Origin of the sequence: Paenibacillus beijingensis (assembly GCF_000961095.1) — a bacterium.
In the GTDB taxonomy this organism is placed as follows: Bacteria; Bacillota; Bacilli; order Paenibacillales; family Paenibacillaceae; genus Paenibacillus_O; species Paenibacillus_O beijingensis.
Genome location: NZ_CP011058.1, coordinates 995,858 through 1,053,528 on the forward strand (window position 1 = coordinate 995,858; position 57,671 = coordinate 1,053,528).

The window sequence follows — 57,671 nt, forward strand, 5'->3', positions numbered from 1 at the left end:
GCACGGCGGCAAGCAGGCGCAATAGAAGACTCGAGTCGAAGCATAAGACGTCCGGCGAATCAGGCGAAAGCCCGGTTTGCCGGACGTCTTTGCATGATGCGATTTTGCAATTTTACGTTTTCCCCGGATTGTTTGCATCTTTGCGCTCAGCAGGCGGCAGGCGAACCTTGCCTCGCCCGCATTGGCCGCATCACCGTGCCGGCTCTTACCAATAACGGCCCCGTTGCTCTATACTGATCAAGAAGCCCCCATTAACATGCGAACGCTTCTTAACCAAACGATAGAAAGGACGGCCAGTACTAGAATGCCTGTCATCGAAACATCCATGATCATCCAGGCGCCGCCCCGTCTTTGCTTCGATCTGGCGCGCAGCATCGACGTTCATATGCAATCGGCATCGCAAACAAGGGAGAAGGCAATCGCCGGCCGCACCGCCGGATTGATCGAGCTAGGCGAAACCGTCACCTGGGAAGCGGTCCATTTCGGGGTGAAGCAGCGGTTAACGGTTAAAATTACGGCTATGGAGCCCCCGTGGCGTTTTACGGACGAGATGATCCGGGGCGCATTCCGGAGGTTTACGCACACGCATGAATTTATCCCGCAGGCGGATGGAACGCTGATGATCGACCGCTTCGACTACGACTCGCCTCTCGGGCTGCTCGGAAGGCTGGCCGACATCCTGTTTCTTACGCGGTACATGGAGCAATTTCTTGTCAAACGCAACACCGTCATAAAAGAAATCGCCGAAAAATCAGCCTCCAAGTACCTTTCGACGTAAATTTTTGTTACACTATTGGTATTCTATTAGGAGGTAATATAAGATGGACCGCTCTTCTACATACACCGATGTAAAAAATAATTTGACGACACTCAACCAGAAACTGCGGGAGCAGCTGACCAAAGACCATTACTTCCGCGCCGCAGCGGCGCTCGGCATGATCGATGCGAACGGCTCCATCGTGTTTGACCGCGAAGACGCCGCGGCTGCGCTTACCGAGCTGGCCGTGCACGAGCCGGTATCGGCAGACGAAGCATTCCGCAGCGAAGCTTCTTCCACATTGAAGCTGACCCCGTCCGAGAAAAAGGCGCTGGACGCCTACAAGGATTCCTATACGTCGCTGTTCCGCATATCATCGCTGTCGGTCGGCCAAGGAACGGCCGTGCTGCAGGATCTTCTTCATCGGGATCAGCCGGAGATCACCGTTATGGATCTGCGGCTCAGCCGTTTTCTGACCGAGGGCCTGCTGTTGTTCACCCGGATCATCACGGTGGACGGGCTGACCGTAACCGCCGGACCGGACTTTATGTTCCCGTCCAATATTGACCAATTTTTGCTGCATCGCGGCAAAAAAATCGCCAAAAAAAGCAGCCACGCCGACTCCGGCGTCCGCAACTTCGCCGCTTTCAACGAGCTGCACAAAACCGACGGCATTCGTATCGTATATAAGTCCTAGTCATTTTGAGCGCGACGAAAAAGAAGAGCTAGTCCTAAATAGGTCAAAAGGGGACCTCCTGTTTCGCCGCCAAAGCGGAGTCGGAGGTCCTTTCCTCGCTAAACCTGCGATTGTGCAGGTATTATCGATCGAAATCGCATGTCTGGACGGAAAACCTGCGATGGTACAGGAATTCCCCGCTTTTATTGCCTGAACGGGAGATGGGGTCGACAAAAAAAGCACATTTGCAGGAATTTTAACCCAGCCGAAAAATAAAAAGAAAATAGATGTACGAACGCATCTTTTTCAACAAACACCCCTTCGTGCAGAGCGATAAAAAACGAACGAACCGGCCAAGGATAGACCCTTGATCGGTTCGTTTTTCGCTTTTTGAAGCTGAAGAACTTGAGATACGACTGAATGCCTGCTTATGGGACAGCCCCTTCTATGTGTTAGCCGGCCTTCTGCGCTGCGGCTTCGGCAGCAAGCGCAGGATACAGCCGCTGCGCCAATAACGTCTGCAAAATGACGAAGATTCCGCCGACCGCCCAATAGAGCGGAAGCGCGGCCGGGGCCGTGAAGGAGAACACCGCCATCATGACCGGCGACAAGTACGACAGCCTGGCGAGCTGCCGCTGCATGCCTTCCATTTCCGTACTTGTGCCGGACTGGGAAACTTTAACCTGCACGAAATAGACGGCGGCGGCAATGAACGGCATGATGATATCCGTATGTCCGAGCTGGAACCACAGAAACGAATGCGACGACAGCTCGGGCGTCAACCGGATGGCGTAATACAGGCCCGATAAGATCGGGAGCTGAAGGAGCATCGGCAGGCAGCCGACCGCCAGCGGATCGTAGCCGTGCTTCTTGTGCAGCTTCAGAGTCTCCTCCTGCAGCTTCAGCCGGTCTTCGGCTTTGTCCGGCTTATACTTCAGCTTTAGCTGGTCCAGCTCCGGCTGCATCAGCGCCTGTTTGCGCTTCATTTCCTGCTGTCCCTTGTATTGGCGCAGCATGAACGGCAGCAGCAGCAGCTTCACGGCAACCGTCAGCACGATCAGGGCGAGACCGTAGCTGCCGCCGCACAGAACGGCAAGCTGAAGAATTAAATATGAAAAAGGGTAAATGACATAATGGTTGAAAAATCCCGGCGTCGACGCGTCGATCGCGCCGCTTGTTCCGCATCCTCCGAGCAGCAGCAGCACAAGTGCGGCAGCGATTATTTTGAGCGCGGGGTTAATGTTGTCAAACTGCGGCAGAAGCCGGCGTGTTCCGGTGTGAATTCCATCGTTTCGTTTCATGATCATTCTCCTCGTTTCGCATAATGGTTGCGGTTAACGAGGAATGACAGCCCTCCGAATCGCCGTCGGGAGCTTCCTTCCGTTTCATATGGCGTACCAGCATCTCCCCGATGGTACGCACCACGGCAAGGCGCTGCGCTCCCGGAAGACGGCACACGCTGTCTTCGCGGTCATACCGGCCCGGCCCCTGCGGAGCGGAGGGAAGACGGAAATAATAAAGATACGCAAATGAGCATAAGATCCCGATGCTAAACAGATACGACATGACCTCATGAAGCTCAAACAATGATATTCACCCCCTCACATCAACACCTGCTTATTACGCGGCAAAACGGGGAAAAGTTTCACGGGCGCCGTCACCGCGAGACGTCACCGCGAGACGTTACCGCGGAGCCGTTACCGCGGAGCCGTTACCGCGGCTTCTTCTTCGCCAAGGAGTACGCCGCCAAGATCGCTTCGGCGGACGCTTCCCCTCTCTGTTCTTCCTTCCACGGGCGCGTCCGCAGCGAGAAATCGAACGTGGAGCCTTCTCCTTCCCGGCTCTCCACCCCGATCGAGCCTCCCATCAGCTCGACGAACTTTTTGCAAATGGACAGCCCGAGTCCCGTTCCCCCGTATTTGCGGCTGATCGCCGGATGCAGCTGGGAAAAGGACTGGAACAGCAGATCCTGCTTGTCCAGCGGGATGCCGATGCCGGTATCCTTCACCTTAAATCTGAGCAGGATGTCTTCGCTGCCGGCGGCGGATTCGTTCCGGACCGTTAACGTCACGCTTCCGTGGTCGGTGAACTTGACCCCGTTGCCGACCAGATTGATCAGCACTTGGCGCAGCCGTGCTTCATCGCCGATCAGAAGATCGGGAACGTCGTCCGCAATCGAGCACGTAAGCGCGATGTTCTTCTCCGCCGCCCTGGCCGCAAACAGCTCGAGCATGCCGTCCATGACTTCACGCAGCTTGTACGGCTCGGAGGCCAGCTCCATTTTGCCCGCTTCAATCTTGCTCAGATCGAGAATTTCATTCAGGATGTTCAGAAGCTTGTCGCTGCTGCGGAGAATGATGTCGGTATATGTCCGCTGCTCCTGGCTCAGCTCCGTTTCCGTCAGCATTTCCGTCATGCCGATAATGCCGTTCATCGGGGTGCGAATCTCATGGCTCATAATCGCCAGAAACTCGGACTTGGCGCGGTCCGCATGCTCGGCCGCTTCCTTGGCGCGGATGATTTCCTTCTCATTCGTAATGTCGAAAAAGACGACGACGGCGCCTTTGCGCTGCCACCCGTCAAAAAGCGGCGTGACATGATACGAGGCGAGAAAGCTGGAGCCGTCTTTACGCCAGAATACCGCTTCCTTGTTTTGCAAAGACAAGCCTTCCTGGAGCGCATGCCGGATCGGCGAATCTCCCGGCGCAAAGTGGGTGCCGCCCGCCATCGTCTGCTGCAGGAAGCCCCGTTTCCCGCTCGAGAGCAGTTCATCTTGTGTAAAGCCCAGCATGGATGCCCCGGACGGATTAATAAAGGTCGTCCGGCCCTCCAGGTCGAGCCCGAGGATGCCTTCGGATACGGAGTTCAAAATGAGCGAATGCTCGTAGCTGAGCTTCTCGATTTGTTCGATGTACCGTTTCCGCTCCGTAATATCGGTCGTAATGCCGTAAACGCCGACAATCCGGTTATCGAGCACAATCGGCACGTTGATGACGCTGACCTCAATGCGGCGTCCGTCCTTGTGCCGAAGACCGATCTCATAGTTTTGCGGTTCTCCCCGCGCGGCTTTCTCAAAGTGATCGGCCGCCTTCGCCAGATCGGGCGGATCGATGAGCGGGCCGAAATGGCTTTGCACCAGTTCCTGCTGCGTATATCCGGTCAGCAGCGACTGCCCGGCGTTAGCGGTCAGCAGATTGCCCTTCAAGTCGAGCGAGGCGACGCCGGCCGGATTGTTGTCAAACAGCGACTTGTATTCCTGCAGCTGCAGATCGAACCGTCTGCGCTCGGTAATGTCGCGCGAGACGACAATCATTTCCTCCGCGCGGCCCGCCTCGTCGCGTGTAAAGCTCCGCGTCGATTCGAGCCAGACATAGGAGCCGTCTTTCCGGCGGAAGCGGAAGGTTGCCGTTTCCGAGCCGTCTCCGTCCAAATGAGCGTTCAAATAACCGGTGAAAGCGGCGGCATCCTCTTCATGGATGAAGCTGAGCCATCCGCTCCCAACCATCTCGTCCGGTTCATAGCCGAGCATCGAACGGCATACCGGAGATGCATACAGAAACGTCGCCCGGTTGTCGGCGGTGTGGCGGGAAATAAAATCGATCGAGTTTTCCGAGATCAGCCGGAAATTGCGCTCGCTGGCACGCAGCCGCTCTTCCATCTGGTAGCGGGCGGTTATATCCTGGACCATGCCGACGACCCGAACGGGCCGTCCCTCATGGTCCTTCATGACTTTCCACTGCGCCAATATATTTTTCATGCTGGAATCCGGCAGGACGATCCGGTAGATCATTTCGCCGGAAGCTCCGTCCGCAACCGCATCCCGGATGTTTTTTTCCACACGCCACTTGTCGCTTTTATGAACGAGGGCCATAAAGGCGGTTTGATCCGCATAAATCGCTTCCAGCGCATTGCCGAAGATTTGACGGAATTCATTGGAGAAATGCACCCGCTTCTGCAGCAAGTCCCAGTGCCAGGAGCCGGTATTGGAAATGCGCTGCGCTTCGGTTAACAGCCTCTCGTGCTGCTTCCGCTCCGTCACGTTGCGCCCCAGCGTAAGACGCTTCGTCACTTTACCGTCGGGGCCGCGCAGCAAACAGATCGTCATGTCCGACCAAATGTAATGGCCGTCGCGGTGACGGATCCGGCACGTCATGCTGCCTTCCGCTTTCACAAGGCTGTCCGTCGCCATCATGTCCGCAACATCTTCGGGATGGAAAAACTCAAACCGGCTTTTGCCGATCATTTCCTCCGGTTTATAGCCGATCACATATTGGGCGGATGGAGACACGTATTCGAGAATGCCGTCAGGCGTGCTGCACGTAATCAAGTCGCGTGTCGAATGCTTGAACAGCAGCTTCAGCTCCGGGCTCAATCCGGGCGGCAGCGTTAGCGGCTTCCGCTCCGTCATATCGGTCGCCTGCAGAAAAATCCGCAGCGGCGCCGAGCCGCTTTCTCCCTCCCGGCGGCCCGGCAAAAAATACCGCACCTGAACCCGCAGCACGCTTCCATCCTTATGTATATAACGCTTCTCCCGCTCGAAAAACGGTTCCCGCATCAGTTCCTGCAGGATAGCGCCCAAGTCCGTTGAATCCCGGTCATCGGGATGCGTAAGCTCCCGCTCCGGGATATTCCTCAGTTCCGCTTCGGTTCGCCCCAGCAGGGCAGCATAAGCCGGATTCACGCGCAGCCATGTCCCGTCTTCCACTGATATGGAAGCAAGCCCATACGGGGCATAGGTAAACATCAATTCATCGTCAGTCCGCTCTTCCTCCGGATGCTTGATCACAAGTGCGCCTCCTTAAACTGCCAAATGCCGTCAGCCAGGTTGTAATTTCAGTATACGGTTTTTCCCTGAAAAAAAAGAGTGCAGGACTTGTCATCCTGCAAAACGTTAACCGGAAAACCGCATGCCGGCGGCATTTATATGCGCTTGAAACGTCGTACTGGCTAGCATATCGGAAGTGCCTGCGCCCCATTCACACCTCGCGCTTACCTGACATCAGCGCCGTAACGTAATGGAAGAGCATCAATACGACGGAGCTGAACAGCGAGCTGACGGCAAGCAGCTCGACGATTTCCTCCGAGCTCTGCTCGAGCCGCTCCGCCCCCTTGCTCATATTCGAGACAGCGAACGAATCCATGCCGACTGCAAGCGCGAAGAGCGCCGCGGCGGCGATAAACCAGACAAGCGCCGCCTTGCGGGCGCGGAATACTCTTACGATATGGACGAGGAACAGCAGGGCGACGAACGCGTAGACGAGCGGAATGAAATCGCCCGCTTCCTCCCATGGAAGCAGCTTGATGCCCGTCTGTTTCAGCCAATTGTCGCGCACCCGCTCGTGGAACGCGAACCGTTCATCGATCATAAGAAACGCGTATGCCGCCGAAAGCAGCAGCCAAACGACACCTTCTCTTCTAAAGCCGCCCTGGGCATAAACAAGCGTGCAGCAGATCAGGGCAAGCAGTGCGCAGCCGAACCAGAGGACGCTTTGCAGCCAAGTCATGGGCGTTTGCTCCGCAGCGACGTATATCCAGTAATTCGGCCATTTAACCGCAATCAGCAGCAGCGTGAACAAAACGGCGATGCAGAAGACGGAGCCGATCAGCAGCCTTTCCGTCAAGCGCAGCCGCGCTTTGATGCCCGGCATGTCGCGCTCATTCGGCAAAACGTCCACTCCTCTCTTCTGCCGCGGTCACAAGATGCTGCGGGCGGTCCGTCAGCAAACCGATCACATTGTCCGCCCACGTTTCGTATCCTCTTTCGATCACTTCTTCCGAATACCAGGCGGTATGCCCGGTTTGCAAAATGCGGCCTTCGGCGACGAGACGATCGGCCGCGGCTGTACCGGCCAGCGAGAAGCGGTCATCGACGGCGTAGCCCTTCAAATATCCCGCTTCGATCGAGGCGACAACGGCGGCATCGTCGACAAGCGCCGAGCGCGAGACGTTGATCAAATACGAGCCCGGCTTCATTTGGCGCAGCTGGGATTGGCCGAAATGATGGGCACCTTTCCATTTGGACGGATAGTGCAGCGACACGACGTCGGAGGAAGCAAGCAGCTCCTCAAGCGACACCTTCGTCACCCCGGCGCCGCGATCCGCGATCGGATCATAACCGACGACGCGCATCCCGAACGCCTGGGCAAGTTCGGAGACATAGCGGCCGATACGGCCGAGACCGATGAGCCCGATCGTCCTGCCGCGAAGCTCCCAGCCTTTCACCGATGTGCCGAACGGCACGCGGCCCCTTACGCGGTCCTGGCTCAGATGTATGCGGCGCGACATCGTCAGCAGCATGCCGATCGTATGCTCGGCGACCGAGACGGTCGAATACTCCGGGAGGTTGGAGAGCTTAATGCCCCTCTCCTCCAGCAATTCGACATCGATATAATCGACGCCGGTCGCAAAGACGGCAATTCCCCGCAGCTTCGGCAGCTGCTCGATCCATGAAGCGTCAATGGAAGGAACGGAGCGCGGCGTCAGCCCCGCAACATCGGCATCCATCAGCAGTGCGGCGAGCTCGGCCGGAGGAATCGGCTCCAGCGATTTGATATAGGTGATTTGCCCAGCCCGTTCCAGCCGTGCAGCCTGCTCGGGCGTAAAGTTTCCGCGTCCCATTGCGGTGATCAGCACTGCTTTTTTACTCATATACGACAGCTCCCTTGGTTAACGGAATATGAACCCTTCCAACGCCAGACCAAGTCGTCATCCTCTCCGCATGCCGATCGCCTCATCAGCAGAGCGGGCGGTTGATTTTACCTGTCAACTGGTGAACATTACCGCTACTTCGTATAAATGTCTCATTATATCGGAATATCGGATATCGGCCTCTTTCACCGGATCCTCTCTTCCAGTTTGCCCGGTGTTGGGTAACCGATGGCCTCTGAAAGATTGACTCTAAAACTTTTATTTTGCTCTTATTTTTTATGTCCAAATGTATAATTTTATCCATTATATCACAGTAAGCGTTATCATTTTGCTCCAATTCACAATTTAGACACTTAATTGTTGACGGCTGAATGATTCCGGGTGTAAGATTGCAATGGTTGATTCATCGGTAACTAATAGTAACCATAGATTTATTCGTAGACCGGAATGACGGCGGCATGGATAACGTTTCCTGCGCGCCGGCTGCATTCTCCTTTTGGTGTGCCGATAGATATATTCTTTTACCGTCAGGATAGGACGGGAGATGTTAGGAGGAACCATCGAAATGGATTCAATGACTTTTGTGTTGTTTGGGGCTACGGGCGATTTGGCCAAACGTAAAATTTACCCCGCTTTGTACAACCTTTTTCTGGACCGGAAACTCCCTCAATCGTTCTCCGTCATCGGCCTTGGCAGAAGAGCCCTCGGCGATGAAGTATTCCAAGGCAACGTGGAACAGTCCCTTCGCGAATTTTCCAGACGTTCGGTATTCGACCCGTCTGATCTGTCCGCCTTTATCAGCGCATTCCGCTACGTACCGCTCGATGTAACGAACCCCGACGATTACCGCAAACTGCTTCAAGTTGTTGAGAAACGCGAACAGGAACTGAACATTCCGCAGAACCGGATGTTCTATTTGTCGGTTGCGCCGGAATTTTTCGATACGATCTCGCTTAACATCAATGAAAGCGGACTTGGCACCGGCAGCGGCTGGAAACGTCTCATTATCGAGAAGCCGTTCGGCCACGATCTGCAGTCCGCACAGGAGCTGAACGAGAAATTAAGCAAAGCGTTCCAGGAAGAAGAAATTTACCGCATTGACCACTACCTCGGCAAGCCGATGGTTCAGAACCTCGAAGCGCTCGTTTTTGCCAACCCTGTCATCGGGGCGCTGTGGAACAACCGCCATATCGCCAACGTTCAGATTACGGCCAGCGAAACGGTCGGCGTTGAAGAGCGTGCCGGCTATTACGACCAATCCGGAGCAATCCGTGATATGTTCCAAAACCATATGCTTCAAGTTCTGATGATGGCCGCAATGAACCGTCCGAGCCGCCTGAACGCTACCGAAATCCGGGAGCAAAAACGCAGCGTGCTCGCTTCCTTGCGCGACTTGCCGAAATCCGAAGTTGCCGGAAGCATCGTCCGCGGCCAATACGGCGCCGGTGTTGTAGGCGGCAAAGAGGTTCCCGCTTACCGGGACGAGCCCGGAATCGGCGCTTCTTCGTTGAACGATACCTTTGTCGCGGCGCGCCTCTGGATTGACGAGCCGCAATGGGAAGGCGTTCCGTTCTACATCCGCACCGGAAAAAGAATCGGCGCCAAGTCGACGCGGGTTGTGGTCGAATTCAAAAACACCGCGAGAGACTTGTACATGACGCGCAATGAATCCACGACGCCAAACCTGCTCGTGATCGAAATCGGGCCGAATGAGCGCGTTTCGTTCTTCTTGAATGGAAAAGACGCCCTTAACGACGGCCAGATCGGAACGCTCAATGTTGATTATTCCGCTAATCTGAGCAACGTTCCGGAAGCGTACGAGCGGTTGATTCACGATGCTCTGCGCGGCGACTCCACCTTCTTTGCCCACTGGAACGAGGTTGAGCTTGCATGGAAATGGGTGCAGCCGGTACTGGAAGCATTCCAGGAAAACCAGGTTCCGCTCCAGTTCTACCCTGCCGGTTCGAACGGTCCTGAAGCGGCGGACAAGCTGCTTGCCGAGAACGGCTTCAAATGGTGGCTGGATGAGAACAAAACGGCTTTGCCTGAGCCTCTCTCCGTTTAATCGGATTCATAGGTATACAATTGCCAAAAAAGGAGAAAACACAAATGACGACGACTACTGCTGCGGTTGAACAATTGGCGGTAACTACAATCCGCACTCTGGCAATCGATGCCGTTAACAGCGCAAACTCCGGACACCCGGGTCTGCCGATGGGCGCCGCCCCTATGGCGTACGCTCTTTGGGCGAATCATCTGAAACATAATCCGGGACATTCCAAATGGTTTGACCGCGACCGCTTCGTGCTGTCGGCCGGCCACGGTTCGAGCTTGCTGTACAGCCTGCTTCACGTGACGGGCTACCAAGTTTCCATCGACGATCTGAAAAACTTCCGGAAGCTGAACAGCAAGACTCCGGGACATCCGGAATTCGGCCACACCGACGGCGTCGAAGCGACGACCGGACCGCTCGGCCAAGGCGTTGCGAACGCGGTCGGCATGGCAATGGCGGAAGCGCACCTTGCGGCGAAGTTTAACCGTGAAGGCCATTCGGTCATCGATCACTACACCTACGCGCTTGTCGGTGACGGCTGTCTGATGGAAGGCGTCGCTTATGAAGCGATGTCGATGGCCGGACATATGAAACTGGGCAAGTTGGTTGTCCTGTACGATTCGAACAGCATCTCGCTGGACGGCGAACTGGACCTTTCGTTCTCCGAAAATATCCAGCAGCGCGCCGCATCGGCGAACTGGCAGTACCTGCGCGTCGAAGACGGCAACGATATCGGAGCGATCACCGCTGCGATCAGCGAAGCGAAACAAAACGAAGATCAGCCGACGCTGATCGAAATCCGCACCATTATCGGCTATGGAAGCCCGAAAGTCGCCGGCACGAACAAAGCGCACGGCAATCCGCTCGGCGAAGAAGAAGCGAAAGCGACTAAGGAAGCTTACGGCTGGCATTACGAGAACTTCACGGTGCCGGAGGAAGTGAAGGCTCACTTTGCGAAGCTGGCGCAAGACGGCGCGGCGAAAGAACAAGCATGGAACGAAGCGTTCGAAGCTTACAAAGCGGCTTATCCTGAGCTCGCTGCGGAGCTGGAAGCGGCTATCAGCGGCAAAGTGCTGCTCGAAGCGAAGGACCTGCTGACGTTTGATTCGTCCAAGTCGATCTCGACTCGCGTCGCCAGCGGCGAAGCGATTAACCATTTTGTGAAAAAAGTACCGGGGATCTTCGGCGGAAGCGCGGATTTGTCGCACTCCACGATGACCGATATCAAGGGCGAGAAAGTATTCGCTACCGAGTCGTTCGCAGGACGCAACGTCTACTTCGGCGTGCGCGAGCATGCGATGGGCGCGGCCGGCAACGGCATGGCGCTGCACGGCGGCGTGAAGCCGTTCGTCAGCACGTTCTTCGTGTTCAACGACTACCTCCGTCCGTCGATCCGCCTTGCGGCGCTGTCGAAGCTCCCGGTTACGTACGTGTTCACGCATGACTCGATTGCGGTCGGCGAAGACGGTCCTACGCATGAGCCGGTTGAGCATCTGGCAGCTCTGCGCGCCATTCCGGGCCTGACGGTTATCCGTCCGAGCGACGCGAACGAGACGGCAAGCGCTTGGGCATACGCGCTGCAGCAGCAGGACGGTCCGGTCGCGCTCGTGCTCAGCCGCCAAAACCTGCCTGTACTGCAAGAAACGGCCGGAGGCGTGGATCAATTGCTTAAAGGCGCTTATGTGCTCGCCGATTCGGAAAGCACACCTGAAGTGATCTTGATCGGAACGGGCTCGGAAGTATCGCTGGCCCTCTCCGCCAAAGCGCAGCTGGACAAAGAAAACGTTGCGGTTCGCGTCGTTGCGATGCCGAGCTGGGAACTGTTTGCCAAACAGACGCAAGCGTATAAAGATTCCGTTCTGCCGCCGTCCGTTACGAAACGGGTTGCGATTGAAACAGGCATCTCCCAAGGCTGGGAACGTTTCACCGGGTTTGAAGGCCGCATTGTAGCCATCGATTCGTTCGGCGCATCCGGTCCCGGCAATGAAGTGCTGGCATACTTCGGATTTACGGCGGACAACGTCGTGGCCGTCGCCAAAGAACTCATTTAACAACCCGCTATTTCACAGACGGCTAAGCCAGCCCCCCGCTGGTTTAGCCGTCTGCGAGTGAAACCAATAATTGCTGCAATCAACGGCAAAAAAATCCCCGGAGGTTCTTTCTAATGAAAATCGGTCTTATCGGTCTTGGAAAAATGGGCTTTAACCTTGCACAAAATCTGCTTGACAACAAGCATGAAGTAGCTGCATTCGACTTGAATGCCGATGCGGTTGAATCGATCAAAAATCTCGGCGCCGAAGGCTTCACCAGCCTGAACGAACTCGTTCAATCGCTGCCGACTCCGCGCGTGCTTTGGATTATGGTTCCTCATGGCGTCGTCGACGTGGTGCTTGACCAACTGAAAACGACTCTGTCCAAAGGCGACATCGTCATTGAAGCCGGCAACTCGCACTATAAAGAATCGATCCGCCGCTACGAAGAAATGAAAGAGTTCGGCATCAGCTACCTCGACGCAGGCACTTCCGGCGGCATGGAAGGCGCTCGTCACGGCGCATGCTATATGGTCGGCGGCGACCCTGAAGCATGGAGCGTCGTTGAACCGGTATTCCGCGATACTGCTGTCGAAAACGGCTACCTGTACGCAGGTAAAGCAGGCAGCGGCCACTACCTGAAAATGGTTCACAACGGCATCGAGTACGGCTTTATGGCTGCAATCGGCGAAGGCTTCGAAGTTCTTGAAAAAAGCTCCTTCGATTTCGACTACGAGCAAGTGGCACGCGTTTGGAACAACGGTTCCGTTATCCGCTCCTGGCTGATGGGTCTGACCGAGCGCGCTTTCTCCAAAGACGCGAAGCTTGACGAAATCAAAGGCATTATGCATTCCTCCGGCGAAGGCAAATGGACCGTCGAAGAAGCGCTCGACCTGCAAACCGCTACGCCGGTTATCGCACTGTCCCTGCTGATGCGCTACCGCTCGCTGGACCAAGACACATTCAACGGCAAAGTCGTCGCTGCACTGCGCAACGAGTTCGGCGGACACGCTGTCGAGAAAAACTAAGCGATCGTCTACGATCTTGACGCATCAAAGCGAACGCACACCGAAGGTGATCAAACCGCTTCTTATCCCCGTCGGCAATCGATACGAAGCGATCGTCTACGATCTTGACGGATCTGAAGCAGACGCAAAGCTGTTACGGAATCTTCCGTAATAGAATTTGTGAAAAACATGCGTTCGTACATCTTTTTTCTTAGCATTTAGCCATCGCGGAAAAATTGCTGCAAAAATGCATTTTTTTGCAGGCCTGAGCTAATATTAGTCAATAATAGCTTGGAATACCTGTATAATTGCAGGTTTTCCCTTCCGACAAGCGATTTCGGCCGATAAAAACTGCACATTTGCAGGTTTGGATAGGATTCAGTCCGCGCGGACTGAATCCCGGAGTAAAAAAAGGCGGCCAGGATAGTCTGAAACATGACTTTCCTGGCCGCCTTTTTTCAGTTGCCGGTCCTTTGCGGGCTCGCGCCATCTATCGGTCCTTCCATATCACGTTCTCGCCGTAATTTTTGCCCCAGTCGTACATCATCCTCAGTACCGGCATCAAGCTGTGCCCGTATTCGCTTAAGGAGTATTCCACTTTCAGCGGGACTTCGGCGTACACCTCGCGGACGATCAATTGGTCTTCTTCCAGCTCGCGCAGCTGGTTCGTGAGCATTTTCTGCGAAATATGGGGGATCAACCTTTTCAGCTCGCCAAATCGCTTCGTGCCCTCAAGACCAAGGTGCCACAAAATAATCAGCTTCCATTTGCCGCCGATGACGGCAAGCGTAAGTTCTTTTTCGCAATTAATTTCCTTCAGATTAACGCGGTCCTTAATTTCCGTTGGCAACACGTCAGCCTCCTCCCTTCCTCCAGAATACTATAAGACGCAGCGAAAAAAAACCTTCAATACCGCTTTGGGACGCGGTATTGAAGGTTTTGATGACCGACTGGACGCGGTCTTGAAGGTTTTCATGCTTCGTCGGCCGACGGTTCTACTACAGAGCTGCTGAACCGGTTCTATTCCAGATTGGCGTGTCTGCCGAACATCAGGCCCGAGTCCAATCCCCGTTTATCCATAATCGCAAGAATAACGGCATCGTAAAATACCAGCAAAGTCTGTTCGAATAAAGAGGCCATCGGCTGAATCGTCGTATAGGTGCCGGCAGCTTTGTCTTTCGGCGACCCCGGCAATTTCACCGTCATATCGGCCAAGCTGCCGATCGTCGACTCGGGGGCGATGGTGACGGCAGCTACCGATGCGTCTACGCTTTTCGCTTTCCGAGCCATCGAAACGAGACTTGCCGTCTCCCCGGAACCCGAGCCGATAATGAGCGTGTCGCTGCTGCCGATGCCGGGAGTGACCGTTTCCCCGACCACATAGGCGTCAATCCCCATGTGCATCAGACGCATCGCAAACGCGCGCCCGATCAGACCGGATCTGCCCGCGCCGGCCAGAAACACCTTGTCCGACTGCAGAATCAAAGCCGTAAGCTTCTCCGCTTCTTCCGCCGCAATCCGCTCTACCGAACGGTAAAGCTCATCTACGATAGCGGCCGCGTATTTCATCGTTGCCATTAGACGGCGGCAGCCTGCTTGACCATTTTCATCATTTCGGAAGCGGCCGCTTTCTTGTCCTGATGCCCGGTGATGCCGCCGCCAACGATAACGAGGTCCGGATTGGCCTTGATCACTTCCGGCAGTGTGCTCAGCTTGATGCCGCCGGCAATGGCGGTTTTTGCCCGCTGCACGACGCGTTTGATCGCCATCAGCTCTTCAAACGAGTTTTTGCCTTCCGCCTGATGGTCGTATCCGGAATGGACACAGATGTAATCCACGCCCAAAGCGTCGATTTCTTTGGCTCTTCCTTCGATATCCTTTACATTGATCATATCGACCATAATTTTTTTGTTTTGTTTGCGGGCTTCCTCTACGGCGCCCTTGATCGTCGAATCGTCGGATACGCCAAGCACGGTAATAATATCCGCTCCGGCTTCGGATGCTTTCATCACTTCGTATCCGCCTGCGTCCATAATTTTCAGATCCGCCAATACGCGCAGAGACGGAAACGCCTCTTTAATCTCTTTGACCGCTCTCAGCCCTTCGTTAATGACAACCGGCGTTCCGATTTCGACGATATCGATATACTCCGCCACTTCCGCTACGACTTGCTTAGCTCCCGGAATATCCACCAGATCCAAAGCCAATTGAAGTTCCATTACGTAACCACTCCCCGCAAATGTTTGTTTGTCGTCTCCTGACATGGGTTCATTGTAAAGGCTTGTCTTGAATTGCGTAAAGTACGCACTTTGCCGTCCGCAAGTCACCCGGAAGGAACCGGTTACCCGGAGGTAACTAGGTCACGCCGAAGTATGTACTTGTCAAAAGCGCATTTTTTTTGCACAATTATCTCATTCGCGAACTTACAGCTTTTTCTCGCATATCGCGTTCTCGTATATAGAAAGATAGATTTATTGTCATGGGGAGGAACCGATGAAACTTAGAGTGTCTGCAGTGCAATATCACCTTCATACGATCCGTTCGTTCGACGAATTCGCCAGGCAGTCGGAGCATTATTTGAAGACAGCAGCGGAATACGGCTCGGAATTCGTATTGTTCCCCGAGTTTTTCACCACCCAATTGATGTCGATCGGCGACAAACACGGCAATGCATTGACGATCAATGACCTGCCCGATTTCACGGAGCCGTATTTAGAGCTGTTTTCTACCTTGGCCAAAAAGATGAACGTGCATATCATCGGCGGCACGCACGTCATCCGTAAACAAAACCGGCTGTACAACGCCGCCCATTTGTTTTATCCGGACGGAACCGTCGAAGAGCAAGCCAAGCTTCACATTACGCCGACGGAAGTGAAGGAATGGAAGCTGACTCCCGGCGAAGGGCTGCGGGTGTTCGAGACGAGCAAGGGAACGATCGCAATGCTCACCTGCTACGACATCGAATTTCCGGAAATCGTGCGCATGGCGAAAGCGAAAGGCGCCGACGTCATCTTCTGCCCTTCCTGCACCGATGACCGTCACGGTTTCCATCGCGTCCGTTATACGAGCCATGCCAGAGCGATCGAAAACCAGGTTTATGTCGTGCTCACAGGTACGGTCGGTTCGCTGCCGACGGTCGATTTCATGCGCGCGAATTTCGGGCAGGCGGCCGTCATCACTCCGAATGACATCCCTTTTCCTCCCCGCGGCATCCTGGCCGAGGGCGAAACGAATCAGGATATGATTGTCACCGCCGATCTCGATTTGGAGCTGCTGTATGAGGTTCGGCAAAGCGGATCGGTTACGACCTGGCGCGACCGGCGGACCGATCTTTACCCGGATTGGGAGCGGGAATTGAGCTGGAGCTGACGAGGAGGAACGGAATGTACCGCAAGGAGCTTTACGTCTTTGACCGGGACCGGCCGGTGCCGGCCGTGATCCGCAGCTATGAGGAGCGGGACTTTCCCGGCTTGATCCGCATTCAGCAGGAGAGCTTTCCTCCGCCTTTTCCGTCCGAGCTGTGGTGGAACCGGGAGCAATTAAGCAACCATGTGGCGATGTTCCCGGAAGGGGCGCTCTGCATTGAAGTCGATGGTGAAATCGCCGGATCGATGACCGGCTTGCGCGTTGACTTCGATCCGGATCATCCGGACCATACATGGGAAGAGGTTACCGATCACGGATATATCCGCAATCATAACCCCAGCGGCAACACCCTTTACGTCGTCGATATCGGCGTACGCCCTGCTTATCGTAAGTTAGGGCTCGGAAAATGGCTGATGTCGTCGATGTATGAGGTCGTGGTCCACAGCGGTTTAGAGCGGCTGCTGGGCGGCGGAAGAATGCCCGGCTACCACAAGCAAGCGGCGGAAATGACCGCGGAGCAGTACCTGAATGCGGTTGTGAAAGGGGAGCTGAAAGACCCCGTTATCACCTTCCTGCTGCGCTGCGGCCGCACCCCTCTTAAAGTGGTGGAGAACTACTTGGATGATGAAGAATCGTGTCATTACGGGACCTTGATGGAATGGAAAAATCCCTTTTTCAATCCCAGATCCGGACAAGGAGAATGATCAACATGGAATTTCGCAGAATTACTAGCATTGAAGACCCATTATTCCGGCAAATGCACCGGTTAATGCAGGAAATTTTCCCGCCCGAAGAAGTGCTCGAATTCGAGCTTTGGAAGGAACCTCTGGAGGATCCGGGCATTCGCGTGTTTGTTGCGCTGCATGAAGATGATGTGGTCGGCGCGACGGAATACCGCTACTATGAAGATTTCAATGTGGCGATGACCGATTTTACGATTATCGGCCGCCCGGGGCTCGGCATCGGCCGCTTCTTGGCTGAAAAGCGGCTGGAAGATTTGAATGCTTTGGCGGAGCAAAACGGAAAGCGGCTCAAGGGAATGTTTGCCGAAATTTATGATCCTTACCGGGCCGGGCATCATGAATTTGGCGGGGTTAAGCCGATGGATCCTTATGTTCGCCGTGAGGTGTTGTCCCATCTTGGATATAAGCGTCTCGACTTCCCTTACGTCCACCCTTCCTGGAACAATGACGGCGAAGCGGTGACGGAGCTTGATCTGTGCTTCCTTCCGATGCGAGACAACACAAATGAACTGGAAACCGAGCTGATCGTGAGCTTTCTGAAGCGTTATTATACCGTTCTGCCGAACAAGCCGCAGTCGTGGTACGATATGGTCGAACAGCTGGAAGCGCAGCAAACGGCTGCCCTGCTGCCGATATAGAAGTTTGGTGAAAACAAGCAGCCTACGGCCGGTATGGGTTTCCACTCGCTGTTCCAACTCCATACCGACACTTCAGCTGCTTATTCACCACACTTAAGAGAATGGCCCCGAAAGTCCGCCATGGATTTCGGGGCTGTTTGTTCATTATAACGCGTCTTCCGCGCTCTTGATTTCCGATTACTCCCTCAAGGCGTTTAAGCCGAGAGCAAGCGATCCGCACAATCCGGCGTTGTCCCCTAAGCCCGGCGGCACGATATAGCTGTCGATATCCTTCAGCACTTCGTCCGCACTGACATACCCTTTCAAATTGTTCTGCACTTCGGCCCGGATCAGCGGAAACAGCTGCTCTTGATGCATGACGCCGCCGCCCAAAATAATTTTTTTCGGCGACAGCATCAGAATCGACGCCGTTACGGACTGGCCGATATAGAAGGCTTCGATTTCCCACGCCGGATGATCCGGTGATAGCTCGCTGCCCTTCACGTTCCATCTTTTTTCGAGCGCGGGCCCTGCAGCCATTCCTTCGAGACAATCGCCGTGATACGGACAGTTCCCTTGGAATGTGTCCTGCGGGTGCCGCCTCGTCAATATATGTCCGCCTTCCGGATGCACAAGTCCGTGAACGAGCGATCCTTCCGCATAGACGCCTACGCCGATTCCGGTGCCGATCGTATAATAGACGCAGCTGTCCAAACCTTTGGCGGCTCCCCATGTCGCTTCGCCAAAGGCTGCGGCGTTCACATCCGTATCCCAGCCGAACGGAACATCGAACGCCTCTTTAAGCGTCCCGAGGAAAGGATACATCGCCCAGCCCGGCTTCGGAGTTGTCGTCACATATCCGTATTGGGGGCTGGCCGGATCGATGTTAATCGGTCCGAACGTGCCGATTCCGATCGCCTCCACCTGATTGTCCTTGAAATAGGCGATCACATTCTTCATCGTAGTCTCCGGCCTCTCGGTCGGAAAGCTGACCCGGTGCTCAATCGTTCCTTCTTCATTTCCGATCCCGCAGACGAACTTTGTGCCGCCTGCCTCGATGGCTCCGATACGCATGTCCAGTTCCTCCTAAAAGTTTTTGTGAAGCTTGGCTGCTTGCTTGATCATCGCAACAATAACTGCTTCGGAAGCATCTGCTTTGGTTATTTCATAATTGGCCCCTTTATTAAATTCACTGCGGCGGTAAAAATTCCTACCGAGCCGCATCATCGATAGACAATATCCTTCAATATCCAACTATTCTCATGCAACTCAAGCCGCACATTTTTCGTCTAGATTACAGAAAGTACTACTAGGAGCTAATCCGCTTCCCGCTTATAATGATGTACATACGACATGGAAAGGTACGTGAAAAACGATGCTTCGTCTAAATATGATCCGAATGGGGTTTCTGCTCGGCGTTTCGCTAGTGCTTGCGGCGATTATTTATTTCTTTGCCGCCAATTGGAGCGGACTGGACCGGATCGGGAAAGTGATTGCCGCTGCCGGACTTGTCGTCTTGTTTTACGGCACGTCGCTTGCTTTCAGTAAATTTCGCGTGATGCCTGAAGCGCACGCATTCCTTTCGAATACGTTCCTTATCGGGGGCTGTATTTCATTCGGCGTCGCCGCTGCGCTGCTCGGCCAAATCTATAACTCCCACGCGGACAGCTACGGCTTGTTTCTCGTATGGGCGATCCCGGCGCTGCTGCTTGCCTGGATTACCCGGTATCATCCGTTCATCCTGCTTTCGTATGCGCTGATTCACCTTGCGTTATGGTTTTATTTCTTTCCAACCTCGCTCAATATCGATTACAGCGATGGAAAAACGATGCTCATCGGAGGCATGTTCGCGCTCATCAATCTCATCCTGTTCGTGCTGGCCGAAATGAAGCGTTTGGCAATTGCGCCGTTAAAATTTGTAAGCTTTATCATTTTCCATATATCGCTGCTGCAGCTGACGAACTCGTTCGAATTTGAAGACGCGGGTTTGGTCATGAATATCCCTTGCGCCGCCGCCATCGGCTTCGGATTCTATTATTTCATCCGCATCCGGTTGAATAAGATGTACGTCACCCTTAATGCGCTCGCCGCATCCGCATTTGCGGTGTTTAAATTTGTCGAACTTGCGAACAGTTACGCGTCCTCAGCCTTCTTCGTATTCGGACTGGTTTTTGTCGCTCTTTTGCTCACGGGAAACGTGCTGTTCTTCCGGTACCTGAACCGGCTCGGCGCGCAGCCGTCCGAAGCGGGAGAAACGACTCCGGACACGGCTTCGGACGATCGAAGCAGCGACATTGTCAGCAAAGCCGTATCGACGATCGTTACGGTAATCGGGGTCATTATCGGCAGCATTTCGCTCGTCGGACTCGTGCTGTTGGTCTGGGAAAATGACAATCCGCAGGTTGTGTTATACGTGCTGTCGCTGCTGTTCGTTACTCCGATGATTGTGCTGAACCGGTTGAACCCGGTCATCCGGTACACCTTGCTTACGATCGGCTATATTGCCGGCATCGTCGCCGTCGTCTGGGATGACAGGCTTGCATTATCTTTGCTGTTTCTGATCCTGTCCATTGCCGGCTGGCTGCGCCTGCAAGGAACGATCCCGCATTTTTTCACATATGCGCTGCTAAATCTCAATATCGGGATCATTTTTAGCCAGGTGCTCGAGACATCGGATCGTGAATACGTCTATGCTATCCTGCTGCTCGCGATCTTGAACGCGGCTTTGTACGCTTCCCGCTCCCGTCTGCCGGAAGGTCCGCTAAAGACGCAGCTCAAGACGAGCGGACTGTTTTTCACCTTGCTGTTCCTGTTCTGGCTAACTTTTTTCGATGACATTTTCCCTTATTCGTACGCCTTCTTCAATGTCGTCTATTTCGGTGCGGTTACGCTCTTGCTGTTCTTGTTCCTGCGCCGCAGCCAAGCAGCCGATGCCGCCATCAGTTTGGCGTTCTGGTTCGTGTTCATCGCTTTCAAATACTACGATTTGTTATGGTCGCTGCTCGACAAATCGGTCACACTCGCCGTCTTGGGCATCGTTACCCTAACCGTTACTTATATCATAGCGCGGCGGACGGGCACGGACGGCGAGAATGGGGAACGCGGCAGCTTCATGCGCCAAAGCCCCGTGCTGATCGCGCTTGTCGTTATTTTACAGCTCGCGTTTCTCGGGTATCAAACGGCCAAAAGCGAGAGCTTGCTCGCAAACGGCGTTTCCATCAAGCTTGAGATGGCCCCGCTCGATCCGAGATCGCTGCTTCAGGGCGATTACGTGTTGCTCAATTACGTCATATCGACTCCGCCGGACTCCGCCGCCAAAGAGCTCGCGAACCGCAGCAGCCGCAGCAAAGTGAAAGTGGTGCTTGCGCCGGATCAAAGAGGCGTTCACGTCTTTAACCGCTTGTACAAAAGCGGAGAGGCGCTGGAGGAAGGAGAAGTTGTCATCAACGGCAAGCTCAGCAGCTCGTTTTCGATCCATTACGGCATCGAGACCTATTTTGTGCCGGAAGGAACCGGGATAGAAACGCAGCGCGATGCGCGCTTTGCTTACATTAGGATCGGAGCCGGCGGCGACGCGCTGCTGGAAAGGCTGGCGAAACAGTAATTTACGGTACGGGAGGGGCTGGATGCCTCTCCTGTTTTTTCATTTGATTGCCGGCCGGCCGCAAAAAGGACTATTCATTTGACGATCGCAGAACTAAAATGAAAAGAATAGAAGATCAATGGAACGGAGGTGCTTGGCATGCGGAATGTCGAGATCGACCCGAACGTTTTCTTTGAACAAGTGTACACCCACGCTCCGATCGGCGTCGCTTTGCTTTCGGTCGATGGAATGTGGATCAAAGTGAATCCGGCGTTATGTCGGATCTTGGGATATTCGCAAGAAGAACTGATGACCCTGACTTTTTCCGATATTACCCATCCGGAGGATAAGGAGCGGAACATCACCCGCCGCACGGAAATGATGGAAGGGCTGTCTTCGTTATATGAAACGGAAAAGCGCTATATCGGCAAAAACGGAAATACGATTTGGGCTTCGCTGCACGTTTCTCTCGTCCGCGATGAGACGCACGGCACCCCCTTATATTTTATCGCCCATATAATTGATATTTCGGAGAAAAAAGCGACCGAGCAGAAGCTGCTGGAAACCGAACAATTGTATCACTTGATTTCCGATAACGCACTCGATATCATTTCGTACATTACGCCGGACGGCATCACCCGCTACATCTCCCCTTCCGTCCGGGATTTGCTCGGCTACGAGCCGGAGGAGCTGATCGGCCGGACATCGGTTGAGCTCCACCATCCCGAAGATTTGGAACGAATCAAATCCGGCACGCATTCGGATCAGCATCTGTTTACGTATCGCGTCCGGCATAAAAACGGAAATTATATTTGGTTTGAAACGACGACCAAAATCATACGCGATGATCAGGGCAACGTCCAAAAGGTGCTCGGGATCGGCCGCGACATTACGGAGCGGAAGAAATACGAGGATTTTCTGGCTGAAGCCCAGCGGATTGCAGCGCTTGGCAGCTGGGAATGGGACATTCAGCAGCATCGAATTTCGTTGTCCGAAGAAATTTACCGCATTTTCGACCTGGACCAAAACTCCCCTGTACCAAGCGACCTGAAGTTTCTTATCCATCCAAGCGACCGGGAGCGGTTCTCGGAAAACATCGATCAGGCATTGAAAGGCCACAATTTCAGTGCCGAATTTCGCCATCTGCAGTCCGATGGGTCTGTCAAGTATTTGAACATCCGCGCATCGGTCACATTTAACGATGAAGGCGTGCCCGTCAAAATGAACGGTACGACCCAGGATATTACCGAGCGCAAGCTGGCCGAAATGAAACTGCAGGAGAGTGTGGAACGTTATACGTCGCTCAAAAAATACAATCACGACGCCGTCATTTCGCTCGATCTGCAGGGCAGAATCATCAACACAAACGAAATGGCCGAGCGGCTGACCGGATACAACGTACGGGAAATGTCCGGCATGAACATCGCCCGGCTGATCGGCGTCCATAACCGGAACGCCATTCTTTCCGGCTCGATAAACGATGCGAATGCCGAACGGAACATGAATCAAATCCGGCATAAAGACGGCCATCATGTCGAAGTGCTGACGTCGATCGCCCCGATTATCATTCATCAGGAGAACGTCGGGTTTTATATCATTGCCAAGGACATTACCGATCAGAAACAGCTGATGATCGCCAAAGAAGCGGCCGAAAAGACGAATCAGGCCAAAAGCGAGTTTCTGGCGATGATGAGCCATGAGATCCGCACGCCGATGAACGGAGTAATCGGCATCACCGATCTGCTGCTGACGACCGATCTGGACAGCGAGCAGAGAGAGTACGTCGAAATGATTCAAAAGAGCGGCAATTCGCTGCTGAAAATTATTAACGACATTTTGGACTTCTCCAAGATTGAATCGGGCAAGACGGAGTTAATGGAAGAGCCGTTCTGTGTAAAGGAACTTGTTGCCGAAGCGCTGAAAATCTTTTTGCCGAGAGCAATTGAAAAAAACCTGAATCTGAAGGTGACGGTCAGTCCGGATGTTCCAAGTCCATTAGTCGGGGATTCGCAGCGACTTAGACAAGTGCTGATGAATTTGATCGGCAACGCCGTCAAGTTTACCTTCAGCGGCGGCGTCGACGTCGCGGTGGACGTCGATTCGGATGCGCAAGGCAAGGCGGAGCTGCGGTTTAGGGTCCGGGATACCGGTATCGGCATTCCGGCCGAGAAGCAAAGCCAGCTGTTTGAACCTTTTTATCAATTGGATCATTATATGACCCGCCGAACGGAAGGAAGCGGACTCGGGCTCGCGATCAGCAAGAAGCTGGTGGAACTGATGGGCGGAACCATCTGGATTGAACAGACGGACGGTCCCGGGGCGGTGTTCGTATTCACGGCTAGCTTCCAGAGCAAACGGATGGAAAGAGCCCATCTGCAGGATCGGCATCACGATTCTGAGCCGTTTCCGAAACGCCTCAACATTCTCATCGCCGAAGATAACGAAATCAACCAGATTGTGCTGAAAAAAATGGTGCAAAAGCTCGGTCATTCGGTAAGTCTCGCTGAAAACGGTACGGAGGTTGTCCGGGCGGCGGCAACCAGGCCGTTTGACATGATCTTTATGGACATTCATATGCCGGTCATGAACGGGCTGGAAGCGGTCAAAGCGCTGCGGGACACGCTGCCGGCGGATAAACGCCCGTTCATTGTAGCGGTCACCGCAAAGGCGCTTAAAGGCGACCGCGAAACATGTCTGGCCGCCGGCATGGATGAATACATCAGCAAGCCCGTTCAAAGCAGCGTTGTGTCCGATATTATCGACCGGTTTCATCAATCTCTTTTGGCATAAATCAGAGGCGTAAATTATAGCGGAAGTCCTCCCTGCGCTCCGCAGCTGGCCGCAGAAGCTGCATCGGTCAACTCCGGATGCGAATTGACGCGTCTTCTGCGGCATTAGGAACGACAGCTTAAACGGAGGTGTTTTTGATGAAGATAAAAAAAATGACGCTGTCCGTCTGTGCGGCTGCAGCACTGCTTGGCGCTGCGCCCCTTCATTCGCAATCGGCGTATGCCGACGCCCCGGCGGAAACGCCCGTGCTGCTCAAAGTGAACGGCTATTACGTCCTGTATACGTCTCCGCAAGCGCCTTATATCGATCATCATAACCGCTTCATGATTCCGCTTCGCTCCATCAGCGAGCTGCTGGGCGCCAAAGTCACCTATAACGCCGCTGACAAGACGGCCGTCATCGCAATGGACGGGAAGCAGGTCGCGTACCGCAGCGGCTCCAAAACGTTGACCGTGAACGGCAAAACGTCTATTATGGATACGGTTCCCGTCTACTACCGAGATTCGATGTTCATCCCGCTGGGAACGCTGACTGCCGGTCTCGGCATCCAAAGCCGCTGGAATCAGTCGGACAAGCTGTATACGCTGACGGGCGACAAGCTTATGTCTACGGAAACGATCCGGCGCTTAGAGCAATCGGGCAGCGGCGAAGGTCCGGCGAACGGCGCTGCCGCCTTCGTGCCCAAATTTTATACGTACGATCCGAAAAAGAAGACGGTTACGATTCGTTCCAAAAATGTCTCTGGAGCCGCTGTGCCGGAAGGTGAGGAAGATATCCACCCTTATTTCCTTTATGAGCATTCGGTCCAGTTCGATCCTATGGAACGGCCGCTTTCCGCCGTGCGGAAAAACGGGTATCGCGAGACGACATGGACGCTGTCCCCGGCCGACACCGGCGGTAAACCAGAGAAGCTGCTCTACATTTTGGCCTAACAATTCAACCGAGAGGATTTCGAACCTGGATGAAGCGTGGAATTGCACTACTAGTTATTGCAACGATTTTATGGGGCGGCAATTACATCTGCGGCCGGTATTTGGCCGATGCACTTCCGCCTACTTTGCTGAACACCGTCCGGTGGGGCATATCGACCGTTCTGCTGGCTGGTCTGCTCGCTCTGAATAAGAAACGGCTGCCGGTCTTTGCGAAATGGAAGGAATTGATGCTGCTTGGCTTTTTGGGCACCTTCGCTTTTTCCATGTTAACGTACCTTGGACTGAGAAGTATAAGCGCATCCCAAGCCGGCATGATATCGGCCGGGATACCGATTGCGATTTTGTTGTTCACACCGCTTGTGCTGAAGGAGCAAATCCGGGGAAAATCATGGCTCGGAGCTTTCCTCTCCATTGCGGGAGTCATCGTTCTTTTTCAAGGCAAAAGCGGTTCGGCTTCCCATGCTTCGTTTGTCGGTGATATCGAAATTATGCTCTCATGTGTCGCATGGGGACTGTACACCGTTTTCGGCAAACGCTTCGGTAAAACGATCGATCCGTTGACGATGACCGCCGGTGCAGCGCTGTATGGAACGTTGTTCAGCGCACTCAGCTGCATCGGCACGGTGAAGCCGGAGATGATTCATATGACCGGCACGGCATGGCTCTGCCTCGCATATGTCAGCACGCTCGCATCCGTAGGCGCTTATTTGGCATGGACCGCCGGCGTGAAAGCGGTCGGAGCCGGCCGCGCAGCGCCGTACATTAACCTGCTGCCCGTATGGACAGTCGTATTCGGCGTCCTGCTGCTGGGCGAGCACGTTTCTTGGGTATCGTTAAGCGGCGGAGTGTTAACGATTATCGGGGCGGTTGTCGCAAGTCTGTAATGGCGATAAACGTTAATCGAGCGAGGATATATATGAAAAAGGGTAAGATTAACTTACCCTCTCTTAAATCATGTCCTAATACTCTTTTTTTGTTGTTGAGCACCCAATGAGGCCTTTAATATTTTCAACCGAATTATCCTGCCCATTAAGCCAATACCGCATTTCGCTTAATTCGCTAATTCAAATTCGTAAGAGACCTCATTTCCTCGACAACCAATTCGATTCGCTTGTCGTCAGGCGAACCTTCTGTGACATAAAATAATAATACATTCGCGACCTGGTATCTATTGTGCGGAACGACTGATGCTGCCGCTGTTTTTTCTTCGAAATCCTTAATTCCCTTTTTAGCCTCACGACTGGAGGGGTAGACGTAAATGCTGATTAACTGACCTTCATTAATAGTGAAAGCTTGAGGTGAGACCTCGTTTAAAGTCCTTAAAAATACGTTTTCCGGGTGCAATCCTGTGGGCTCCGTTAACTGAATCCCGGGTTTCTCAAATAAGTCTAAAATTTGAGCTGAAGAAAGTATTTTCTCATGAGTTGAGCTAACTGTTTGACATCCCACAATAACAAGGCAGATTGCCATCAATGTTAATAATGATTTTTTCACTATAGGCCCCCCCTTTTTTCCTCCAAAATCAAGGACGTTAAAAAAAGAGGAAATGTTACACTATTCTTCCCGTTGTCCAACAAAGCTTCTACGTTTGAGTTTAAAAAGGTTCTTTCATTACTTGCGAAAAGTGGACTGGTATAGTATCGCACCATCTTTAGAAAGACCAATCAATTCAGCATTATCATATTCCCATTGCAAATACCAAATAGATTTTTTGGGTTCAAGTATTGTGGCTTCAATAACCTCGCCGTACTCTTTCTGTAATTGCACTTTCGCAATTTCTCCGTCATTGATTCGCCCAAACAAAATTTCGTCATCTGCTCCTTTATTGATTAGACCAAATGAAATTGAATCATTATCGACGATGTTGTTAGAACTTACTACATTCCATCTATTACCTTCTGGCGATAGCTGGGCGGCACCAACACTTTGTTTTTCCCTGTACAAGATAACAATTCCTTTTTGTATCTTTATTTCGTGTAATATTTCGGCACTAGGATGAGCATCACGAAAAGCTTCTTCATATGTTTTTGTTCCACAAGCATATAATAAAGTTGTTACCATTAATATTATCGTTATGGTTAAATATTTTCGCATTCACTTACCCCTTCATTTATCAAAGTTTAAATTAGCCCTTGTATTTATAACTGTTCAACATTCCTGCCAATTCGTAGTGCAGAGGAAATACAAAAAGACGGCTGCCGAAGCAACCGCTTTTCACGATGGAATTCCGTTACGAAAACAAATTCTTCATTGTTTTTCTTGACCTTTTTTAATTTCTGACAAAAGTTCAATGATTTTTTCATTTTGTTCAGCTTGAAACTCTAGCCTAGTCACAATTTCAGAACTTTCAATTCCCTTTCTAACCGCTGCGATAATTATCTCATATAAAATGAATAGCCCAATAACATAAAAAATAATATTTATGACTACTGCTTCCCCCAACTAAAATCACTCCATCAAGTACATTGATTGTTATATCAGAGCACATTTTATTTACTGCCGTAGCGTAACGAGGTTGCCAGGATCGATACATCCAAACTTACTTTCCTACATTATACCATGTATTGAATTATAATCCTTCCTCTTTTTCTAACCCTATGGTTAAGTTATCCTGCCCACTCGATCCACAACGGCATGGAATGATCGCGCCAGGTCGTTAATACAATTTCTATACAATGAATGGGAAAGGTTGTTGCGCTTATGTATTATTCTCATCCGTTATCTTCACCCGCTATGACGGCTCCTCTCTTTTCTCACAGTAACCGACCATCGATTGAGGTTACAGGGGAAGGAACCGTTTCAGCGGCTCCGAACAAAGCCATTATAGTTCTGGGCGTAATAACGGAAAGCCCGAGTCTCTCCACCGCCCAAAGTGAAAATGCCTCCGCCGTAACAAATGTAATTAACGCTTTGTTAAGACTAAACATTCCGAGAGAACAGATTCAAACGGTCACTTACAGAATCGAAATACAGTACAATTATGAGGATGGAACTCAAATTTTTAGAGGCTACCAGGTTACGCATCTGCTTCAGATCACGATAGATCGTGTTGAGCAGACGGGGCTTGTTGTCGATACGGCTGTCAATAGCGGAGCGAATTTCGTCTCAAGCATACGATTCACAATTGCAAATTCCGAAATATACTACAACCAGGCTCTGTCGACTGCCATTCAAAATGCCGGAAACAAAGCCAACACCATTGCAAGAACGTTAGGCGCAACGCTGGTTAGAACCCCTGTAAAAATAACGGAGGAAACCCGGTTTATAGAACCGCCGATACCTTTTCAAGCCTCGCTGCTGACAGAAGGCGCAGCCATTCCGACTCCGATCCAACCGGGGGAACTGGAAATCCGCGCCGTAGTAAGAGCTCAGTATACATTTTTTGATCGTTCGTTTCCATCCTATTGACACTTATTGAAGTTTCACACTTCGTATGCAGTTCTGACAACTATCTCGGAGCCCAGCACAGACAAAAAGGTTACTCTGCCCGTTTAGGCACAACGAGGCTGCCGATTCTTAGCTATTTTCACAATTTCCATATTTCAGCACATTGCCCATCCTAGCAAAGAGTCGCCCCGATAGGACGACTCCGCATCACGATTTCTCATCATTAAGTTCGAGAATAGGACAGCACCCAACACACGCCGTTTCGGTCGGTAACGATGTCCAGCAGTCCGTTTAAACGCAGCTTCGTACACTTCCGAATTAATGTCCCGCCGGCCGCAAATTCTTCGTAGGTCCTTCGGAACGCTTCCTCCGTCGATTCTCAAGAAGACTCTCACGTAATCGCCTTTCAGTACCGGCTTTGCCACCTGAGTATCGGCAAACTTAAGGGTTGCCCCCTTTCATGCAGGTCCGCGTTAAGCACCTCTTCCCCTTGCTTGCGCAGAATCGCAATCTCGCCGCCAAAAACGCTTTGATAGTACCTGATTTTCAGATCTTTATCATGATCCCAGACTATGTTTAAGCTCGGCCAATACGGACACATTCCGGGTCGTGATGGAATATACTCCCTTCCCGATAAAGGTCTTCATCCCTTCCCTGTCGTCTACTGTCCACACACAGACAGGAAGACCTCGTGAAGCTGCGTATTCGAGCAATTCCGAGCTGACAAACCGATAATGGATGTTGATCCCCAAGCAAGAAGCGGCCATTGCCTCTTCACACGTGGCGATGACTGCCTCCTTATAATCCAAAGCAAGGAACAAATCGGCGTTGGCATTTAAGAGCTTCTTCAGCTCAGGGCGGAATCGATTTACCAATAAAGCCCGCTCTTTCTCACACCCGGACAAAATAACCTGATCCAGCATTCCATACTGAGTCACCAAATATGCAGACGCTTCAATACTGTCGTCGGTTTTCAAGTCTAAATTGGCCATTTTGTCGGAAGCCTGAAGAAGCTTCAACATATCTTCCAATTTACAGAGCCCGTGAAGTCGGCCGTCATTTCCATGAGCTTTGATTTCAAGCTCCGATAATTCTTTGAAATCGTGTTTGGAGATAAGATATTCCCCGCCGTCAACCGTATAAATCGCATCATCGTGCGCAAGAACAGGTATTCTATCCTTCGTAACACGGATGTCGTCTTCGATGATATCCGCCCCGGCTCGAATCCCTGCTTCCACAGAGAGGAGCGTATTATCCGGCGTTTTCATACACCCGGTGTGAGCGGTGATGAACGGGAAGCGTCCGGCCATCAGGAGTTCTCCTTGTTGCGCGATATATTCCAATATCGTTCCGGCCACTCCATCTTGGGATGAAAATTATAGAGCAGGCCATGCGTACAGATAACGGAGTTGACCCAGCGGGTTTTAAACATAAGCGGTTTCTTCTCAAGCCAATCAAGCGGGTCTACGACATCGGGAAATTCAAGGTATTGATCAAAAGTGCCTTCAAATCCTTTCGGCCAAAACCGCTTTAACGGGTGCTCAGGCACTCTTCCCCCGGATTTGACATGCTCGTAGGTTTGCTTCATCCATTCCAGTAAGGTTACATTTGTCAAGGTTTCCGTCATGGACTCCCAGCCTTTGAGCAAAGAACCGTGTTTTCCCCATTCAACTCGTACAATCGGACGTTGTTGATTATTCCTCGCTTCCTCTACGGCAGCATCCGATTGGATGACTCTGCTGTGGAAGAACGTCATGACTCGAGTTACCGTCTCTTCTTCGCGGTCATACTCTACCCAAATCTCTTCATGATCGCAGGGCTCGCCATCATCGGGAAAATCGAAATCGTCCTCCCAGAACAGGTGATAGCCAATCAAGGGCTGTTCCGGATGATGCACCGCCACGACATCTTTTAATGGAAAGCACTCTCTCGGATTTACACGTAACTCGGGACAAAATTTTTTGATCCGTCTTTCCTCGTCCGGAGTGAGCGGCTGCAGCGGATCTTGATCCAGCACACGGCGATACTGTTCAGCCGCGCGGCGCAAGTTCCCATCCAGATGGAGGTATTCCGCCTGCCAAGCCGTATAGAAAAGATTGTCCGGATCCGCTTTTTTCAGCAGCTCCAGCTGGTCGATGGCTATGCGAAAATAGTCCGTCTCTGAGATTTTTCCATTCGATACAAATTGGATCAATTCCTTTTGTGCATAAGAAAACTCATGTCTATAAATATGAAACATAGCTTCTCATTCCTTTCTCAAGAGTTCTAACAGCTCATTATGGACCTTTCCATTAGAAGCTACCAAGGTATCATGATGTAATTGATAAGGAGTCCCATTCCTTGTCGTTACTGCCCCGCCCGCTTCACTTAAGATCAGAACGCCGGCCGCCGTATCCCACGGGTGTAACCCTCCATGCCAAAAGCCGGTCAGACGCCCCATTGCAATCCAGCAAAGATCTAGGCTGGCCGCCCCAATCAAACGCACATTTCTGCAGCTTCCTGTGAACCGATCGATCTCTTGCACTAATTGCGAACCCCGCTTCCAATCAGTAGCTTGAAATCCTGTAGCGAGAAGCGCATCGTCGACCGTCTGTTCATTTCCAACCCGAAGAGGACTTCCATTTCGGAATGCCCCGAGGTTCAGGGATGCATAAAACAATTCATCAGTTAACGGATTGTATACTACCCCAATGATCGGTTTCCAATCCTTGACCACCCCGATGGAGACAGCATAATGAGGAATGCCGTGAATGAAATTGGTCGTTCCGTCAATCGGATCAATGATCCAGCCATAGCCGGATCCTTTCGATAACAGTGCTTCATAAGAATTCGATCGACCCGTGTCTTCTTCGGATAATATCCAGTGATCTTCATATTCCTGTTCGATGATTCGTTTGATTAACGCCTCGCTTCCCTTGTCCACATCCGTAACCAAGTCGGAAGCATTCTTCTTTTGTTCGATATGTCCCATGTTCAGCTCATGTTCGCGTATATATTGTCCCGCTTTCTTGGCATATTCTATGGCCGATTGAAGCAGCTGTTCGTTCAAATCTTGTTCGTTCAATTCAATTCACCTTCAATGTTTGTCTTTTGATTTACATCTTGGGCACGCCAATCGAAGGCCGACTGCTTCTCGTCCATTGTACAAGAATGAACAGCGACGAAAATTAAATCGCTAAATCGGTGATCGCTGAAGATGGAAGTTGTACACCAGTCCATTGATTCTTAGGCTCATGATAGCTTTGCGTTCTCTTCTTTGATCATGCTGTGGATATAGAAATACCCCATCGCGGAGCATAGAATGAACGTAAAGAAAGCGACCGCCGCAGCCAGTTGTCTATCTTGGAAGACGCCGAAAATTTGCTCCATGGACACGCCCAGCATTTGCGGCGCATTGGCGCCGATAAGAAACGGGGCCGTAAATGAACCGATGATCCCCATAAATACAAACGTGACAGCCACGAGCATCGTTCTGTAGGTAAGGGGCAGCACGAACCGGAAAAATATTCGCAAGCCGCCGGCCCCGACGTCCTTCGCGCTTTCGATAATCGAGTTCGGCACCCCGGCTAAAGCGGAACTGAGCAGCATCGTCGTAAAAGGAATATTAAACCATAAATTGGCGATAATAATTCCCTTCATGTCGAAAATGATGCGCGGCAACGGCCCCGCATGAGCCATGAGCAAAAGGCGGGCCAACCAACCGTGGTTGCCCAGCAGCTGGATCAATCCGTATGTTGCGATCACGGACGGGATAAAGATCGGGATCATGTAGGTTTCACGGATTATTTTCGCCACAATGCCGTTATGGAATCTCATATAAGCGGCCAGCGCATAGCTGATGATCAGAACAAGGATGACGGAAATGATTGTTACTTTCAAAGTGAACAGGATGTTTGACCGCATCAGCTTATCGGTAAATAAATAGGCATAATTGGACAAATCGTAGCCGCCGGTCTTGTTGGTCAAGCTTTCTTTAAAAGAAATGATGATCGGAATAACGACGATGACGACCAGCAACAAAAAAGAGGGGAATACCATAAGTAACCCCAGTATCCCCCTTTTCACCTGCTTGCTCATTGGGCAGCGACTTCACTTTGCCAGCGTTTGTTCACTTCTTTGTCCAGCGCGCCGATATTGAACGTGCGGTATCCGGATGCTGTGCTTTTTAAGGCGTCCTGCACATCTTGCGGCATATTCGAAATCTGAATGCCCGGGAAGCCGTGCAAGCTGTTGACGACAACGGATTGCGCTTCCGGAGACAGCACATAGTTCAGGAATTTATAGACCGCTTCTTTCTTCGTCGACAGCTGGTTCACCATCAAAAAGGCGGGACCACCGTTAAATCCCGGGGTGATTTGGGCCATTTTGATCGAATTCGGCAACTGGCCTTTGGATACTTGATCAAGAACCATATCGGACCATGCCGGAATCATGTCAACTTCGCCGCTGGCCAGCAAATCGAGCGTTCCTTGATTTTTCTTCGGGTAAACGCCATTGCCGTACACATATTTTCCAAGTTCCTTCAATGTTGCAATGCCTGGATCCCATTGCTTCACCATGCTTGGATCGGAATTATGAAACGCATCGGCAGGCAACGTTTTATAGAGAGACGTCGTTACAAAAGAGTTTCCGGAACCGCCGGTGGACGGATCGTTATAAGCGAATCTTTGCGGATTCGCCTTGATCCAGGCGTACAATTCATCCAGATTGGCCGGAGGAGTCTTCACTTTGTCGCTGTTATAAGCCAGTACTACGGCAGAGGCGCGATACGGAACCGCCATATTCGCGACATCCTTCATCGTCGCAGCATCTACTTTGCTCAAATTCGGAATTTTATCGGTGCTTAATGTATCCCACAAGCCGTCATTTTGGCCGCGCGTCACAGCACTCAGAGCATCTTCATAGATATCGATATCTCCGGAGCCTTTATTCGCTTGTTTGGCCGCAACAATGCGGTCATAAGTGGGTTGAGCTCCTGTACCTGAAGCAGTGAATACCAAATTAACTTTCACATCCGGGACTTGCTCCTCGAATTTCGGGATGACCGTATTCCAGAAATCCTTCACGTTTTGCGAGCTTGTCACATAAAGAGAAATCTCCGTCGGCTTCGCAGACGCGGTTGCGTTAGCGGAACTTGAATTTGCTGATTCTGCAGGTGCATTGCTGCTGCCGCAGCCGGATAAAATAGCGCCTGTGACGGTAAAAAGGGTTGTAAGCATAATGGCTGTTTTCTTGCTGAACATATTGAAATTCCTCCTTGATCATGTTTGGGATTCCGGGAAAGTTAATGCTTTTGCAAAGCTGATACTTACTTCTTGGCCTTTATGAAGCTCTTTGACAAAATCGCGCGGCTGAAATGACCGAATGGTTCCATGCTCCTGCAAGTGGATGGACACTTCAGCGTAATGACCCAGCACCATAATTTGACTGATCGTACCTGGAAGACCTTGTTTCTCTTTGCCGTTTACGATTACATCCTCAGGGCGGACCGCCAGTTTTATGTTCCCTGTAAGCCGTTTGGAATTGGGGAATGTTAGTTGTCCCACGATCACCCGATCGGATGCTACCACCCCCTTAATAAAGTTCATTTTACCGATAAATTGCGCTACGAAGAGCGTTTCGGGTTCATCGTAAATATGTTGCGGGGAGGCAATCTGCTCGATGTTTCCATGGTTCATGACGACGATGCGATCGGAAATCGACAGCGCCTCCTCCTGATCATGGGTTACAAACACCATCGTCAGGCCGGTACTCGCCTGGATCTCCCGCAGCTCTTCTCTCATCTCGTGCCGAAGCTTGGCATCGAGTGCGGAAAAGGGCTCGTCCAGCAGCAAGACGGCCGGTTTCAGCAGCAGCGATCTGGCAACTGCGATCCGCTGCTGCTGGCCTCCGGACAGCTGAGTCGGATATTTGCGCTCCGCCCCAGGCAAACGGACGAGCTTCAGCACCTCGGATATCGCTTTTTCCATCTCAGCCTTCTTCATCTTTCGTATTTTTAAGCCGAACGCCAAATTTTCGTAAACGGTCATATGCGGCCAAAGGTTGTAGCCTTGGAACACCATGGAAGTTGGGCGTTTTTCCGGGGGAACCTTAATAACGCTTTTGCCTTCAATGAGAATATCCCCGGAATCCGGTTCGAGAAACCCGCCAATGCTGCGCAGCACTGTCGTTTTGCCGCAGCCGGACGGACCAAGCAGCGTAATCAGTTCCCCTTTCTTTACATCGAGGTTGATGCCTGTTACACCCTCCCCCGTTTTATAGCGCTTCGCCAGCTGTTGAATGGAAAGTTGAATGCCCATATTGGCCCCCTTTTTTTCTATCGATATTGCCGTCATTTGATTTGGAATCCGCTGGCCATAATATCCGCGCTGACAAATCGCTTTGCGGCGAGCAGCAGAATGATCGTAGGCGCCGTTAAAATGATTGAAAATACTGCCCCGGCATATGCAGGATAATCGGCGATGATCGAGTACATGATGATCGGCATCGTTTTATAATTGGGGATACCGACAAGAAATGTGCCCTGCGCCTCATCGAGCGAATTCAGGAAAGTAAATATCGAAGCGACAAAAATGCCCGGCATCGCCATCGGAAGCGTGATGCTGCGGAATACTCGGAACGGACTCGCACCCACATCCCTTGCCGACTCTTCCTGAGCCGTATGAACATTGCGGAAGGCTGCCGTTGGAATCCAGGTCATATACATGAGCACGTTGATCATATGAATCAACACGACCCCAACCATCGTGTTCATTAAGTTCAGCTTGTAAAACAAAACCGCAATTGTTACATACAGCCCCATTTTCGGAAAGGCGTGTGTGAGCAGAAACGAGAACAAAAAGAAGCGGCTTAGCGGGAAACGAATCCGGGCAAACGCATAGGCGGCCGGAATACAGAGAATAATCGATAGTCCTGTCACTATGAAAGCGATAATAAAGGACAAACCAATCGATTTGGCGACATCCTCTTGTTGAAACACAAACGTCCACCATTTCAACGACCACTCCTGCGGAAGCACGTCAGGGTAGTTCCATTTGCCGGTAAATGCCAGAATGGCCAGGTTCAACAACGGTCCTAGGAAGAAAATTACAAATACAACGAGGATGATGAATTCGACAATTTTCCGGGGACCTATAGCTTTTAAGTACCAATTCATTTCAGCAGACCTGCTCCTTCAATCCAATTTTTTTGCATTTGCCAATTGCCGAACGATCAGCTTTGGCTCAAGCTTTATATTGCGAACGGGAATTGGCTCTTTTCAAATGAATTTATTCAGAATAAACGTGACGAAATTGTGGGAACGGTACCACATTATGCAAAAATAAATATTGTCAGTCGCTTGTTAAACAACGCAATCGGGGAACGTTCCCACATTCTGTGCTTAGCGCTTATCTTTCTTTTGTTTCACACATTAATATTAGGTCTGAAATGTTAGCGGGATATAAACTCTATTTTAAGGTTAAGTAAATAACCATCATCTATTATATCCCTTTGTAGATTCGCGAACGATTAACCGCTGCTCGTATTCGATAAGTCTCGGCTTTACATGTTCGTTATTGATTAACTGTCCAAGTAATGTAACTGCATCTTCGCCCATTCTTAACTTGTCCACATGAACCGTCGTCAAAGGAGGGTATGCCATCTCAGAATAATCGATGTTGTCGAAGCCGGCGACAGCCATTTGATCGGGAATTCGGACCCCTTTTTCCAATAAAGCCTTCGTGGCGCCAAGCGCCAACATGTCATTGGTGGCAAATAAGGCCGTTGGTTTCCTGTTTGAGAATTGCTCCAAGCTCTGGGTCAGACCCTTGTAACCGTCGGCAAACATTGAGGTAGGCGAAAAATAAGTCATACCAGGTTGGACTTCGCATCCCAATTCGCTCATTCTTTCGCAAAACCCCCGGTATCGCAATTGGTGACTTCGGTGTTTCTGAGGACCCGCAATGACGCAAACATTACGGTGACCCAATTCGTAGATATGGTCTGCCATCATTCTGCCGCCTTGTAAATCTTGATTCACAAGCTGAATAATGTCCTCTTTATCCGTCGTTCCGTTAACCATGACATAAGGCACTTGAGATTCATCGATATGTCTGATAATTTCCTGATTTAAACGACTGATCAAAATCAGCCCGTCGACTCTTTTTTCAAACATAAAATCCGCAGAGCTTAACGACATTTCCATGTCGGTTGTCACAAAGACAGAAACATTCATGCTTTCCGCTTTCATTAATATGGCATCCAGTATTTTCCCGTAAAAAGGATGGGATGCAATGGGATGATATTGGCGATAGATGATGACCCCAATCGTATTTGTACGCTGCGAAACCATTGCCCTTGCGACACCGTTCGGTTTATAGTTAAGCTCCTTGATAGCGTTTAATACTTTAGCATATGTTTCTTTGCTGGCATATCCTTTTCCCGATATAACCCGTGAGACCGTTGATTTTGAAACACCTGCCGCTAAGGCAATATCTTTAATCGTATTGTTCAATCGTCTCTCCTCGGCTTTCAAAATTTGACTAACAAATTAGCTCCGCAAAGGGTTAGCAAAGTAATTGCTAAAATATAGTATACAACTCTCTTCTTCTTCTTGAAAACATAAAGATTAAATTGCTTGATTATCCAACTAACTCAGGATAAGTAGCGGTTGAAACGATAACAACGGGAATCCTCGCCTATTCTAACATTATTTTTATATCGGACACAGCCGTTTGACACTCCGGTCAGCCGTATCGTATAATCCAATACGAAACCATTTGGTTTCATTTTAGGCATAACAAGTACGGCCGCTCATCTTTGAATGCGCAGGAAATTTACTAATGAAGATTAACGTGGTGGAGGGATAAGGCATGGAAAATCGTACGCAGGAAGCACTGCCGGATATTCGGAAAACTCAAATTTTCAAGGCGCCCATCGGCAAAGTATGGGACGCCGTTGCGACATCGGAAGGAATAGCCATCTGGTTTATGCCCAATGATTTTCAGCCCGAGCCGGGCTATGAATTTCATCTGAACGCCGGACCGTTCGGCATGTCCCCCTGCAAAGTAACGGAGCTCGATCCGCCTAACCGCTTATCGTTCCGTTGGGGCAAAGATTGGACGCTTACGTTTGAATTGAAGGCGCTCGGCGATCAAACCGAGTTTACGCTCATTCATTCCGGATGGAATGCCGCCTCCGTGACGGAAGCCGGCGAATCGCACGCGATTGTACGCGACCGCATGAATCAAGGCTGGGCCGGACTTGTGACCAAGCTTGGCGCATTCGTCGAGGCGTAAGGCGTATGAGCTCCGCTCCGAAGCATGATGTGTTTCAAGCGATCGCCGATCCTACCCGGCGCCGGCTGCTGCAGCTGCTTGCCGATCAGGAGCTTCCCGTCACCGTCATCAGCGGCCATTTTCCGATGAGCCGCACGGCCGTCTCCAAGCATTTGAACATTCTTGCCGAGGCGGGGCTCGTCAAAGAGCGGAAAATCGGCCGCGAACGGCGCTACAGGATGGAAACGGAACCGCTGCAGGAGCTTCGGCGGTGGCTTTCCTATTATGACCGCTATTGGGATAACAAGATGGCCGCTTTGCAAAAATTCGTAGAGTCCGGCTCAGGTGATGATCCCTCCGATCCGACCGGGCCTTCAGCTCCGAAAGCGGCGGAGTAGCGAAACTTTGGCGGAAGCGCCTGCACTCGGCCCGCTTACCTGCCTTTGCCTGCTGCCTGCGATGAACAGCAGCGTCCCGGCCAAAGCGCAAGCCGCCGCGATCATAAGAATAACCGTCAAGGAAACGCTGCTGGACAGCGACGTACTAAGGATCGGCCCGATCGAGCCGCGAATACCGAACAGCATCAGATGCAGGCCGAATACAACGGCTTCGCGGCCCGGAACGAGCCGGAACACAAAGGCCAAAATGCCGATATCCCATATCGCCTCGCCGATCCCCTGAATCCCGTTGCCGATTATAACGGCGGGGTAGCTGCCCCATAAGCCATAAAGCGCCGGTACGATGGCATAAGCTCCAATTCCGCACATCAGCGTATATTTAATGTCGAACCGGTCGAGCATCCTCCCGGCGATCAGAAAAGTCAGCAGCAATCCGATGTAATAGGCGATACGCGCATAACCGATCTGCAGATTCGTCAGCTGCAGCACATCGACCTGGATTATTTGGTAAATGGGACTGGCCAGCATATTGCCGAACCCGGCAAACGTCGTTGCGGTCAGAAACACGGCCAGCGTCCGGTTGCCGCGGACAAGGCTCCACTGCTCCTTGAAGCTGAAGGTTGCCTTTGTTGCGATTTTGGGACGCGTCTTGCGAAGCCGCATCGTGTTGAACAACAAAATGGAAGCGATACCGGCTGCAGAGGCTGCAATAAGCGGCCCTGACGTTCCGAATGCGTCCGCCCACAGGCCGACAATATAAGCGAGCGGGATCATGATGAGCCCCATTGCCATGCGGATATAACCCATCAGTCTTCCGCGCAGATCCGGCGGATACATGCGGGAGACGAGCGTCGCGTATGCGGGCGCTTGTATGCCCATCAGCATTTGAAACAGGAACATCGTCGCGACATAGACGGTCGGGTGCGGAAACAGCGCCGGCAGCAGAATAAGAAAGCGGCCGATCAGATTAGGCATGATGACGAACGGCTTGGGCCTGTCCGTCTTCTCGATCCAGCTCGCCCACAACGGCGAGAAGATAAGTCCGACCGCGGGCGCGGCGGCAAGCAGGCCGACCTGGGTATTCGTCGCTCCATGCTGAAGCGCAAACGGAAGGTAAAACTGATTGATCACGACATTGAACAGACTGAATAAGCAAGTAGCCCCCAGATCGACGCGGGCGTTAAGCCATACGCGGGGACTCATGATCATTCCGAACTTATAGAGCCTCGCCTTGGAACTGCGCTCTCTTATTTCCACTTTCCGCACCTGCAATTCTGCTTTGATGATAGCGCAATCAAGGCGCCTACAACATTGTAGCATAAGTAATAGGAAAATAGGGGGAAAATGTATGAAGCCGACCGGATCAAGATCCGAATCGGCTTCTTTCATGAGAACGGATAGAACGATCCTGAAAAACCGCCACCTATGCGGGTTGTTCATGGATGCTACGGGTTGTTCTTGGATCTAACGGAAGCAGTGGACGTTATTCCGCTCATTTTGTTCGATTTGAAAATCTAACGGAAGTATTGGACCTTATTTCTGTTTTTCGGTCTGAAAATAGACCATTTAAAATCGATTAAGAGCTGTCAGTTCCGTTAGATATCCAAATGGGCTCATAAATGCAAAATAAGAGCACAGAGTTCCGTTAGATAATCGAATGGTTTTTCGGAGCGATCTATTAGGATTGCCCGGCTGAAACGGCTTGTCTGGAATAAATGGAAGCGAGCGGATAGATCTTCATGGAAATCAGCTTGACCTGACCTTCCACCGCATACAGCTCCACTCCCTGGCTTGCGTCATCCGGGAAGATCAGATCGCTCATTACGGCTCTTCCGCCGCCGGCGAACACTTCGACCGACGACCAATCGACGAAAATATGCAGCTTGATCCTTCCCCCGTCGGGTTTCAGCGCGGCGTCATGCCGAACCGCAAACGCGGGCGAGAACGCCGATTCTCCGGAGGCGGTCCGGTCAATAAACAGCTTCTCCAGGGCAGCATCGTAGCCGACGACCGTTTCTTCGCTCCCCGACTTCCGCAGCTTGAGCCCGAACTCGGCAGCGCCGGCCAGCTCGAATTCAGCCTCCAGCTCGAACGCCTTGCCCTCCCAATCGATCGTTTGCGGGCGGTCCGGTCCGATTGCAAGCGCGGACCAGCCGAGCGGCGCCTCGCGCAATGCCGACAGCTCTTGTACCGGCTGCTGATAAAGACGGATGCCTTCATCCGTACGCTTAAGCGTCAGCACACGAGGGACCGTCATCGCGCTGCGCCAGCTTGTCGTCGGCGTAAAGTTCGCATATTTCCAGTTGCTCATCCAGCCGATCAGCAGCCGGCGGCCGTCTTCAGCCGGAACGTCCGACCAGGTGACACCGGCATAGTTGTCCCGCCCTTCATCCATCCAGATCACTTCATCATCGGCAAGATCACTGCTAAACGACTCGCCGTTGAAGTCGCCGACGAAATATTGGGTTCTCGATCCTTCCGGGCAATCCGGGCTGTCCCCGATGCTGACGAGCAGCACCCATTTGCGCTCGTGCGGGTGACCATCCACCGGAAGCTCGAACAGATCCGGACACTCCCATACGCCGTCATGGGAGCCTTCCGTCTTGCCGAATTCGCTGGCAAACGTCCATTCCCGCAAGTTGGGCGACGTATAAAAGCGGACATGATCGCCGGCGGCAAGCACCATGACCCACCTGCTGCTTTCGGCGTGCCAGAATACTTTCGGATCGCGGAAATCGACGATCGACTCATCGGACAACACCGGATTTCCGGCATACATCGTCCACGTTCTCCCTTTGTCCGTGCTGTAAGCCAGACTTTGCCGCTGTCTCGTACGTGACGTTGTGCCGGCGCCCGCATCCGCAGCCGTCTCGCTTGCTTGAACCGTGTCGTGATGGGTGAAAATGGCGACGAGGCCGGAGCCGCCGTCAAAAAATCCGCTGCTGTCATGCGCGTCCACGACGGCGCTGCCCGAAAAGATCATGCCGTTATGATCCGGCGCAAGCGCGACCGGCAGATGCTGCCAGTGAATTAAATCGGTGCTGACGGCATGACCCCAATGCATCGGTCCCCAGATCGTGCTCTGCGGATGATGCTGATAGAACAAATGGTACTCCCCTTCGTAATAGACCATGCCGTTCGGATCGTTCATCCAATTGGATGGAGGGGAAAAATGGTACTGCGGACGGTACTTTTCAACATATTCGGAAGCTTTCATATCCGGCAACAACACTCCTATCTCCGTTAAGGAAGGCATGGAGGGGATCGCGCCTTTGCGGGTGGTCGCAAGCGCGCCCGCCGCATTGGCGAACCGGCCGATCGCGATCAGTTCCTGCTCGCTCAAACGGCTGACTTCAATATCGCGCTCCAGAAGCCGATACAGAAAACTACCCAAAAACGCGTCTCCCGCTCCAGTCGTATCTATAGTATCCACGACAAATCCGGGTACCGTCAACCGGCTTTCTCCCCTGCGGATAAAACAGCCCTTCTCCGCCAACGTGACCAGAATAAGATCGGTCCCGTACGTATCCAGAAGCTGCTTCGTTCCACGAATCAAATCCGTCGTGCCTGTTAGAAATTCCAGTTCCTCTTCGGATATTTTTACGATATTTGCATACGTACAACCTGTGGCGATCATCGCCTTCGCATGCTCCGCCGTTTCCCATAACGGAAGCCGCAAATTCGGATCGAAGGAAATGAGCGCCCCCGCTTCCCTTGCAGCGGATACCGCTTGAATTGTCGCGGAAGCTGCAGGCTCATGCGTCAACGACAGCGAACCGAAATGAAAAATGCGGCATTCCATCACGAGCTCATCCGGAATGTCCTGTTTGCTGAGCAGCGTGTCGGCACCGGGGTTGCGAATAAAATCGAAGGTTCGCTCGCCGCTTTCGTCCAGATGAACGAACGCCAGCGTCGTTGCAGCCTTGCGTGCCGTACCAAGCCCCGTCGTATCAATGCCCGTTTCGCTCAGCGTCTTTCTCAGAAACGTTCCGAACGCGTCGTTTCCGACTTTGCCGATAAACGCCGTCCTCCTCCCTAGTCTGGATAAAGCCGCGAGCACATTGGCTGGCGCTCCTCCCGGGTTCTGCGCAAATAAAGGAATGCCTCCCTCTGACCGTCCGGCCGGCGTAAAGTCGATCAGCACCTCTCCCAAAGCCGTTACATCCACCATATCTCTCCACCATCCAATCTGTCTATTCGTCACGTCAATCGTCGCCGGCATTACGCTTGTATGACTTCGGCTCTTTATCCCTCCACAGCCCGAAACACCGGCCCCATGCTCCAAATGCGAATGCTCTCGACTTCAACGTTACCGTCCGCGAACAGCCGGATGCCATCGGCATCCGTCCTTGACGGATACGTGCGCGTCGTCAAGCTGGTCAGCCCGTTCGCGTACGCCTCGATCAGCGAGCGGTCCACTAAGATTCGCAGCTTCAGCGGTTCCCCGTTCAAAGCAATCGCCCCCTGCTGCACGCCGGACGGCCGTTCCCGGGAATCCAGCGATGACCTGCTGCGGTCTACCCCAAGCAGCTGCCGTTCCCGGTCGAAGAACAGCACCGTTTCCTCTTCGCCTTCCGGCGACCGGCGCAGCGAGATGCCGTATCGCTTTGCACCGCTGTCGCGGAATGCAATCTCGATATCCAACAGGTTGCCGCGGACATTCTGCAGCTGCCGGTTCGCTTCCTCCATGGTCACATCCCGCAGATCGAGCAGCAGACGCTCCCGCAGCTGCTTCGCTTCCTCAATCGGTTCAATGCTGAGCCTTCCGTCGCGGCGCAAGCTGAGCGATACCGGCATTCCGGCGGAGTGGGACCAGCCGCAATCGTAATCGATCTCCGGTGTCCGCTCCCCTTGGGCAATCGTGAAGAGCAGCGTTCGCCCGCTCACAGGGTCCACCATGCCGCTCGGACCGGTGAAATGGAAGTCTCCGACATCGATCAGCTGCGGCTGCGCCTCATCCGGGATAAAGCGCAGGCGCTCCCTGTCAAACGTGCCGATCCAGTAGTTCACGTCAGGCTTGGCGCCTTCCCCCCATGGACTGATCAGAAAAATATGTTTGCCCGTTTCCACCCCTTCGCATGCAAGCGGCAGCAGCACCGGCAGCTCCCAGACCGTGCCCAGATGAGGGTAGCTGGCATAATCGCTCGTGAAGAGCAGCCCTTCATACGTCCAGCTCTTCAGATCGGAAGACACGTAGACGAGCGCCGTGCCGCCGCCTTCTTCCACACCGCTGCCTACCAGCATAATCCAGCGGCCGCCGTCCTTCCATACGAACGGGTCGCGAAATTGGCCGAACAGCCCCATTCCCGGCTTCTGCTCAACAATCGGCTGCGCCTCTTTGTTCCAATACGGCAGATCCGGATTGCCGTCGATCGAATAGGTGCTTCTGGCGATGCCGACGCTCTGGTCCGGCGATCGTTTGTAATCGCCGGCTGTGAAGAAGAGCGCCGGCTGTCCGTTCTCATCGTAAGCGGCGCTTCCCGACCAGACGCCGTCAGGATCGATGCCGGCCTCCGGATACAAAGCCGGCGGCATATCCCGCCAATGCACGAGGTCGTCGCTCACCCAATGCCCCCAATGAATGTAATGCCAGAAAGGACCGTTCGGATTGAACTGATAAAACAGATGATAGCGGCCATCGAAATAAATCGGCGCATGCGGTTCATTCATCCAATGTCCGGGCGGATTCAAGTGAAACTGCGGACGATGCCGGTCATTGATGAACAGGCTTCGCGGGATAAGGCGGTCCTGCCCGGCGATGACAGGGCGGCGTCCGTTGTGCGGCTGCAAGTAGGAGTCGTAAGCATCCCTCACTTCCTCCGCGCTCATCACATAGTCGTATACCATCAGCTCATCGATCATTCCGTCAAAATGATTCATAATGAATGCTTCGGCGAGAACGTGACCGTGGTTGTTCCGTCCGATCATTAGATTTTCGCCGGAAGGCGAAATCGTCAAACCGGCGGGTACGGCTCGCGATGCAACTTCACTGCCGTTCAAGTACAGCTTCATGCTCGCCCCTTTCGGATCGAACACCGCAGCGACGTATGACCACTCGTGCCGCGGAAGCGTATGCTCGCGGCTCCACACCTCGGTCCATTCTCCTCCGAGTCCGAGCTGCAAGGACCACTCCCCGTGCCGGGTAACGCCCAGCAAATACCCTTTGGCTTGCTCGCGGTTGTGCTGGTTGACGATGGCGCCTAGACGGTTTTCAACGCCGAAATCGTAATGGCGCGGAGCGACCCAGACCGATATGCTCAAACCGTTCAGCGGCTGCCCGACTTTGTCCGATGGGCGTTCAATATAAGTGGAGTAGCCGTCGAAAAGTAATGCCGATCCCGAAATTCCCTCCCTCCATACCGGCTCTTGAGGAGGCTGGAACCTCCCTTTCCGCAGGGCGAATTCAATCTGATCCTCATTGCCGGCGGCCAGATCGACAGCCGTATGACCTTCTCCTTCGTCAAACGACCACCCGGCAATTAATAAACGGCGCCAATCGGCTGCAAATTGTGTCAACGGATTCGTACCTCCTGGGTCATAGCGGTCATGCCGGAACGAAATCTTTCGTTCCGGCATGCCGTGACCAAGCTTGTATTTTGTCTGCTTATTTCTGGGCGGCTTTGTAACGGTCGTAGCCGTCCTGGTACACTTTGAGCAAATCTTCAATTCCCATATTTTTCAAAGAAGATACATACTTATCCCAGTCGCCGTCGGATACGCCGTTCAGCAAAAATTTGGCCCGCATCGAGTTGGTGTACGTCTGAATTTCCGGCTTCAGCTGGTCGATTGTCGCCAGTTCTTCATCCGTAAAGAAAATGTTCGGATATTTTTCTTTCTGCATTTGCGGAACAAAGATGTTTTTGATATCGTCCATCCGCTTTTGGGCGCGCGCTTCCGGCGCAACTACGTTTTTGAAGTCTTCGCCGGTTATGACGCCTGCTCCGCTGAGCTGCACTTTTTGACGGAACTCGCCCGGGTTGGCAATATCTTTTTTCTGGATCAGCTTGCCGCTTGCGTCCTTGTCGAACCATACCCCGACCGGGCCCCAGCGGGTTTCCGCCGCCGTATACGGCTCATACAAATAATCCAGCCACATGGCCGTAAGCTCCGGATTTTTGTTCGCTTTCGTAATGACGGAGCCGCCGCGGGCGAGCGCGGAACCGTTGTTCCATTTCACGACCATGTCTTTAAACGGCGGAACGATCGGATAGTGCTTATCGCGGTCGGCTACAACGTCGGTATGATCCCACCATAAGAACGAACCGACGATTTCGGTTTCGCTTTTTCCTTTGGCGAAATATTGGGTTATGTCCTGCGTCAACGACTCTTGATCGATCAAGCCTTCTTCGAACCATTTGTGGAAATAAGCGAGCGCTTCCTTATATCCCGGCTGAATCGCCGAGTAGGACACCTGGCCGTTATCGACGTTCAGATGCTCGGCGTACGTATTGTTCGCGGGCTGATACGTTTTGTCGGGCGTTCCGAACGCGCCGAACAGATAGCCGATATCGCCGGTCCAGAAGGCGTGCATAAAGGTGAGCGGAATTTCATCCGGTTTGCCGTTGCCGTTCGGATCTTGCGTTTTAAACGCTTTCAAAACATTGTAGTATTCGTCCAGCGTCGTCGGCGTTTGCAGTCCGAGCTTCGTCAGCCAATCTTGGTTGATGTACAGGAAATCGGGATTCGATCCGATTTCTTCCTGACCGCTGCCGAGCTCCTCGCCCACCGGCAGCGAATAAATGTTGCCGTCCGGCGCCGTCACGATCGCTTTAATGTCCGGCCGTTTTTCAAAGAGAGCTTTAAGATTCGGCATATGTTTCTCAATTAAATCGTTGAGCGGAATAATCGTGCCGTCCTTGCCGTATTTCATCAGCTCGGAATCCGTGAAACCGGCTCCGAAGAATATTTCCGGCAGATCGCCGCCTGCGATCAGCAGATTTTTCTTCTCTTGATAGTCCGTATCGACAATTGTGTTCCATTCGATATGAACATTGGTCGCCTGCTCGATCTTCTTCGCTATTTCCAGCTCGTTGAAATCGCTCGGCGCGAGCGCCGTTTTTGGCGATACGGCTTTGATCGTCACTTTTTCCTTTAACGGGAAGGAAAGCGTTTCTGCGCTGTTTCCTTCGGCTGCGCTTCCGGTCCCCGTATTGGAGGACGTCTGGTTATTGGCCGGCTTGGGATCCGAATTGTTATTGCTGCTGCAGCCGCCAAGCATTAACGCCGCTGACAACGTCACGGTCATGATAACGTTTAATCTTTTTTTCATTTCGGTTAACCTCCCTTTTGAATGGCAAACGGACAATGGAAATTTACCTCAAAAGCTGCTCGGTGACTTGCCGGACATCACCTCCTCAGAGTGAAAAAGATGGTTCCTACGCGACTGACTTGATCTTCCGATCGGCTATTGAAGAAGGAATAACTAATTCCGATGAAAGAGGGGTCGCTGCGCTCTCCTTTTTCACCCTTTCACCGAGCCGACCATTACGCCTTTGACGAAAAAGCGCTGCAAGAACGGATACAGAATGAGCAGCGGAAGCGCTGCGACGATGATGACGCCAAATTTGATGAGTTCGGTCACTCTTTGCTTGGCCAGCAGCGTGTCGATATCGTTCACAAGGTTGCCTGATGGCTGGCTCTGAATCAGGATGTTCCGCAGCACAAGCTGCAGCGGGAATTTATCGCCGTCGTTCAAATAAATAAGAGCGTCGAAAAATCCGTTCCACTGCCGGACGACGGCAAACAGCACCAGTACGGCGATAATCGGTTTGGAGAGTGGGAGCACAATGCTGAGCAAATACTTGATATTGCGGCATCCGTCGATGGCCGCCGCTTCCCTGAGCTCGCCGGGCAGCTCCTGGAAGAACGTTTTGGCAATGATGATCAGGAATGCGTCCACCGCGCTGGGGAGCACGACGGCCCACATCGTATCGATCAAATGAAGCTGCTTGATCAGCAGGTAGGTGGGAATGATGCCGCCGTTGAAAAAGAGGGTGATGACAAAAAACGTCATGAATGCGTTTCTGCCCAAGAAGTCTTTGCGGGAGACCGGATACGCTGCCATAATGACGAGCACCGTACTAATAACAGCGCTTACAGCTGCGTAAAGAATCGAGTTTCGATAGCCGATCCATATCGCCGGGTCATTGAATATGCGGCGGTAGCCGTCAAAAGTGAGACCGCTCGGCCAAAGCCATACGTCTCCGGTAAAAATGCGGTCCGGATCGCTTACCGATGCGATGACGATAAAATAAAGCGGATACAAAATCATGATCGTAAAGAAGCCGAGGAATGCGTAATTGGCGATGTCGAAGACGATATCGGATTTGGTTTTTCTGGCTAACACTTTCGTTCCCCCTTAAGTTTTTCCCGAAGGAAAAACGCTTCGTAAGCATATGCTAAAGTTTATGCAAAGCAAAAACAGCTTCGTAAGCATAAGCTTTAGAACAAACCGTTCCCGCTTATTTTTTTGGCCGCCCTGTTGACCATGATGAGCAGCACCAGATTAATAACGGCATTGAACAGGCCGATAGCCGCCGAGAAGCTGTACTGGGCTCGCTGGATGCCGATTTTGTACACATAGGTCGGAATAATTTCCGATACGTCCACGTTCAGGTCCCCCTGCATCAGGAACGCTTTTTCGAAGCCGACGTTCATCAGGTTGCCGACCGCAAGAATAAAGAGGACAACGATGGTCGGCGCAATGCCCGGAATATCGATATGGCGGATGCGCTGCCATTTGCTTGCCCCGTCCACGACGGCCGCTTCATGAAGATGGGGATCGATGCCCGCCAAGGCCGCCAAGTAGATGACGGATGCAAATCCGGTTTCCTGCCAGATCGTCGATAAAATATAAAGCGGCCGGAACCATTCGGACTCGCCCATGAACAAGATCGGCTTGCCCCCGAACAGCTGGATGACGATGTTGACCAGCCCGCTTGAAGGAGACAGGAACACAAACATCATGCCGACCAGAACTACAGTTGAGATGAAATAAGGAGCATAAATCGTCGTTTGAATAAAGCGCTTTAATTTTTCCTGACGCAGTTGATTGAGCATGACGGCGACCAGGATCGGAATCGGAAATGCGATGACCAGGTTTAACAAACTCAGATAAACGGTGTTGCCGATGATGTTCCAAAAATTGTACGACTCGAAAAAACGCTGAAAGTTTTCGAAACCGGTCCATGGACTGCCCCAAATTCCTTTCGATGCGCTAAAATCTTTAAAGGCGATCTGGACGCCGTACATCGGCCAGTACTTAAAGATGACGAAGTATGCGACCGGGAATAAAATGAGCAGATACAACTCGTAATTCTCTCTTATCCGCTTGAAACGGCTTTGATGCCGCAATGTGAGACCGTGATTTTGTTTCCGTTCCATATTGCCCGTTAACCTCCAGCTCCGCGCCATGGTCCTCATCAACCTCCAGCAAATCGTAATCGTTTGCGTAAACGTTTAAATAAGCCGTATTAAGAGGGAGCAACCGCTGCCTAATCAGCAGGAACCCCTTTCAATCAACGTTGTCGGCAGTCTGTATTCCTTATGCCTTTGCTGCTCGCTTCTTTTTTCAATCCGTTTCATCATCACTTCAGCGGCGGTTACGCCGATCTCAAACGACGGCTGCCGGATTACGGTAAGCGGCGGACTCGTAATCTTCGTCCAATCGTAATCGTCGAACCCGATCACCGCCAAATCGTCCGGTATCCGGATGCGCTTCTCCTGAAGGCAGGCGACAACTCCCATTGTGAGCACGTTATTGGCTACGAATACAGCGGTGACATCCCCGGAAGCAAGCAGCTGCTGCGCGCACAAATAACCGCTTTCAAAGCTGGCATTGGCAATCATGACAAGCGATGGATCATAGGGAACCCCCTGCTGCGCCAGCGCTTCCCGGTACCCCTCCAGCCGCTCGTTGCTTGTCGAAATGCCGAGCGTCCCGGTTATGAAGCCGATGCGCCGGTGACCTTTTTCCAGCAGCTGCCGAACCGCCTCAAGCGAGCCTCCATAGCCGTCCGCCAGCACGTAATCGCCTTTGTAACCGACCGGCTTCCGATCAATAAAGACAACCGGATACTGGTTATGGACGATATCGTTTAAATATCCGACTTCCTCGGCGATGGATGCGATGATCAGCCCGTCGATCTGCTTCGTGTTGAACAGCTTGATTTGCTCCTGCTCATCCCCCAGTTCCTCGTTCACATTGTTGCTAAGCAGCATGTGATACCCGTAGCGCTTTAACGTCATCTGGATGCCTTGGGCAACGGTCATAAAGAAAAAGTTCGACGTGTCGGAAGGAAGAATCGGCACAATCAGTCCGATCGTATTGGACTTCTGGCTGCGCAAGCTTTGCGCGATCGCGTTGGGCCGGTAATCGAGCTCCCGCATCGCCCGGTATACTTTCTCTTTCGTTTCCGTCGATACAAAGCGTGTGCTGTTAATGACATGCGATACCGTCGCGGTTGAAACCTCAGCCAATTCGGCTACTTGTTTTATTCCGGCTCTCATAGTTCCGACTCCTAAGTAAACGTTTGCGTAACCGTTTTCATTTCCATGGCTTTATTATAATAAGCGTCAAAATTTCTGTCAATTGTTTATTTCAAAAGCGAAAAACCGCCCTTTCCCGTTAAGAAAAGGGCGGCGCCAGGTCGGTCATTTGTCCGATGCACTGTTTTCGGCGACGGATTCGCGTTCGATGATTTTGTAAGGCATATAGAAGTTGCCTTTCTCCGGCAGTTGCTCCCCTTCGGTCAGCAGCTTCACGATATGTCTTGCCCCTTCCGCGCCGATCTGCCCGAACGGCTGCTCGATCGTCGTCAGCTTCGGCGTCGTAATGTTGCTGACCGACAAATTATCGTAGCCGATCACGGAAATATCGTCCGGAACGCGAAGTCCCGCATCGTGGATGCAGCGCATCGCTCCGATCGCCATCTCGTCCGATGCCGCAAATACGGCCGTCAGTCCGGTTTCATCCCTTTCGGCAAGCAGCTGCTTCATTGCACTGTACCCGTCGTCGAATCGCATATCCCCGTAAACGACAAACGAGTGCGAGTAAGGTAATTTGTAAAAATCGACGGCCTGTTTATAGCCTCTGAGCCGCAGCTGCTCCCCCCGCTCCTGCCGCTGCGTCTGCAGGGCGGAAATCATGCCGATGCGCCGGTGGCCGCGCGACACAAGATAAGCAACGGCATCGAACGAGGCGCGAATGTCGTCCACCTTGAACGCGGGCAGTTTGGCGCTTTCATGCGCATCAAGCAGCAGCACGACCGGCATTTGCAGCTGTTCGATCAGATCATCGTACTCGCTTGGCATATGGGAGCTGGCCAAAATGACGCCGTCCACCAAATGACGCTGCGCGAACGAAAAGGCTTCGGTCAAGCCTTCTCTGGCCATGTTGTCGCTTTTAAGCTCATAAAGCAGCAGATCGATGTTGTTTTCGTGCGCGACCCGGCTGATGCCGCTGTATAACTCGCCGAAGTAAAACGACGTAATATACGGGATAATAACACCGAGCGAAAGCTTTTTCGTCTTTAGATTGAACTGCCTGGCTTTGTCGTTTGTAAAATAATTCAGCTTTTTCGCCGCCTGCATGACGCGTTCCCGCGTATCGGCGTTTACCAATTCCGGCTTGTTCAGCGCCCTGGATACGGTTGCGATTGAAATTCCGGCATATTTTGCGATGTCATTTATGGTTGCCACAACAACCCTCCGTTTCTATCCTTTGACGGGAACCGGCCATCGGCACCGTTACTAACTCTATGAAAAACAGACGGCCAGCGGCAGCGCCACGGATACGAAAGAACGGGTGGTGAGCTCGTGCCAATCTAATTTCTATTATTATACCCAATGCAAATAAGCAATGGTAGTTCGAAGTTCATCCTCATCCTTGCTCATCCTCAACCTTTGTCCGCTCCTGACGTCAACCCGCCGATCAAGTACCGTTGCAGCATCAGGAACAGGAGCGTAATCGGAACGGCGACAAGCACGCAGCCGGCGGCGAACACCGTAAACTGCAGCTTGGTCGTATCGGTCGCCATATCGTACAGTCCGACGGCTAGCGTCTTTTTCTCCGGTGTGCGAAGCACCAGCTTGGCGAATATAAAGTCGGTAAACGGGCCGGTGAAATTCATCAGGATAACAAACACGAGCAGCGGCTTCGACAGCGGCATGACAATGCGGGCGAACGTGCCCAAATGGCCCGCTCCGTCAATCCGGGCCGCCTCGACGAGGCTTCTCGGAATCGTGTCGAAATAACTTTTCGAGAACAGGAAGAACAGCGGCGCCCCGGCTGCGGAAACGATAATGACTGCCAGATGCGTATTGAGCAGGTTCATCTGGTTCAGCAAAATATAGATCGCAATCATGCTCATGAACCCGGGAAACAAGCCGAGCACGAGCAGCATGCTCATTAAATTTTGGCGCCCTGCAAACCGAAACATCGAGAACACATATGCGGTCATAAGAACGAGCACGGAACCCGAAATCGTGCTGATGACCGAAATTTTTAGCGTATTGGCGTACCACTGCATAAACGGATACTTCGTAAATAAATCGCGATAATGAGCCAGCGTGAACTGGGATGGGAGGAGTGATTCGCTAAAGAGCGTATCGCCCGGCCGGACGCTCGACATGAGCACCCACAGCGCCGGATATAGGCAAAGTACCGCCGTCACCGCCAAAAAGATGTAGCTGAACGTCCGGCGTGTCAACGTTCGTACCGTTTTGGATGCCATCAGAACGTCCCCTCCTCTTTAAACGCTTTCGTCCGGCGCACATTCCAGATCGCAAACGCGGCCAAAATAACAAAAATGAAGATGCCGATAACCGATGCGAAATTGTATTGGCCTTGATCCATCGACAGCTTATAGAGCCATGTGATCAAAATATCGGTATGCCCCGCAAATTGGTAATCCCCGTTGACGGGATTGCCTCCGGTCAGCAAATAAATGACATTGAAATTGTTCATATTGCCGACAAATTGCATGACGAGCAGCGGCGCCATCGAATACATGACGACGGGAAACGTAATGGATCTCAGCTTCTGGAAGGCGCCTGCGCCGTCGATATCGGCCGCTTCATACATATCCCGCGGCACGGTGGACAAGATGCCGATAATCATCAGCATCATGACCGGAAACCCAAGCAGAAAATTGACGAGAATAAGGGTAAACTTGGCCCATAAGGGATCCGAAAGCCAAGGAATTTTCGAGATGCCCATCAAGCTTAAATACTGGTTGACGGGCCCGAACTGCCCGTTGAACACGTTGCGTAATATAAGGGTCGAGATAAACATCGGAATCGCGTAAGGCAGTATAAAAACGGTGCGCCAAAATTTTTTGAACCGGATATCGTGCTGCTGCACGACGAGCGCAACGGCAAAGCCGCCGAAGAAGCAGGTAAGCGTCGCAAAAAAAGCCCACATAAACGTCCAAAGCGTAACCCCGTAAAACGTATGGCTCCATATCCGAAGCTTGAAAATGTTGCGAAACGTCTCGAAGCCGTGCCAATCAATCAGATTTGCCGGCGGCATGTTGCTGCGGGTAAAGTTGGTAAATGCAAGCAGGATCATAAATAGAATCGGCATCACGGTGAAAAACAAAACGCCGATCATCGGGATAGAGACCGCCAGCTGCGGAAAGCGGTAATCCGCCGCATATTGCAGCGTTTGCTTGAACGTATGAAGCTTCCCGCCTTCTTCCCTCCGTTTGCCGCAGCGGTAAGCGTCCTTTACGTTAAGCACATAAATGGAGGCGACGACTGCTGCCAGCAAAACGTAAATCAACCCTTCAACCATTAAATAAATGGAATGGTCGCCGTTGATTTGCCGGTATATTTTCCCCACTTTCTCCAAATGGGTTTTCGTTTCTCCGAGCGTAACGAGCGCCCAGATCGCATGCGGCAGCTTGGCAACGGCCAAATAGACGCCGGCAGCATACAGCAGCAGCAGGCATATCGCTTTTCCATACTGCCGGTTATACAACTGGCCGAGCCCCATAATAAGTACGGATAATACCGCGCTTGTTTTGCGGTACTGACGCAAGCGGGGCGAAGCATGCTCCGCAGCGGATACGTGACGCATTATATACCAGCTCCTCATTGGACGACCGCCCGTTGCATGCCCGGACGGTCGCTTATTTCCGTGCGAATCCGAAGCTGGAGCCTCATCTTCACGCTTCGTATTTCCTTCAAACGAGACAGATGCCTCGTCTTCGTTTACTGCTCCGCCGCAATGTTCGCCTTCATGTTGGCGACGGCTTTATCGAGCGTTGTTTTGATGTCGGCGCCGTTCCAAACCTGTTCCAACACCGGGGACATATTTTGGAAGAAAAATGAAACTTCCTGAATGCTCGGAATCATTTGCGCGTTTTTCGCTTGTTTGCTTAACGCTTGAATAAACTCGTCGTTTTTCAGCGCGTCTTCGTTTTCGATGCCCTCATATGCCGGCAGCACGCCTCTCATCTCGAAGTTTTTGAGCTGCATTTCTTTGGAAGTTGCAAAATTCGCAAACAGTTTGGCTGCATTCGGGTATTTCGAATACGAGCTGACGAAATAAGCGGGAACGCTGGCATAAGGAACCGGAGCGACATCGCCCGGCATTTTCGGCAAGTCCATGACGCCGACTTTAAACGGAAGCTTCTTGTACTTGCCCGCATTCCAGATGCCGTCCAGAATGATCGCCGCTTTGCCCTCCTCCCATAACGAAACCTTCACATCTTCCGTAATGTCGGTGCTCTTGACCGGCAAAATCTCTTTCAGCGAACGGTAGAACTCCAGCCCTTTGACCGCACCTTCGTTGTTCAAGCCGATATCGTTTTTGTCGGTGCCGTTGCTGCCGAAAATATAAGCGCCGTAACCGGCCATATACGTGTAGTTGTAAAGCAGGTTGTTCATTTCATATAAGAGAGCGTATTTATTATTCGGAATGTCGTTGAATTGTTTGGCAAAAGCTTTAATGTCGTCCCAGGTGTCCAGTTTGGCGTCCTTCACCAAATCTTTGTTGACATACATCAAATACGATTCAATGTTGCGTGGATACCCGTACAAAATGCCGTCGATCGTCACGGCATCCACTGTCGATTTAACCGAGATCTTATTCGTTTCGTCGGCAAAATAATCGTTTGGCAGCACCAGACCGCCCTTGACGCCGCCGGCCAGCTGATCGGCGCCCGCGACGAATACGTCGGCGCCCGTTCCCGCCGGACCGTCCGTTCCGAGACGGCCGATCGTCTCCCAGAACTTCACATCTTCGAGCTTGACCTTGATGCCATACTTCTTCTCGAATTCCTGAACGAGAAATTCGGAATAAGCATCTTTCATGTCCCAATAGACGAGCTCTGCGCCCGGTTCCGGCTTCAGTTCATCCGCCTGCTGCCCTGCCGCCGAGGAATCCGTGCCGGCCGCAGGCTCCGCAGTGTTGCCGGCATTCGCGGCTTGTCCCGTATTGGCAGCTTGTCCCGCATTGTTCGATGCGCCGCCGCACGCGGTCAAGGAAAAGAGAAGAGAAGTCGTAATAGCGAGAAGACCCAATTGCTTTTTCATACGCGTCATAACCCCTTTGATTGAAATGGATTGTAATGCTTGAAGAAAAAGAATTTACATTGATGTAAGTTAAATTTACATCATTTGTTCTTACAGTTCACAATATACAAGCAGATTCGATCACTTGTCAATCATTTTTTCTGCATCGATTTTCATAGTCGTTCAACCATCTCGTGCTTCATAACCACTGGAAACCCGCTTTATTAAGCCATTTTAACGCATAACCTTCCGAATAGATCGTTTCATTTTCGTTGACAAAGCAGCGACAGGTTCATATGATTAGGATTATATTGATTTGATTTTCATGTAAAATTGTAAATCTATATTAAGGAGCGCCTATATGAATAAATCATGGTGGAAAGAAGCCGTCGTCTATCAAGTGTATCCGCGCAGCTTTCGGGACAGCGACGGAGACGGCATCGGGGACCTTAACGGAATAACGGAAAAACTGGACTACTTGCAGGACTTAGGCGTGGATGTCATCTGGCTCGGACCTGTATATCAATCTCCCAATGACGATAACGGTTACGATGTGAGCGATTATTATCAAATTATGGACGAATTCGGCACGATGGCGGACTGGGAGCAGCTGCGGGATGAAATTCACCGCCGCGGCATGAAAGTGATGATGGACATCGTACTTAACCATACTTCCGACGAGCACGAATGGTTTAAAGCATCCAGGCAGAAAGGCGATAATCCGTACCGCGATTACTATTATTGGGGAATAAACGATGACGGCCGCGAGCCGAACAACTGGGAATCGTTCTTCGGCGGTCCGGCCTGGGAATACGACGACGTTGCAGAAGCTTATTACCTCCACCTGTTCTCAAAGAAGCAGCCCGATTTGAACTGGGGAAATCCGCGCGTACGCCAATCAATGTACGGTATGATGCGTTTCTGGCTCGACAAAGGGGTGGACGGCTTCCGTCTCGACGCGGTCAACCTGCTGTCCAAGCCCGAAGGTTTGCCGGACGCCGAATCGATGTCGCCGGATAAGCAGATTGCCCCATGCGGGCATTTGATCGTGAACGGCAAGGAGATTCACCCGATTTTTCAGGAGATGAACCGCGAAGTATTTTCCCGGTATCCGATGTTTACGGTGGCGGAAATGGCCGGCGTTTCGGCGGAGGAAGGACTGTTGTACACCGACAGCAGCCGCAAAGAGCTGGACAGCCTGATCGTGTTCGAGCATATGGACGTGGACAACGGACCCGGAGGCCGATGGGATACGATACCGTTTCACTTGCCATCGTTCAAGCGCATTATGTCGAGCTGGCAAACGACCCTTCACGGCAAAGGTTGGTCGGGACTTTACTTGAACAACCACGATCAGCCGCGCGTTCTGTCGCGCTGGGGCAACGATACCGAATACCGGACGGAAAGCGCCAAAATGTTCGCGACTTGCATTCAAATGATGCAGGGAACCCCTTACATTTACCAGGGCGAGGAAATCGGCATGACAAACATCCGCTTCGACAGGATCGAGGACTACCGCGATGTGGAAACCCTTAATTTTTACCGGATCGAAACGGGGGAAAAATGCCGCAGCCATGACGAAGTTATGAAGGACATTTATTTGAAAAGCCGCGACAACGCCCGCACCCCGATGCAGTGGGACGACAGCGCAGGCGCCGGCTTCGGTTCGGAAACGCCGTGGATCAACGTCAATCCGAACTATACCCAAATCAATGTCAAGCAGGCGCTTTCAGATCCGAATTCCATTCTGCACTATTACCGCGAATTGATCCGGCTGCGGAAGCGGCATGAAATCATTGTATACGGCGATTACACCTTATTGCTTGACGATCACCCGGACGTCTTCGCATATAAGCGTACCCTGGAAGACCAGGTATTATTGGTGATTACCAACTTTTCCGGCCGCGGACAGACCGTCCGCCTCGAAGAGCCGGTATTGACGCAAGAGCAATTGATTTCCAATTATCCGGATACCGGCGAGAGCATCAGCGAGCTCCAGCTTCGTCCATTCGAGGCGAGAGTTTACCTCTGTCAAACCGCACTATCCGAAACGTCGTTCTAAGCGAAAAAAAGAGGCTAGCCATTGAATTGGCTAGCCTCTCTTCATATCGACTTATACACCCTGCAAATGTTGTCCGTTCGCCCGTCGATCACAACGTTGAATGATATAAGCTGACGGATCCGTCTGTCCCTTTGCCGGATTACTTGTTGGCGATGCTCGTCTTCAAATTGTCGGCCGCCTTGTCCAGCACCTGCTTGACATTGCCGCCATCCCAAATGCTTACCAGCGCAGGCGTCAAAACTTGCGAATACTGGCTCATTTCCGGAACATTCGGCATCACCTGGCTGTGCTCCAGCTGCTTCATGAACCCTTGCACAATTTCGTCATTTTTGAATTTCTCGTTATCTTCAAGACCTTTAACCGCCGGAATGAAACCGTTCGTTTCATAGTCTTTGGCCAGCATTTCCTTGGACGTCAGGAAGTTTGCAAACAGCTTCGCTGCGTTCGGATATTTCGAATAGGCGGACACATAGAACGAGTGGGTCCCGATTAAGGAAAGCGGATATTGGCCGCCCGGCATTGCCGGAAGCGGGATGACGCCGACTTCAAACGGCAGCTTCCGGAAGCTTGACGCAGCCCAGCTGCCGTCAAAGTTGATCGCCACTTTGCCTTGCTCGAACAGCCCCGACTTGAGGTCGCCGGTAAGATCGGCCGCTTTGAACGGCAAGTTTGCTTTCAGTGTTTGCAGAAACTCCAGCCCTTTGACCGCCCCTTCGTTGTTCATGCCGATGTCGCTCGTATCGGTGCCGTTCTTTCCGAAAATGTAACCGCCGTAACCGAGCATAAACGAGGAATTCAGGTACCAGTGGGACGGGTCGAACATAAAGCCGAACTTGTTGTTTGGAAT

At 52.1% G+C, this 57,671-nt stretch carries 50 protein-coding genes (2 of these 50 running past the window's edge); 17 read left to right on the forward strand and 33 right to left on the reverse strand.

Annotation, left to right across the window (positions count from 1 at the left end; all coding sequences use genetic code 11):
* The 3 genes from VN24_RS04635 to VN24_RS04645 all read left to right on the forward strand — a co-directional run.
* A protein-coding gene (locus VN24_RS04635) for a hypothetical protein (RefSeq protein WP_045672975.1) crosses the window boundary here: on the forward strand, positions 1-25 show its 3' end. The gene continues 317 nt to the left of window position 1, outside the view; the window shows 25 of its 342 coding nt (coding positions 318-342); the start codon falls outside the window, past its left edge; its stop codon occupies positions 23-25.
* A gap of 279 nt (positions 26-304) precedes the next feature.
* Positions 305-778 carry an SRPBCC family protein gene (locus tag VN24_RS04640; RefSeq protein ID WP_045669458.1) on the forward strand — a complete coding sequence of 158 codons (474 nt, stop codon included), beginning with the start codon at positions 305-307 and terminating at the stop codon, positions 776-778.
* 43 nt (positions 779-821) lie between these two features.
* Positions 822-1,454, forward strand: a complete 633-nt coding sequence (locus VN24_RS04645; RefSeq protein WP_045669459.1) for a DUF7986 domain-containing protein — start codon at positions 822-824, stop codon at positions 1,452-1,454.
* A gap of 431 nt (positions 1,455-1,885) precedes the next feature.
* Here VN24_RS04645 and yidC read toward each other — a convergent pair whose 3' ends face one another.
* From yidC to VN24_RS26180, 5 genes are all read right to left on the reverse strand, one after another.
* Complete coding sequence (yidC, locus tag VN24_RS04650; RefSeq protein WP_082083619.1) at positions 1,886-2,734, reverse strand: membrane protein insertase YidC; 849 nt, start codon at positions 2,732-2,734, stop codon at positions 1,886-1,888.
* Positions 2,679-3,020 (reverse strand): hypothetical protein, encoded by a 342-nt coding sequence (locus tag VN24_RS04655; protein ID WP_045669460.1) that lies wholly within the window; start codon positions 3,018-3,020, stop codon positions 2,679-2,681. Before VN24_RS04655 ends, yidC begins: the two co-directional genes overlap by 56 nt.
* Positions 3,021-3,144: 124 nt before the next feature.
* A complete protein-coding gene (locus VN24_RS04660; protein ID WP_052702791.1) occupies positions 3,145-6,219 on the reverse strand; it encodes a PAS domain-containing hybrid sensor histidine kinase/response regulator in 3,075 nt (1,024 codons plus the stop codon).
* A gap of 190 nt (positions 6,220-6,409) precedes the next feature.
* Positions 6,410-7,099: a hypothetical protein gene (locus VN24_RS04665; RefSeq protein WP_045669461.1), complete on the reverse strand. Its 690-nt coding sequence runs from the start codon at positions 7,097-7,099 to the stop codon at positions 6,410-6,412.
* Complete coding sequence (locus VN24_RS26180) at positions 7,089-8,081, reverse strand: 2-hydroxyacid dehydrogenase (RefSeq protein WP_052702792.1); 993 nt, start codon at positions 8,079-8,081, stop codon at positions 7,089-7,091. Before VN24_RS26180 ends, VN24_RS04665 begins: the two co-directional genes overlap by 11 nt.
* 565 nt (positions 8,082-8,646) lie before the next feature.
* Here VN24_RS26180 and zwf point away from each other — a divergent pair.
* The 3 genes from zwf (at position 8,647) to gnd (ending at position 13,192) form a co-directional block, all read left to right on the forward strand.
* Positions 8,647-10,146: a glucose-6-phosphate dehydrogenase gene (gene zwf / locus VN24_RS04675; protein ID WP_045669462.1), complete on the forward strand. Its 1,500-nt coding sequence runs from the start codon at positions 8,647-8,649 to the stop codon at positions 10,144-10,146.
* A gap of 44 nt (positions 10,147-10,190) precedes the next feature.
* Positions 10,191-12,185, forward strand: a complete 1,995-nt coding sequence (tkt, locus tag VN24_RS04680; RefSeq protein ID WP_045669463.1) for a transketolase — start codon at positions 10,191-10,193, stop codon at positions 12,183-12,185.
* Positions 12,186-12,298: 113 nt separating this feature from the next.
* Positions 12,299-13,192 (forward strand): phosphogluconate dehydrogenase (NAD(+)-dependent, decarboxylating), encoded by an 894-nt coding sequence (gnd, locus tag VN24_RS04685; protein ID WP_045669464.1) that lies wholly within the window; start codon positions 12,299-12,301, stop codon positions 13,190-13,192.
* 469 nt (positions 13,193-13,661) lie between these two features.
* Here gnd and VN24_RS04695 read toward each other — a convergent pair whose 3' ends face one another.
* The 3 genes from VN24_RS04695 to hxlA form a co-directional block, all read right to left on the reverse strand.
* Positions 13,662-14,021 (reverse strand): winged helix-turn-helix transcriptional regulator, encoded by a 360-nt coding sequence (locus VN24_RS04695; protein ID WP_045669466.1) that lies wholly within the window; start codon positions 14,019-14,021, stop codon positions 13,662-13,664.
* A gap of 170 nt (positions 14,022-14,191) precedes the next feature.
* Positions 14,192-14,749 (reverse strand): 6-phospho-3-hexuloisomerase, encoded by a 558-nt coding sequence (gene hxlB / locus VN24_RS04700; RefSeq protein ID WP_045669467.1) that lies wholly within the window; start codon positions 14,747-14,749, stop codon positions 14,192-14,194.
* Positions 14,749-15,390 (reverse strand): 3-hexulose-6-phosphate synthase, encoded by a 642-nt coding sequence (gene hxlA, locus VN24_RS04705; RefSeq protein WP_045669468.1) that lies wholly within the window; start codon positions 15,388-15,390, stop codon positions 14,749-14,751. The genes hxlB and hxlA overlap by 1 nt, the downstream gene beginning before the upstream one ends.
* Positions 15,391-15,664: 274 nt before the next feature.
* Between hxlA and VN24_RS04710 the strand changes: the two genes are divergently transcribed.
* The 3 genes from VN24_RS04710 to VN24_RS04720 are packed head-to-tail and all read left to right on the forward strand — an operon-like array spanning position 15,665 to position 17,918.
* Positions 15,665-16,540: a carbon-nitrogen hydrolase family protein gene (locus VN24_RS04710; RefSeq protein WP_045669469.1), complete on the forward strand. Its 876-nt coding sequence runs from the start codon at positions 15,665-15,667 to the stop codon at positions 16,538-16,540.
* A 14-nt stretch (positions 16,541-16,554) separates the two neighbouring features.
* Complete coding sequence (locus VN24_RS04715; protein ID WP_045669470.1) at positions 16,555-17,241, forward strand: GNAT family N-acetyltransferase; 687 nt, start codon at positions 16,555-16,557, stop codon at positions 17,239-17,241.
* Positions 17,242-17,246: 5 nt separating this feature from the next.
* A complete protein-coding gene (locus VN24_RS04720) occupies positions 17,247-17,918 on the forward strand; it encodes a GNAT family N-acetyltransferase (protein ID WP_045669471.1) in 672 nt (223 codons plus the stop codon).
* Between the two features lie 177 nt (positions 17,919-18,095).
* Here the strand turns inward: VN24_RS04720 and VN24_RS04725 are convergent, their stop codons facing one another.
* Both VN24_RS04725 and VN24_RS27615 read right to left on the reverse strand, forming a co-directional pair.
* Entirely contained in the window at positions 18,096-18,971 is an 876-nt protein-coding gene (locus VN24_RS04725; protein WP_045669472.1) for an ROK family protein, read from the reverse strand.
* A 12-nt stretch (positions 18,972-18,983) separates the two neighbouring features.
* Complete coding sequence (locus VN24_RS27615; RefSeq protein WP_158453647.1) at positions 18,984-19,124, reverse strand: hypothetical protein; 141 nt, start codon at positions 19,122-19,124, stop codon at positions 18,984-18,986.
* Positions 19,125-19,272: 148 nt separating this feature from the next.
* Between VN24_RS27615 and VN24_RS04730 the strand changes: the two genes are divergently transcribed.
* The 4 genes from VN24_RS04730 to VN24_RS04745 all read left to right on the forward strand — a co-directional run bounded on the left by VN24_RS04730 (position 19,273) and on the right by VN24_RS04745 (position 26,086).
* Positions 19,273-21,501 carry a GDYXXLXY domain-containing protein gene (locus tag VN24_RS04730; protein WP_045669473.1) on the forward strand — a complete coding sequence of 743 codons (2,229 nt, stop codon included), beginning with the start codon at positions 19,273-19,275 and terminating at the stop codon, positions 21,499-21,501.
* Positions 21,502-21,639: 138 nt separating this feature from the next.
* A complete protein-coding gene (locus VN24_RS04735; RefSeq protein ID WP_045669474.1) occupies positions 21,640-24,270 on the forward strand; it encodes a PAS domain S-box protein in 2,631 nt (876 codons plus the stop codon).
* 137 nt (positions 24,271-24,407) lie between these two features.
* Complete coding sequence (locus VN24_RS26185) at positions 24,408-25,202, forward strand: copper amine oxidase N-terminal domain-containing protein (RefSeq protein WP_052702793.1); 795 nt, start codon at positions 24,408-24,410, stop codon at positions 25,200-25,202.
* A gap of 29 nt (positions 25,203-25,231) precedes the next feature.
* Complete coding sequence (locus VN24_RS04745; protein ID WP_045669475.1) at positions 25,232-26,086, forward strand: DMT family transporter; 855 nt, start codon at positions 25,232-25,234, stop codon at positions 26,084-26,086.
* A gap of 175 nt (positions 26,087-26,261) precedes the next feature.
* Here VN24_RS04745 and VN24_RS04750 read toward each other — a convergent pair whose 3' ends face one another.
* The 3 genes from VN24_RS04750 to VN24_RS04760 form a co-directional block, all read right to left on the reverse strand.
* Entirely contained in the window at positions 26,262-26,696 is a 435-nt protein-coding gene (locus tag VN24_RS04750) for a hypothetical protein (RefSeq protein ID WP_045669476.1), read from the reverse strand.
* A gap of 117 nt (positions 26,697-26,813) precedes the next feature.
* Entirely contained in the window at positions 26,814-27,296 is a 483-nt protein-coding gene (locus tag VN24_RS04755) for a hypothetical protein (RefSeq protein WP_045669477.1), read from the reverse strand.
* A 153-nt stretch (positions 27,297-27,449) separates the two neighbouring features.
* Positions 27,450-27,644, reverse strand: a complete 195-nt coding sequence (locus tag VN24_RS04760) for a hypothetical protein (protein ID WP_045669478.1) — start codon at positions 27,642-27,644, stop codon at positions 27,450-27,452.
* Positions 27,645-27,902: 258 nt separating this feature from the next.
* Between VN24_RS04760 and VN24_RS04765 the strand changes: the two genes are divergently transcribed.
* Positions 27,903-28,610, forward strand: coding sequence for an SIMPL domain-containing protein (locus VN24_RS04765; protein ID WP_238590828.1), 708 nt, complete (start codon positions 27,903-27,905; stop codon positions 28,608-28,610).
* Positions 28,611-29,146: 536 nt separating this feature from the next.
* Here VN24_RS04765 and VN24_RS04770 read toward each other — a convergent pair.
* The 8 genes from VN24_RS04770 to VN24_RS04805 all read right to left on the reverse strand — a co-directional run bounded on the left by VN24_RS04770 (position 29,147) and on the right by VN24_RS04805 (position 37,083).
* The gene (locus VN24_RS04770) at positions 29,147-29,899 is read right to left on the reverse strand and encodes a glycerophosphodiester phosphodiesterase (protein ID WP_045669479.1); all 753 of its coding nucleotides are present in this window, start codon (positions 29,897-29,899) and stop codon (positions 29,147-29,149) included.
* Positions 29,899-30,828: a tetratricopeptide repeat protein gene (locus VN24_RS04775; RefSeq protein ID WP_045669480.1), complete on the reverse strand. Its 930-nt coding sequence runs from the start codon at positions 30,826-30,828 to the stop codon at positions 29,899-29,901. The genes VN24_RS04770 and VN24_RS04775 overlap by 1 nt, the downstream gene beginning before the upstream one ends.
* A 6-nt stretch (positions 30,829-30,834) precedes the next feature.
* Positions 30,835-31,653 carry an inositol monophosphatase family protein gene (locus VN24_RS04780; protein WP_158453648.1) on the reverse strand — a complete coding sequence of 273 codons (819 nt, stop codon included), beginning with the start codon at positions 31,651-31,653 and terminating at the stop codon, positions 30,835-30,837.
* Between the two features lie 167 nt (positions 31,654-31,820).
* Positions 31,821-32,666, reverse strand: coding sequence for an ABC transporter permease (locus VN24_RS04785; protein WP_045669482.1), 846 nt, complete (start codon positions 32,664-32,666; stop codon positions 31,821-31,823).
* A complete protein-coding gene (locus VN24_RS04790) occupies positions 32,663-33,832 on the reverse strand; it encodes an extracellular solute-binding protein (RefSeq protein WP_045669483.1) in 1,170 nt (389 codons plus the stop codon). The genes VN24_RS04785 and VN24_RS04790 overlap by 4 nt, the downstream gene beginning before the upstream one ends.
* 18 nt (positions 33,833-33,850) lie before the next feature.
* Positions 33,851-34,888, reverse strand: coding sequence for an ABC transporter ATP-binding protein (locus VN24_RS04795; RefSeq protein ID WP_045669484.1), 1,038 nt, complete (start codon positions 34,886-34,888; stop codon positions 33,851-33,853).
* Positions 34,889-34,920: 32 nt separating this feature from the next.
* Positions 34,921-35,745: an ABC transporter permease gene (locus VN24_RS04800; protein ID WP_045669485.1), complete on the reverse strand. Its 825-nt coding sequence runs from the start codon at positions 35,743-35,745 to the stop codon at positions 34,921-34,923.
* A 318-nt stretch (positions 35,746-36,063) separates the two neighbouring features.
* Positions 36,064-37,083 carry a LacI family DNA-binding transcriptional regulator gene (locus VN24_RS04805; RefSeq protein WP_045669486.1) on the reverse strand — a complete coding sequence of 340 codons (1,020 nt, stop codon included), beginning with the start codon at positions 37,081-37,083 and terminating at the stop codon, positions 36,064-36,066.
* A 358-nt stretch (positions 37,084-37,441) separates the two neighbouring features.
* On the opposite strand from VN24_RS04805, the gene VN24_RS04810 reads away from it, so the two are divergent.
* Positions 37,442-37,867: an SRPBCC family protein gene (locus VN24_RS04810; RefSeq protein ID WP_045669487.1), complete on the forward strand. Its 426-nt coding sequence runs from the start codon at positions 37,442-37,444 to the stop codon at positions 37,865-37,867.
* A gap of 5 nt (positions 37,868-37,872) precedes the next feature.
* Positions 37,873-38,244 carry an ArsR/SmtB family transcription factor gene (locus tag VN24_RS04815; protein ID WP_045669488.1) on the forward strand — a complete coding sequence of 124 codons (372 nt, stop codon included), beginning with the start codon at positions 37,873-37,875 and terminating at the stop codon, positions 38,242-38,244.
* Here VN24_RS04815 and VN24_RS04820 read toward each other — a convergent pair.
* The 11 genes from VN24_RS04820 to VN24_RS04870 form a co-directional block, all read right to left on the reverse strand.
* Positions 38,221-39,510 (reverse strand): MFS transporter, encoded by a 1,290-nt coding sequence (locus VN24_RS04820; protein WP_238590829.1) that lies wholly within the window; start codon positions 39,508-39,510, stop codon positions 38,221-38,223. The two genes, VN24_RS04815 and VN24_RS04820, sit on opposite strands and share 24 nt — an antisense overlap.
* Before the next feature lie 412 nt (positions 39,511-39,922).
* Positions 39,923-42,415: a PfkB family carbohydrate kinase gene (locus VN24_RS26795; RefSeq protein WP_082084177.1), complete on the reverse strand. Its 2,493-nt coding sequence runs from the start codon at positions 42,413-42,415 to the stop codon at positions 39,923-39,925.
* A 74-nt stretch (positions 42,416-42,489) separates the two neighbouring features.
* Positions 42,490-44,760, reverse strand: a complete 2,271-nt coding sequence (locus VN24_RS04830; protein ID WP_045669489.1) for a GH32 C-terminal domain-containing protein — start codon at positions 44,758-44,760, stop codon at positions 42,490-42,492.
* 88 nt (positions 44,761-44,848) lie between these two features.
* Complete coding sequence (locus VN24_RS04835) at positions 44,849-46,513, reverse strand: extracellular solute-binding protein (protein ID WP_045669490.1); 1,665 nt, start codon at positions 46,511-46,513, stop codon at positions 44,849-44,851.
* Positions 46,514-46,705: 192 nt separating this feature from the next.
* A complete protein-coding gene (locus VN24_RS04840; RefSeq protein ID WP_045669491.1) occupies positions 46,706-47,590 on the reverse strand; it encodes a carbohydrate ABC transporter permease in 885 nt (294 codons plus the stop codon).
* A gap of 95 nt (positions 47,591-47,685) precedes the next feature.
* Positions 47,686-48,627, reverse strand: coding sequence for an ABC transporter permease (locus VN24_RS04845; RefSeq protein WP_045672983.1), 942 nt, complete (start codon positions 48,625-48,627; stop codon positions 47,686-47,688).
* A 114-nt stretch (positions 48,628-48,741) separates the two neighbouring features.
* The gene (locus VN24_RS04850; RefSeq protein WP_045669492.1) at positions 48,742-49,752 is read right to left on the reverse strand and encodes a LacI family DNA-binding transcriptional regulator; all 1,011 of its coding nucleotides are present in this window, start codon (positions 49,750-49,752) and stop codon (positions 48,742-48,744) included.
* A 144-nt stretch (positions 49,753-49,896) separates the two neighbouring features.
* Positions 49,897-50,943, reverse strand: a complete 1,047-nt coding sequence (locus VN24_RS04855) for a LacI family DNA-binding transcriptional regulator (protein ID WP_045669493.1) — start codon at positions 50,941-50,943, stop codon at positions 49,897-49,899.
* Between the two features lie 197 nt (positions 50,944-51,140).
* Complete coding sequence (locus tag VN24_RS04860; RefSeq protein WP_045669494.1) at positions 51,141-51,977, reverse strand: sugar ABC transporter permease; 837 nt, start codon at positions 51,975-51,977, stop codon at positions 51,141-51,143.
* Positions 51,977-53,323 (reverse strand): carbohydrate ABC transporter permease, encoded by a 1,347-nt coding sequence (locus tag VN24_RS04865; protein WP_338012223.1) that lies wholly within the window; start codon positions 53,321-53,323, stop codon positions 51,977-51,979. The genes VN24_RS04860 and VN24_RS04865 overlap by 1 nt, the downstream gene beginning before the upstream one ends.
* A 134-nt stretch (positions 53,324-53,457) precedes the next feature.
* Positions 53,458-54,783, reverse strand: a complete 1,326-nt coding sequence (locus VN24_RS04870) for a sugar ABC transporter substrate-binding protein (protein WP_052702794.1) — start codon at positions 54,781-54,783, stop codon at positions 53,458-53,460.
* A gap of 340 nt (positions 54,784-55,123) precedes the next feature.
* Between VN24_RS04870 and VN24_RS04875 the strand changes: the two genes are divergently transcribed.
* Positions 55,124-56,824 carry a glycoside hydrolase family 13 protein gene (locus tag VN24_RS04875; RefSeq protein WP_045669496.1) on the forward strand — a complete coding sequence of 567 codons (1,701 nt, stop codon included), beginning with the start codon at positions 55,124-55,126 and terminating at the stop codon, positions 56,822-56,824.
* A gap of 139 nt (positions 56,825-56,963) precedes the next feature.
* Here the strand turns inward: VN24_RS04875 and VN24_RS04880 are convergent, their stop codons facing one another.
* Positions 56,964-57,671, reverse strand: partial view of a sugar ABC transporter substrate-binding protein gene (locus tag VN24_RS04880; RefSeq protein WP_045669497.1) — the 3' portion only. 573 nt of this gene lie beyond the right edge of the window; the window shows 708 of its 1,281 coding nt (coding positions 574-1,281); the start codon falls outside the window, past its right edge; it ends in the stop codon at positions 56,964-56,966.

Coding starts and splice junctions, on each gene's coding strand:
- VN24_RS04640 (WP_045669458.1), top strand. CDS start 305: ATGCCTGTCATCGAAACATCCATGATCATCCAGGCGCCGCCCCGTCTT.
- VN24_RS04645 (WP_045669459.1), top strand. CDS start 822: ATGGACCGCTCTTCTACATACACCGATGTAAAAAATAATTTGACGACA.
- yidC (WP_082083619.1), bottom strand. CDS start 2,734: ATGAAACGAAACGATGGAATTCACACCGGAACACGCCGGCTTCTGCCG.
- VN24_RS26180 (WP_052702792.1), bottom strand. CDS start 8,081: ATGAGTAAAAAAGCAGTGCTGATCACCGCAATGGGACGCGGAAACTTT.
- zwf (WP_045669462.1), top strand. CDS start 8,647: ATGGATTCAATGACTTTTGTGTTGTTTGGGGCTACGGGCGATTTGGCC.
- tkt (WP_045669463.1), top strand. CDS start 10,191: ATGACGACGACTACTGCTGCGGTTGAACAATTGGCGGTAACTACAATC.
- gnd (WP_045669464.1), top strand. CDS start 12,299: ATGAAAATCGGTCTTATCGGTCTTGGAAAAATGGGCTTTAACCTTGCA.
- hxlB (WP_045669467.1), bottom strand. CDS start 14,749: ATGGCAACGATGAAATACGCGGCCGCTATCGTAGATGAGCTTTACCGT.
- hxlA (WP_045669468.1), bottom strand. CDS start 15,390: ATGGAACTTCAATTGGCTTTGGATCTGGTGGATATTCCGGGAGCTAAG.
- VN24_RS04710 (WP_045669469.1), top strand. CDS start 15,665: ATGAAACTTAGAGTGTCTGCAGTGCAATATCACCTTCATACGATCCGT.
- VN24_RS04715 (WP_045669470.1), top strand. CDS start 16,555: ATGTACCGCAAGGAGCTTTACGTCTTTGACCGGGACCGGCCGGTGCCG.
- VN24_RS04720 (WP_045669471.1), top strand. CDS start 17,247: ATGGAATTTCGCAGAATTACTAGCATTGAAGACCCATTATTCCGGCAA.
- VN24_RS04725 (WP_045669472.1), bottom strand. CDS start 18,971: ATGCGTATCGGAGCCATCGAGGCAGGCGGCACAAAGTTCGTCTGCGGG.
- VN24_RS27615 (WP_158453647.1), bottom strand. CDS start 19,124: ATGATGCGGCTCGGTAGGAATTTTTACCGCCGCAGTGAATTTAATAAA.
- VN24_RS04730 (WP_045669473.1), top strand. CDS start 19,273: ATGCTTCGTCTAAATATGATCCGAATGGGGTTTCTGCTCGGCGTTTCG.
- VN24_RS04735 (WP_045669474.1), top strand. CDS start 21,640: ATGCGGAATGTCGAGATCGACCCGAACGTTTTCTTTGAACAAGTGTAC.
- VN24_RS26185 (WP_052702793.1), top strand. CDS start 24,408: ATGAAGATAAAAAAAATGACGCTGTCCGTCTGTGCGGCTGCAGCACTG.
- VN24_RS04745 (WP_045669475.1), top strand. CDS start 25,232: ATGAAGCGTGGAATTGCACTACTAGTTATTGCAACGATTTTATGGGGC.
- VN24_RS04755 (WP_045669477.1), bottom strand. CDS start 27,296: ATGCGAAAATATTTAACCATAACGATAATATTAATGGTAACAACTTTA.
- VN24_RS04765 (WP_238590828.1), top strand. CDS start 27,903: ATGTATTATTCTCATCCGTTATCTTCACCCGCTATGACGGCTCCTCTC.
- VN24_RS04770 (WP_045669479.1), bottom strand. CDS start 29,899: ATGGCCGGACGCTTCCCGTTCATCACCGCTCACACCGGGTGTATGAAA.
- VN24_RS04775 (WP_045669480.1), bottom strand. CDS start 30,828: ATGTTTCATATTTATAGACATGAGTTTTCTTATGCACAAAAGGAATTG.
- VN24_RS04785 (WP_045669482.1), bottom strand. CDS start 32,666: ATGAGCAAGCAGGTGAAAAGGGGGATACTGGGGTTACTTATGGTATTC.
- VN24_RS04790 (WP_045669483.1), bottom strand. CDS start 33,832: ATGTTCAGCAAGAAAACAGCCATTATGCTTACAACCCTTTTTACCGTC.
- VN24_RS04795 (WP_045669484.1), bottom strand. CDS start 34,888: ATGGGCATTCAACTTTCCATTCAACAGCTGGCGAAGCGCTATAAAACG.
- VN24_RS04800 (WP_045669485.1), bottom strand. CDS start 35,745: ATGAATTGGTACTTAAAAGCTATAGGTCCCCGGAAAATTGTCGAATTC.
- VN24_RS04810 (WP_045669487.1), top strand. CDS start 37,442: ATGGAAAATCGTACGCAGGAAGCACTGCCGGATATTCGGAAAACTCAA.
- VN24_RS04815 (WP_045669488.1), top strand. CDS start 37,873: ATGAGCTCCGCTCCGAAGCATGATGTGTTTCAAGCGATCGCCGATCCT.
- VN24_RS26795 (WP_082084177.1), bottom strand. CDS start 42,415: ATGGTGGATGTAACGGCTTTGGGAGAGGTGCTGATCGACTTTACGCCG.
- VN24_RS04835 (WP_045669490.1), bottom strand. CDS start 46,513: ATGAAAAAAAGATTAAACGTTATCATGACCGTGACGTTGTCAGCGGCG.
- VN24_RS04845 (WP_045672983.1), bottom strand. CDS start 48,627: ATGGAACGGAAACAAAATCACGGTCTCACATTGCGGCATCAAAGCCGT.
- VN24_RS04850 (WP_045669492.1), bottom strand. CDS start 49,752: ATGAGAGCCGGAATAAAACAAGTAGCCGAATTGGCTGAGGTTTCAACC.
- VN24_RS04860 (WP_045669494.1), bottom strand. CDS start 51,977: ATGGCATCCAAAACGGTACGAACGTTGACACGCCGGACGTTCAGCTAC.
- VN24_RS04865 (WP_338012223.1), bottom strand. CDS start 53,323: ATGCGTCACGTATCCGCTGCGGAGCATGCTTCGCCCCGCTTGCGTCAG.
- VN24_RS04870 (WP_052702794.1), bottom strand. CDS start 54,783: ATGAAAAAGCAATTGGGTCTTCTCGCTATTACGACTTCTCTTCTCTTT.
- VN24_RS04875 (WP_045669496.1), top strand. CDS start 55,124: ATGAATAAATCATGGTGGAAAGAAGCCGTCGTCTATCAAGTGTATCCG.